This window comes from Mesorhizobium sp. M0870, assembly GCF_040319775.1.
Classification (GTDB): domain Bacteria; phylum Pseudomonadota; class Alphaproteobacteria; order Rhizobiales; family Rhizobiaceae; genus Mesorhizobium.
Window position 1 is genome coordinate 57,672 of sequence record NZ_JAMYOI010000019.1, and the last position, 57,671, is coordinate 115,342.

At 60.7% G+C, this 57,671-nt stretch carries 48 protein-coding genes and 9 pseudogenes (2 of these 57 cut by a window edge); 41 read left to right on the forward strand and 16 right to left on the reverse strand.

Annotation, left to right across the window (positions count from 1 at the left end; all coding sequences use genetic code 11):
* From NKH97_RS22000 to NKH97_RS22035, 8 genes are all read left to right on the forward strand, one after another.
* Window positions 1-981 carry the 3' portion of an enolase C-terminal domain-like protein gene (locus NKH97_RS22000; RefSeq protein WP_352798768.1) on the forward strand. It extends 180 nt beyond the left edge of the window, so only the last 981 of its 1,161 coding nucleotides appear in the window; the start codon falls outside the window, past its left edge; it ends in the stop codon at window positions 979-981.
* A 36-nt stretch (window positions 982-1,017) separates the two neighbouring features.
* Window positions 1,018-2,133: an NAD(P)/FAD-dependent oxidoreductase gene (locus NKH97_RS22005; RefSeq protein WP_352798769.1), complete on the forward strand. Its 1,116-nt coding sequence runs from the start codon at window positions 1,018-1,020 to the stop codon at window positions 2,131-2,133.
* A complete protein-coding gene (locus NKH97_RS22010) occupies window positions 2,114-2,437 on the forward strand; it encodes a (2Fe-2S)-binding protein (RefSeq protein WP_023694320.1) in 324 nt (107 codons plus the stop codon). Before NKH97_RS22005 ends, NKH97_RS22010 begins: the two co-directional genes overlap by 20 nt.
* The gene (locus NKH97_RS22015) at window positions 2,434-3,939 is read left to right on the forward strand and encodes an FAD/NAD(P)-dependent oxidoreductase (RefSeq protein ID WP_352798770.1); all 1,506 of its coding nucleotides are present in this window, start codon (window positions 2,434-2,436) and stop codon (window positions 3,937-3,939) included. The genes NKH97_RS22010 and NKH97_RS22015 overlap by 4 nt, the downstream gene beginning before the upstream one ends.
* On the forward strand, window positions 3,936-4,280 hold the full coding sequence (locus NKH97_RS22020; RefSeq protein ID WP_023694322.1) for a RidA family protein: 345 nt from the start codon (window positions 3,936-3,938) through the stop codon (window positions 4,278-4,280). The genes NKH97_RS22015 and NKH97_RS22020 overlap by 4 nt, the downstream gene beginning before the upstream one ends.
* Before the next feature lie 160 nt (window positions 4,281-4,440).
* Window positions 4,441-5,514, forward strand: coding sequence for an ornithine cyclodeaminase (ocd, locus tag NKH97_RS22025; RefSeq protein WP_023694324.1), 1,074 nt, complete (start codon window positions 4,441-4,443; stop codon window positions 5,512-5,514).
* On the forward strand, window positions 5,514-6,476 hold the full coding sequence (gene ctlX / locus NKH97_RS22030; RefSeq protein ID WP_352798771.1) for a citrulline utilization hydrolase CtlX: 963 nt from the start codon (window positions 5,514-5,516) through the stop codon (window positions 6,474-6,476). The genes ocd and ctlX overlap by 1 nt, the downstream gene beginning before the upstream one ends.
* A 41-nt stretch (window positions 6,477-6,517) precedes the next feature.
* Window positions 6,518-7,321 (forward strand): arginine deiminase family protein, encoded by an 804-nt coding sequence (locus NKH97_RS22035; protein WP_023694326.1) that lies wholly within the window; start codon window positions 6,518-6,520, stop codon window positions 7,319-7,321.
* A 116-nt stretch (window positions 7,322-7,437) separates the two neighbouring features.
* Here the strand turns inward: NKH97_RS22035 and NKH97_RS22040 are convergent, their stop codons facing one another.
* Both NKH97_RS22040 and NKH97_RS22045 read right to left on the reverse strand, forming a co-directional pair.
* Window positions 7,438-8,319, reverse strand: a complete 882-nt coding sequence (locus tag NKH97_RS22040; protein ID WP_352798772.1) for an SAM-dependent methyltransferase — start codon at window positions 8,317-8,319, stop codon at window positions 7,438-7,440.
* 78 nt (window positions 8,320-8,397) lie between these two features.
* Window positions 8,398-8,601 carry a hypothetical protein gene (locus NKH97_RS22045; RefSeq protein WP_352798773.1) on the reverse strand — a complete coding sequence of 68 codons (204 nt, stop codon included), beginning with the start codon at window positions 8,599-8,601 and terminating at the stop codon, window positions 8,398-8,400.
* Window positions 8,602-9,043: 442 nt separating this feature from the next.
* On the opposite strand from NKH97_RS22045, the gene NKH97_RS22050 reads away from it, so the two are divergent.
* Window positions 9,044-10,150: an NAD/NADP octopine/nopaline dehydrogenase family protein gene (locus tag NKH97_RS22050; protein ID WP_084567746.1), complete on the forward strand. Its 1,107-nt coding sequence runs from the start codon at window positions 9,044-9,046 to the stop codon at window positions 10,148-10,150.
* A 66-nt stretch (window positions 10,151-10,216) separates the two neighbouring features.
* Window positions 10,217-10,936, forward strand: coding sequence for a GntR family transcriptional regulator (locus NKH97_RS22055; RefSeq protein WP_352798774.1), 720 nt, complete (start codon window positions 10,217-10,219; stop codon window positions 10,934-10,936).
* A gap of 1,317 nt (window positions 10,937-12,253) precedes the next feature.
* Here the strand turns inward: NKH97_RS22055 and tnpC are convergent.
* The 5 genes and pseudogenes from tnpC to NKH97_RS22080 all read right to left on the reverse strand — a co-directional run bounded on the left by tnpC (window position 12,254) and on the right by NKH97_RS22080 (window position 16,243).
* Window positions 12,254-13,820: pseudogene (gene tnpC, locus NKH97_RS22060) on the reverse strand (IS66 family transposase).
* A gap of 54 nt (window positions 13,821-13,874) precedes the next feature.
* Complete coding sequence (gene tnpB / locus NKH97_RS22065; RefSeq protein ID WP_352798775.1) at window positions 13,875-14,228, reverse strand: IS66 family insertion sequence element accessory protein TnpB; 354 nt, start codon at window positions 14,226-14,228, stop codon at window positions 13,875-13,877.
* A complete protein-coding gene (gene tnpA / locus NKH97_RS22070; protein ID WP_352798807.1) occupies window positions 14,209-14,682 on the reverse strand; it encodes an IS66-like element accessory protein TnpA in 474 nt (157 codons plus the stop codon). Before tnpA ends, tnpB begins: the two co-directional genes overlap by 20 nt.
* A gap of 47 nt (window positions 14,683-14,729) precedes the next feature.
* Window positions 14,730-15,228, reverse strand: a pseudogene (locus NKH97_RS22075) (transposase); the annotation flags it as partial.
* 262 nt (window positions 15,229-15,490) lie between these two features.
* A complete protein-coding gene (locus NKH97_RS22080; protein WP_352798776.1) occupies window positions 15,491-16,243 on the reverse strand; it encodes an integrase core domain-containing protein in 753 nt (250 codons plus the stop codon).
* A 637-nt stretch (window positions 16,244-16,880) separates the two neighbouring features.
* Between NKH97_RS22080 and NKH97_RS22085 the strand changes: the two genes are divergently transcribed.
* Genes NKH97_RS22085 through NKH97_RS22095 form a run of 3 tightly spaced genes read left to right on the forward strand, consistent with a single transcriptional unit; the run spans window position 16,881 to window position 19,974 of the window.
* On the forward strand, window positions 16,881-17,843 hold the full coding sequence (locus tag NKH97_RS22085; protein WP_352798777.1) for a PP2C family protein-serine/threonine phosphatase: 963 nt from the start codon (window positions 16,881-16,883) through the stop codon (window positions 17,841-17,843).
* Complete coding sequence (locus tag NKH97_RS22090; protein ID WP_352798778.1) at window positions 17,840-18,907, forward strand: serine/threonine protein kinase; 1,068 nt, start codon at window positions 17,840-17,842, stop codon at window positions 18,905-18,907. The genes NKH97_RS22085 and NKH97_RS22090 overlap by 4 nt, the downstream gene beginning before the upstream one ends.
* On the forward strand, window positions 18,904-19,974 hold the full coding sequence (locus NKH97_RS22095; RefSeq protein ID WP_352798779.1) for a serine/threonine-protein kinase: 1,071 nt from the start codon (window positions 18,904-18,906) through the stop codon (window positions 19,972-19,974). Before NKH97_RS22090 ends, NKH97_RS22095 begins: the two co-directional genes overlap by 4 nt.
* 223 nt (window positions 19,975-20,197) lie before the next feature.
* On the opposite strand, the pseudogene NKH97_RS22100 reads toward NKH97_RS22095, so the two are convergent.
* A pseudogene (locus NKH97_RS22100) lies at window positions 20,198-20,481 on the reverse strand (IS3 family transposase); the annotation flags it as partial.
* Here NKH97_RS22100 and NKH97_RS33335 point away from each other — a divergent pair.
* Window positions 20,477-20,592 (forward strand): annotated as a pseudogene (locus NKH97_RS33335) (transposase); the annotation flags it as partial. The pseudogenes NKH97_RS22100 and NKH97_RS33335 overlap by 5 nt on opposite strands.
* A gap of 165 nt (window positions 20,593-20,757) precedes the next feature.
* Here NKH97_RS33335 and NKH97_RS22110 read toward each other — a convergent pair.
* From NKH97_RS22110 to NKH97_RS22145, 8 genes and pseudogenes are all read right to left on the reverse strand, one after another.
* Window positions 20,758-20,862: pseudogene (locus tag NKH97_RS22110) on the reverse strand (transposase); the annotation flags it as partial.
* Window positions 20,863-20,971: 109 nt separating this feature from the next.
* Window positions 20,972-21,741 (reverse strand): annotated as a pseudogene (gene istB / locus NKH97_RS22115) (IS21-like element helper ATPase IstB).
* Window positions 21,742-21,757: 16 nt separating this feature from the next.
* Window positions 21,758-23,296, reverse strand: a pseudogene (istA, locus tag NKH97_RS22120) (IS21 family transposase).
* Between the two features lie 137 nt (window positions 23,297-23,433).
* Window positions 23,434-23,658 (reverse strand): hypothetical protein, encoded by a 225-nt coding sequence (locus NKH97_RS22125; RefSeq protein WP_352798812.1) that lies wholly within the window; start codon window positions 23,656-23,658, stop codon window positions 23,434-23,436.
* A gap of 129 nt (window positions 23,659-23,787) precedes the next feature.
* Complete coding sequence (locus tag NKH97_RS22130; RefSeq protein WP_352798780.1) at window positions 23,788-24,177, reverse strand: transposase; 390 nt, start codon at window positions 24,175-24,177, stop codon at window positions 23,788-23,790.
* Between the two features lie 726 nt (window positions 24,178-24,903).
* A complete protein-coding gene (locus NKH97_RS22135; protein ID WP_352798808.1) occupies window positions 24,904-26,121 on the reverse strand; it encodes an MFS transporter in 1,218 nt (405 codons plus the stop codon).
* A gap of 56 nt (window positions 26,122-26,177) precedes the next feature.
* On the reverse strand, window positions 26,178-27,614 hold the full coding sequence (rpoN, locus tag NKH97_RS22140; RefSeq protein WP_352798781.1) for an RNA polymerase factor sigma-54: 1,437 nt from the start codon (window positions 27,612-27,614) through the stop codon (window positions 26,178-26,180).
* Between the two features lie 69 nt (window positions 27,615-27,683).
* Window positions 27,684-28,217 (reverse strand): peroxiredoxin, encoded by a 534-nt coding sequence (locus NKH97_RS22145; protein ID WP_352798782.1) that lies wholly within the window; start codon window positions 28,215-28,217, stop codon window positions 27,684-27,686.
* Window positions 28,218-29,857: 1,640 nt separating this feature from the next.
* On the opposite strand from NKH97_RS22145, the gene NKH97_RS22150 reads away from it, so the two are divergent.
* The 27 genes and pseudogenes from NKH97_RS22150 to NKH97_RS22280 all read left to right on the forward strand — a co-directional run.
* Window positions 29,858-31,060, forward strand: a complete 1,203-nt coding sequence (locus NKH97_RS22150) for a cytochrome P450 (protein ID WP_352798783.1) — start codon at window positions 29,858-29,860, stop codon at window positions 31,058-31,060.
* 91 nt (window positions 31,061-31,151) lie between these two features.
* Complete coding sequence (locus tag NKH97_RS22155; RefSeq protein WP_352798784.1) at window positions 31,152-32,441, forward strand: cytochrome P450; 1,290 nt, start codon at window positions 31,152-31,154, stop codon at window positions 32,439-32,441.
* Between the two features lies 1 nt (window position 32,442).
* A pseudogene (locus NKH97_RS22160) lies at window positions 32,443-32,568 on the forward strand (ferredoxin); the annotation flags it as partial.
* 168 nt (window positions 32,569-32,736) lie between these two features.
* On the forward strand, window positions 32,737-33,579 hold the full coding sequence (locus tag NKH97_RS22165; RefSeq protein ID WP_352798809.1) for an SDR family oxidoreductase: 843 nt from the start codon (window positions 32,737-32,739) through the stop codon (window positions 33,577-33,579).
* Window positions 33,579-34,922 (forward strand): cytochrome P450, encoded by a 1,344-nt coding sequence (locus NKH97_RS22170; protein ID WP_352798785.1) that lies wholly within the window; start codon window positions 33,579-33,581, stop codon window positions 34,920-34,922. Before NKH97_RS22165 ends, NKH97_RS22170 begins: the two co-directional genes overlap by 1 nt.
* Before the next feature lie 142 nt (window positions 34,923-35,064).
* The gene (locus NKH97_RS22175; RefSeq protein WP_352798786.1) at window positions 35,065-36,051 is read left to right on the forward strand and encodes a polyprenyl synthetase family protein; all 987 of its coding nucleotides are present in this window, start codon (window positions 35,065-35,067) and stop codon (window positions 36,049-36,051) included.
* Between the two features lie 174 nt (window positions 36,052-36,225).
* On the forward strand, window positions 36,226-37,743 hold the full coding sequence (locus NKH97_RS22180; protein ID WP_502897087.1) for a hypothetical protein: 1,518 nt from the start codon (window positions 36,226-36,228) through the stop codon (window positions 37,741-37,743).
* Window positions 37,740-38,642, forward strand: a complete 903-nt coding sequence (locus NKH97_RS22185; protein ID WP_352798788.1) for a terpene synthase family protein — start codon at window positions 37,740-37,742, stop codon at window positions 38,640-38,642. Before NKH97_RS22180 ends, NKH97_RS22185 begins: the two co-directional genes overlap by 4 nt.
* Window positions 38,643-38,670: 28 nt before the next feature.
* Entirely contained in the window at window positions 38,671-39,774 is a 1,104-nt protein-coding gene (gene fni, locus NKH97_RS22190; protein WP_502897088.1) for a type 2 isopentenyl-diphosphate Delta-isomerase, read from the forward strand.
* A 572-nt stretch (window positions 39,775-40,346) separates the two neighbouring features.
* Window positions 40,347-40,673 carry a helix-turn-helix domain-containing protein gene (locus tag NKH97_RS22195; protein ID WP_352798789.1) on the forward strand — a complete coding sequence of 109 codons (327 nt, stop codon included), beginning with the start codon at window positions 40,347-40,349 and terminating at the stop codon, window positions 40,671-40,673.
* Window positions 40,648-41,904 carry a type II toxin-antitoxin system HipA family toxin gene (locus NKH97_RS22200; RefSeq protein WP_352798790.1) on the forward strand — a complete coding sequence of 419 codons (1,257 nt, stop codon included), beginning with the start codon at window positions 40,648-40,650 and terminating at the stop codon, window positions 41,902-41,904. Before NKH97_RS22195 ends, NKH97_RS22200 begins: the two co-directional genes overlap by 26 nt.
* Window positions 41,905-42,382: 478 nt before the next feature.
* Window positions 42,383-43,276 carry a nitrogenase iron protein gene (gene nifH, locus NKH97_RS22205; protein ID WP_023706403.1) on the forward strand — a complete coding sequence of 298 codons (894 nt, stop codon included), beginning with the start codon at window positions 42,383-42,385 and terminating at the stop codon, window positions 43,274-43,276.
* A 98-nt stretch (window positions 43,277-43,374) separates the two neighbouring features.
* Window positions 43,375-44,877 (forward strand): nitrogenase molybdenum-iron protein alpha chain, encoded by a 1,503-nt coding sequence (gene nifD / locus NKH97_RS22210; protein WP_352798791.1) that lies wholly within the window; start codon window positions 43,375-43,377, stop codon window positions 44,875-44,877.
* Between the two features lie 126 nt (window positions 44,878-45,003).
* A complete protein-coding gene (gene nifK / locus NKH97_RS22215; RefSeq protein ID WP_352798792.1) occupies window positions 45,004-46,545 on the forward strand; it encodes a nitrogenase molybdenum-iron protein subunit beta in 1,542 nt (513 codons plus the stop codon).
* Between the two features lie 56 nt (window positions 46,546-46,601).
* On the forward strand, window positions 46,602-48,092 hold the full coding sequence (nifE, locus tag NKH97_RS22220) for a nitrogenase iron-molybdenum cofactor biosynthesis protein NifE (RefSeq protein ID WP_352798793.1): 1,491 nt from the start codon (window positions 46,602-46,604) through the stop codon (window positions 48,090-48,092).
* A gap of 9 nt (window positions 48,093-48,101) precedes the next feature.
* Window positions 48,102-49,484, forward strand: a complete 1,383-nt coding sequence (gene nifN, locus NKH97_RS22225) for a nitrogenase iron-molybdenum cofactor biosynthesis protein NifN (protein WP_352798794.1) — start codon at window positions 48,102-48,104, stop codon at window positions 49,482-49,484.
* Entirely contained in the window at window positions 49,450-49,947 is a 498-nt protein-coding gene (nifX, locus tag NKH97_RS22230) for a nitrogen fixation protein NifX (protein WP_352798795.1), read from the forward strand. Before nifN ends, nifX begins: the two co-directional genes overlap by 35 nt.
* Before the next feature lie 17 nt (window positions 49,948-49,964).
* Window positions 49,965-50,444 carry a NifX-associated nitrogen fixation protein gene (locus NKH97_RS22235; protein ID WP_352653334.1) on the forward strand — a complete coding sequence of 160 codons (480 nt, stop codon included), beginning with the start codon at window positions 49,965-49,967 and terminating at the stop codon, window positions 50,442-50,444.
* 27 nt (window positions 50,445-50,471) lie between these two features.
* Window positions 50,472-51,257 (forward strand): response regulator transcription factor, encoded by a 786-nt coding sequence (locus NKH97_RS22240; protein WP_352798796.1) that lies wholly within the window; start codon window positions 50,472-50,474, stop codon window positions 51,255-51,257.
* Between the two features lie 379 nt (window positions 51,258-51,636).
* Window positions 51,637-52,239 carry a universal stress protein gene (locus NKH97_RS22245; RefSeq protein WP_352798797.1) on the forward strand — a complete coding sequence of 201 codons (603 nt, stop codon included), beginning with the start codon at window positions 51,637-51,639 and terminating at the stop codon, window positions 52,237-52,239.
* Between the two features lie 739 nt (window positions 52,240-52,978).
* Window positions 52,979-53,254 (forward strand): hypothetical protein, encoded by a 276-nt coding sequence (locus tag NKH97_RS22250; RefSeq protein ID WP_352798798.1) that lies wholly within the window; start codon window positions 52,979-52,981, stop codon window positions 53,252-53,254.
* 294 nt (window positions 53,255-53,548) lie between these two features.
* Window positions 53,549-54,709 (forward strand): TlpA disulfide reductase family protein, encoded by a 1,161-nt coding sequence (locus NKH97_RS22255; RefSeq protein ID WP_352798811.1) that lies wholly within the window; start codon window positions 53,549-53,551, stop codon window positions 54,707-54,709.
* A 330-nt stretch (window positions 54,710-55,039) separates the two neighbouring features.
* A complete protein-coding gene (locus tag NKH97_RS22260; RefSeq protein ID WP_352798799.1) occupies window positions 55,040-55,507 on the forward strand; it encodes a NifX-associated nitrogen fixation protein in 468 nt (155 codons plus the stop codon).
* 25 nt (window positions 55,508-55,532) lie between these two features.
* On the forward strand, window positions 55,533-55,736 hold the full coding sequence (locus tag NKH97_RS22265; RefSeq protein ID WP_352798800.1) for a CCE_0567 family metalloprotein: 204 nt from the start codon (window positions 55,533-55,535) through the stop codon (window positions 55,734-55,736).
* Entirely contained in the window at window positions 55,733-56,050 is a 318-nt protein-coding gene (gene fdxB / locus NKH97_RS22270) for a ferredoxin III, nif-specific (RefSeq protein ID WP_352798801.1), read from the forward strand. Before NKH97_RS22265 ends, fdxB begins: the two co-directional genes overlap by 4 nt.
* Before the next feature lie 23 nt (window positions 56,051-56,073).
* Complete coding sequence (locus NKH97_RS22275; protein ID WP_352798802.1) at window positions 56,074-56,403, forward strand: exopolysaccharide production repressor protein; 330 nt, start codon at window positions 56,074-56,076, stop codon at window positions 56,401-56,403.
* A 339-nt stretch (window positions 56,404-56,742) separates the two neighbouring features.
* Window positions 56,743-57,671: pseudogene (locus NKH97_RS22280) on the forward strand (1-aminocyclopropane-1-carboxylate deaminase) (it continues 86 nt past the right edge of the window).

Consider the following 57,671-nt stretch of genomic DNA (forward strand, 5'->3'; position numbering starts at 1 on the left):
GCTGAAACCGTGGACGGCGAGACGCCAGCCGGGGTTCTGACGATTCTGAAGGACAAGCTGCTGCCCCTGGTTCTCGCCGCGCCGGAGCCGGCGCCGGGTACCATCGATGCTCTGGTCGACGCGGTCGTCCCGCGCCACCTTTGCGCCAAAGGCGCAATTACTATGGCGCTGCTCGACATTCTCGGCAAACGGCTGAATGTCGCCGTGGCGACGCTGCTGGGCGGGCCGCTTCGCCGCTCGTTGCCGGTCTTGTGGCCGTTGAGCAATGGTACCGCCGAATGGGACATCCCCATCATTGAAGAGCGCGCCGCCCAGGGCTTCTCCAGTTTCATGTTGAAGATGGGCACATCGCCGATTGCAAGCGAGATAAATCGCGTCGCTGCGCTGGAGGCCCGCTATGGAGAGCGGGTCAAGTTCATCGCGGATGCCAACCAGGGATGGAGTCTGGATCAGGCCCGTGAATTCCTGGCGGGAATTGCGGGCTCGAAAGTCGCCTTCGTCGAAGAACCTCTGGCAACAGACGTTATTGCGGGCATGGCGCAACTGTGCAACGCAAGTCAGCTTCCACTGTCGGCCGATGAATCGATCATAGATCTTACCGATGCTGCCCAACTGGCTCGTGCCGGCGCTGCGACGGTCTTCAGTATCAAGAGCAGCAAGAACGGCGGCCCCCTGCGGGCGCAGCGCATTGGCGCCACTGCGGAAGCCTTCGGCATCAGCTGCTACATGAACTCGATGATCGAATTCGGCATCACCCAGGCCGCGTCGCTCCAACATGCCGTCACCGTCAGAAACCTTGTCGATGCCGGGCACGCTTTCATGTCGACCATGCGGTTGGTTGAGGACCCGACGGATTTCTCGTCCTTTGTGCGCAACGGCATCGTGCATCTGCCGGACCGCGCGGGCCTAGGCGTGGAAATTGACCAGGATCATGTGCGCCGACTGACGACCGCTCGTTTCGTGCTCGGGGCTGAGAAATGACCCGCTCTCCATCCCACAACATGGTGGTACCGAGCGATGCTAGACGCTGACCTGACCATAATTGGCGGCGGCCTTGTTGGCGCGGCCATTGCGTGGGGACTTGCCCGCATAGGTGTGAAGCCACTCGTCCTTGATGGCTCGGATCTGGACCTCAGGGCGTCGAGAGCGAACTTCGCATTAGTCTGGGTACAAGGCAAAGGCCTGCATTCGCCCCATTATGCGCTTTGGTCGGACAAGTCTGCGAAGATGTGGCCGACGATGGCCGCAGCGCTCTATGAGGACAGCGGCATCGACGTAGGTCTCATCCAACACGGCGGCTTCACTTTTGCACTTTCGGATGAGGAGCTCGAGGCCATTCGAGCGGACATGGAGTGCATCGCCTCCGAAACGGCAGGCGATGCACCGGCCTACGAAGTGCTGAACGAATGTCAGACACGCGAGTGCCTGACGCAAATTGGGCCTGATGTCGTGGGGTCTATCTATTCCCCAGCGGACGGCCACGTAAACGCGCTTCGGTTGTTTCATGCGCTGCACGCGGCCATGATCAGAAGAGGGGTGAGCTATCGGCCCAATCACAGGGTAGACGCCATACAGCCGGTGACGGGCGGTTTCATCCTGAGGGGCGATGGCTTTTCCATTTTGTCCAAGAAGATTGTGCTCGCGGCCGGTCTCGACAATGAAAGGCTCGCCCCGATGGTCCGCCTTTCCTGTCCGCTGAAACGAAGCAAGGGGCAAATTCTCGTCACCGAGAAGTGCAACCCCTTTCTTCCTTGTCTGTCGCCAACGATCCGCCAAACCGATGAAGGCGGCATCATGATCGGCGACAGCGAAGAGACCGACACGACCAGCATCGCGAGCTCCTCCGACATCAGCGCCGTCCTTGCAAGCCGGGCCGTCCGGGTTTTCCCGATTCTGGCGGATTTAAGCGTGGTGCGTAGTTGGACCGGCTTCAGGGTCAAGACGGCCGATGGCGTGCCGATTTACGATCATTCAGCGCGCCATCCTGGCGCGTTCCTCGTCGCCTGCCATTCAGGCGTGACGTTGGCGGCGAACCATGCGCTCGTCGTGGCGCCGCAGATCGCTGCCTCTGATCTCAGCAAAGATCTGTCCTCATTTTCGGCAAGGAGGTTTCATGCTGAGCAGATTGCGTGAGATCGAGCAGCCCGTTCATTTCACATTCGACGGCGTGCCACTGCGGGCAGAGCGCGGGGACATGCTGGCCACCGCCCTGCTCGCAGTCGGCGTGCAACAGGTCCGTCGATCGGTCGTCAGCGGAGCGCCCCGTGGCCCATTTTGCCTTATGGGTGTCTGCTTCGAATGCCTCATCACGATCGATGGCGTTCAAAATCGCCAAGCTTGCCTCATTGAAGTCGAGGATGGGATGACGGTGCTCAGCCAACATGGCGCATCGAGCTTGCCTACTCGTTCCAGCGTCGACGAAGGGCAGGCGTCATGACATTGCGGATTGTGTCCAGGGCAGAAGACCTGCTCCCCGTCTACGACGTCCTGATCGTTGGGGCGGGGCCGGCGGGAATGGCGGCTGCGACAGAAGTATCCAATGCGGGTGCACGAGTTGTCGTGGTGGACGAAAACCCTCGCCCCGGTGGTCAGATATACCGTGAGATCACGCGCAACGGGCCAGACGCGCGCAGCTACCTCGGACCCGACTACTGGAAGGGAAAACCGCTCGCCGATTCCTTCGCCGAGAGCAACGGGGACTATGCCGCGAAAGCGACCGTGTGGAGCGTCGAGCGCACCGAAGATGTGGAGGCGGAGGCGAAGGATCATCATCGCGTGGGGCTAACGGTAGCTGGCGTTGCGCGTATCATCGAGGCCGCTGCCGTTGTCCTTGCGACCGGTGCTCAGGAAAGACCTATGTCTGTGCCCGGTTGGACTATGCTGGGTGTAATGACGGCTGGTGCAGCTCAGATTGCGCTCAAATCCTCCGGCGCTGTGCCGACTGCTCCAGTCGTACTCGCAGGCTGCGGGCCGCTTCTATATCTGTTGGCGAGCCAGCTCGTCGACACAGGCGCGCGAGATATGACACTTCTCGACACGTCGCACTCACTCTTCCGATGGGATGCGCTGCGCCACCTCTCAGGCTTTCTGGGGTCACCTTACCTTATGAAGGGGCTTGGCCTGCTCCTCAAAACGAAACGCAATATTCGTGTGGTGACCAGAGTTCAATCGCTTACGATTTTGGGGCAAGATAGTGTCGAGGGCGTTCGTTTCGCGACTCGCCGGGAAACTGAAACACTTCAGGCCGAGACCGTTCTGCTGCATCAGGGCGTTGTCCCAGCCATCAATCTTGCAGCTGCCGCCGGTTGCCCATTGACGTGGAACGAGCGCCAACGCGCTTTTCAGCCCGTAACGGACGCCGAGGGGCGAACACCAAGGCGTGGCATTCTCATCGCGGGAGACGGTGCCGGCATCGGGGGCGCTCAAGCAGCTGAAATTGGCGGACGGATTGCCGCCTTGGCTGCTCTTTCGGACCTCGGCCTCACAAAGTCGGCTTCATCGATCAGGGATCTTCTGCGACGGCGCCAGCGCTTCTTTCAGGGGAGAGACTTCTTGGATGCGCTGTACTCGCCTCGGCCTGCCTTTCTCGCCCCCCCCGATCCAGAAACGATCGTGTGTCGCTGTGAAGAGATTTCGGCGGCCAAGCTTCGCGAGGTCATTGCGCTCGGCCCCCCCGGTCCGAACCAATTGAAGACTTTTGTTCGCTGCGGAATGGGACCATGCCAGGGGCGCCTCTGCGCCGCGACTGTCACCGAAATCATGGCGGCCGAAAAAGGGATGAATCCGAGAGAGATAGGCACCTATCGTCTGCGCTCCCCCGTAAAGCCGGTTCGCCTGGCTGAGCTGGCGGCCCTTCCACATGTGCCGCGCGCCTTGAAGGCCGTGACCGGCAGAGATCCGGCTGATCACCAATTGAATGAAGGAGGACACCCGTCATGACCGAACGGCTGCTTCGTGCGCCCAGCCTTCATCGCGTCGTCAAGCACAACGGCATAGCCTATATCGGCGGTATCGTCGCCGATGACGACAGCCAGGACATGGGCGGCCAGACACGGGAAGTGTTGGCCAAGCTCGACACGTACCTGAAAGAGGCGAAATCCGATCGATCGAAGCTGCTCTCAGCAACGATCTTCATCACAGATATGAATGTCAAACCTGACATGGACGCGGTGTGGAAAGAGTGGTTCGCGCCCGACGAGCTGCCCGCGCGGGCAACGATCGGTGTTGCTGACCTCGGCGAGCGGACTCTGATAGAGCTCATTGCCACTGCGCACTATTGAGGACCAGCTTTCGAGCGATCGAGGTGCCAGCCGTCCTTGCGTCTTCGTCGCAAAGCCAGATCCAGAAGATTCGTGATCGAGAAGTCGTCCGCGCGGTCGAGCTCGTTGCGAGCCTCATAGGCCGACGTATCTCTCGGCTTCACAAGGAGCTATTGAACCTATGCAAGAAAAACTGAATGTCGTCCCCTTCGTCAGCGTCGATCACATGATGAAGCTCGTGCTAGCGATCCGCGTTGAACGCTTCCTCATCGAACTTGCCGCTTATATCGAAGAAGACTTCCGGCGCTGGGAGTGTTTCGACAAGACGCCGCGCGTCGCGTCCCATAGCGCCGACGGTGTCATCGAACTGATGCCCACCAGCGACGGGGAGACCTACGGGTTCAAATACGTCAACGGCCATCCGAAGAACACCCACTCTGGACGACAGACAGTCACCGCTTTTGGTATGCTCGCCGATGTCGGCAATGGCTACCCAATGCTACTGACCGAGATGACCATCCTGACCGCACTCAGGACTGCAGCGATGTCTGCGGTCGCAGCCAAATTCCTGGCACCCAAGGGCGCTCGCACGATGGCCATGATTGGCAACGGCGCCCAATCGGAGTTCCAGGCGATCGCCTTCAAGGCAATCCTCGGCGTCGATAAGCTCCGTCTTTACGACGTCGATGCTTCCGCCACGGCCCGCTGCCAGAAGAACCTCGCCGGCATGGGCTTTGAGATCAAGGCCTGCACCTCCTCGCAGGATGCCGTCGAAGGGGCCGAGATCGTCACCACCGTCACTGCCGACAAGCAGTACGCGACGATTCTCAGCGACAACATGGTCGGCTCCGGCATTCACATCAACGCGGTGGGTGGCGACTGCCCCGGCAAAACGGAACTTCACCGCGACATTCTTCTGCGCTCGGACATCTTTGTCGAATACCCGCCACAGACGCGGATCGAAGGCGAAATCCAGCAACTCGATCCCGATCATCCGGTGATAGAGCTCTGGCAGGTGATCGCGGGAAAGGTGCCAGGCCGCTCGGGCGACCGCCAGATCACGCTGTTCGATTCGGTGGGCTTTGCCATTGAGGACTTCTCCGCGCTTCGCTACGTCCGCGACCGGCTCAAGGACACGGGCTTTTACGAGGAGCTTGATCTCCTTGCCGATCCCGACGAGCCGCGCGATCTCTTCGGCATGATTCTGCGCGCCGGAAAGGCCGCTCCTGCAGCGCTCAAAGCTGGAGCCCTCTGATGAGCAGACAGTCCGTACAAGCCCCCAGGGGCGTTGTAATGATCCGGCCGCATCATTTCACGCCAAACCCGATGACCGCCGCTGACAACTCGTTTCAGTCCAATGACGAGAAGCGTGGCGCCGCGGCGGTCGCGAGCGCGGCATACGACGAGGTGACGCGTATGGCAGAGGGTCTCGCCGCTGCGGGCGTCATCGTCTATGTCTTCGAGGATACAGCGGCCACAACGCCCGATTCCGTATTTCCCAACAACTGGTTTTCGACCCACTCGGGCGGACATGTCGCCGTCTATCCGATGTACTCAGCCAATCGGCAAAAAGAGCGCCGCGGTGACGTGATCGAGATGCTGAAGAACGAATATCGGGTCCAGAACGTCATCGACTACTCAGGACTAGAGAAAGATAATGTCTATCTCGAGGGCACTGGCGCCATGGTTCTCGACCACATCGGTCGGATTGCTTATGCCATACGTTCAAACCGCACCAACGAAGTGGCGCTCGAACGGTTCTGCACGCACTTCAACTTCGAGCCGATGGTCTTCAACGCCGTCGATCGCAGCGGCAAGCCGATCTATCACACCAACGTGCTGATGTGCATCGGAACCGATTTCGCGCTGCTCGGGACGCTGATGATTCCCGATCTCCGACGGCGGCAGGAGATTGTCGAGAGGCTCAAGGAAACCGGCCGCGAAGTCATTGAACTCTCCAGCGGCCAGATCGAGAACTTCGCCGGCAATGCCATAGAGCTGGAGGGTAGTTACGGTCGCGTCCTAGCGCTTTCGGCTCGTGCCCACGCAGCCCTGGATCGGGAGCAGATCGCGGCGGTTGTGCGCTCGGCAAAGCTGCTGCCGTTCGATGTCTCGACGATCGAGCTTGCCGGAGGCTCGGTGCGGTGCATGCTCGCCGGAATTCACCTGTCGCGGCGCACTGCACGAACGGAACGCCTGTTGTTCGCAGCAGAATGAGCGCCGCGCAGTCAAACATCTTTACACTAGGATAGCCAACAATGTCGCAGACCAGATCAGTCTATGAGTTCAACTCGGCAATCGTCCGGGAGCCATCCACCTCCGTTGTCAACGGACTGCGCGCCGACGGTCGTGACGGCCCGACTTACGAAGGTGTCAAGGCCGAGCACGAAATCTATATCTCGGCCCTACGCAATGCCGGCGTCGCGGTCACAGTCCTTCCGCCGCTTGAGGCCTTCCCTGACTCTATCTTCGTCGAGGACCCGGCTCTCGTGTTTACCGACGGCGCGATCCTACTTCGTCCCGGCACGCCAAGCCGCGTCAACGAGACAGCGGAGATCGCGCCGATCCTACGCGAAAGGTTTGAGACCGTGCTGGAGCTGCCGGCTCCCGGCCAGGCGGACGGCGGCGACATCATGTATACGCCGAAGGGGGTGCTTATTGGCCTCTCTGCACGCACCGATAGGATAGGCGCGGAGGCGCTCATTGGCTGCATCGAAAGACTCGGCGGAAAAGCCCAGGTTGCCGAGACACCAAAGGGCGTTTTGCATTTCAAAACGGCATCGTCGCTGCTCGACGATGAAACCGTGATTTCGACGGCGGCACTTGCAGGGGCTGCCGCGTTCGAGGGATTCCGCAGGATCGTCGTTCCGAACGGCGAAGAGCCAGCCGCGAACGTGCTTCGGGTCAACGACGTCGTTTTCGCCAGTGCCCATTACCCTCGCACTCTCGAGATTCTTGACACGGAGGGCTACAAGGTCGTGCCGCTCAAGACTGTCGAAATTGAGAAGATCGACGCCGGGCTTTCGTGTATGTCGCTCCGCTGGTATCGAAACAGCAAATAGGCTGTTCTACGACATCCGAACCCGAAGGCAGTTCTTCAAATTCGAAGCGCCGAGGAGCAACATCTCGATTATACTGCTCGGCAGAAGATGCGGACACGTTCCTTCCTGCAGATAAATCATATCGGAAGCAAATCGATCAACCCTGTTTTATCCCCCCTCAAAGTGTAATGCCGCCCAGATTCGACCGGAATAGGTTCTCGCAAAGGGTGAAAGGCCGCTAGCCAATGCCCCCTCCGATCCTTGGAGCTGACTATGAATTTCCCAAAATGGGCATCAAAATATGACGTCATTCCATGGCACAGTCCCGAATTGTGGGCCACGATATGGTGTTCTACTGGATCCAGACTGTTCGAATCTAGATAGTCGTAGCTCCTGAAAAGCACGGCTGGCGAGAGATATACCGGATCATGCAGCATCTGGATCACAGGGAAATACGAACGTTCGGCGAACAGGTTAAAACCCGAAAGATCAAATCCACATTGATTAAATACGGAGTTCTTTTCAAAGGCTTTGACGTCATTGCAGAGGAAACCGAACTGCTGGACCCGATACGGCATCACTAGTGTAGTAGGACTGGCGATCTCGCGAATGTCTTCAGCGATCGCTTCATATCCCTCGCCAACGACTCCGGCGTCCAACGTCTCCGTGAAAATGATGTCGGGTGCCGAAGGAAGGTCGCCGTCCAGAACTGCCTGCCTTGAGGATTTTGCAATCACCGCGATGCGATCTTGCAATTCGTTGGCCCAGATAATCTCCCGTGCAGCATCAGCAATTCGCTCGTCCATCTCGCATGAGAATACCTTGCGAGCCCCGTATCTGGCGAAGAGCATCGCCGGTAGGCCAGCCCCAGTTCCGATTTCAACAATGGTTTTCCCTTCGACATCACAAGATGCAATCGCCGCTTCTATTGCCGCATTTCGTGCGGAGTCGCGCATCATTGTGAAATGCCACCTAGGAACTTTAGAATCGGCGTGGGCGAGCGAATTGATTTCGTTCATTTTGATCTTTCCAGAGTGTGGTTGTGGGTGAACGATCTCAGGGGGGGCGAGAACGCTAGTTGGGCGTTTCGCAAGCATTCAAAACGCCTCTTCCAAACACCACAGCAAAAATCGTGCCGGCCACCGAAACGAAATAATCACCGAAAGAAACTTGTTCGGGTTGCACACCGCCCCCTTTGCCGCGCTGTAAACGCTAAAACCGACAGGGAAGGCTTTGGTCGAGCCTTCAATGTCTGGAGCGAAGTCGACGGGACGACCAGACAACGAACTGCGGGCAGTCATGGACGCGCTCCTTTGCATCGCCTCCTCAAGCTGGCGGCGGCATTGCCGGACCGCTTCCCGCAAATTTGAAGGGTTCAACGCTGGACCTGGCGGACAATGAGACAATGGGCTGTGCAGGATGGTCAACGTCCGCAGGTGGCAGCAGCTCGCCTCGCCCTCGGTCGCGAGGCGAGCCCGAGCGCTCCACCATTGACAGCCAAAAAGCCGGGCAACCGACACCCACCGTCGGTTTTGTCGAGTTCGCGACACGATGAGTTCACCGCTCTGCGGAATCCCATCTCCTTGATTCGTAATAGGGACACTTATCATGTGCCTTTCTCCTCGCTAGTTGGCACAGTTTTTGCCCATCTCGTGCAGGGGCTTTTTATCACCGCACAGGAATCTCGCCGCTGCCTGGCGGACAATCGTCACCAGGGAAGAGAGAGCAACAGTGGGTTCCAAAATGCGAGTTTCAATCATTGGTGCCGGAAATTGTGGATGCGCGTTCGCAGCTGATTTGATCAACCGTGGCTTCAGCGTCCTTCTTTACGGTCATCCTAACCACCGCCGTAACATCGATGCGATCCGGCGAGATGGTCACCTGACGGCTCGGATGAAGATTGAGGGACGGTTCGAGCCGACTGTCACCACCGAGATGGCTACTGCCGTAGAATTTTCTCGTATTCTTGTGGTCACCGTTCCATCGTATGGGCATGACGACATCATTAGCGAACTGAAGGGCTTCGACCTATGTCGCCACATCATTGTGGCTATCAACGCCAATTTCTTCGCCTTGGCCGGTTCAAAGGAACTGAAGGCTCTGACTATCTTGGAAACCAATGCGTCCCCATATGCATCTTGGATCCAGAAGGGTGAAGTTTTGGTCGCGGGTATCAAGGCCAGTCTGCCGATCGCCGCCTTCCCTAATGCTCTCGATGAGAACCAGTGGTCGCAGATCGCGGATATATTTCCCCAGCCGCTCCAATGGTGCAATAATGTTTTCGAGATTGGGATGCAGTCCAACAATGGGGTGATACATCCGGTTGCAGCGATCCTCAACACTGGGAGGATCGAAAGCACAAAAGGAGACTTCTTGTTCTATCGCGACGGAATTTCATCCTCCGTCGGGAAAGTCATCGAGGCTGTCGACGTAGAGCGCCTGAAGATCGCCGATGCTTTGGGTTTCCGACTCCAGACATTCCTGGAAGAAATGGTCGGCTTCTACGGCGGGGCTTTCGACAAATTCTCAGATTTTGCGTTTCATACGCGCGTTCACAACGCAACCAAGGCAACACCCGCCCACATGCAAGACAGATATGTGGTTGAGGACATACCGTATATTTTAGTCCCTTGGTACGAGCTTGGCACCAAAGTAGGCATAAATGCCCCAACCATCAAGGCTTTCGTCGACATCGCGTCAGCCATCAATGGCATCAAATATTTTGAGAGCGGCCGTAACCTCAAACGCCTGGGCATGGCCCACATGTCGAGAAGGGAACTCTTGCAGTTCGTCGAGAACGCAACATGCCGTTCACCGTCGTCTTCGACCTCCGCCATTCACCATAATTGAAGAGAACCACATTTGCTTCGGCAGCTTCGGAAGCGTTGGGATTTGGGACTTAGGAGAGAAGGGCCTATGGAGAACAGCGTGGCGAGGCAGGAAAATGTTAGCAGTAGCCTCAGACTGCTCCGAAGAGTGTCGATCTCGGAACTCGTCTACGAGCAAGTTCATGAAAAGATCCTGTCGGGCCGATTGCAGCCCGGCGAACATATGAACGAGAACCGGCTGGCTGCCTCGCTAGGCGTGAGTAGGGCCTCCGTTCGCGAAGCTCTTCGACAGCTCGAAAAAGACGGTTTGGTAGAAATCACCAAGAACAAAGGGCCCTTTGTACGTGACATGCCGCCTGAAGAGGTGTGGGATCTCTATGACGTACTCGCCTCTTTGGAGGCGCTCGCTGCGGAACTGGCCGCGAAAAACCGGACCGACGATGATCTAAGACTCTTGGCGCAATGCCTTCAGAGTTCAGAGCACTCGATCAGTCTCGCGGACGCGGCGTCGGTATTTGATTCCGCGGTTAATTTTCACCGGCTTGTTGCGGTTATGTCCGGTAGCCGGAAGGTTCTTGAGATGCTGAAGGGGATCTGGGGGCAGATTACCTTGTTTCGCAGAAAATTCCCGCGACTTAGTCCGGGGAAGTCGAACGACAGCGTAGAAAAACGGATATTCTCAGCAATTCAGAATCGAAACGTGGAAGAAGCGTCTGCTCTGATGAGGGCCTACGTCTTGGACAGCAAAGATGAGATGATCAAGCTCACTGAGAATCCTCCAGAAGGACACCGCACCAAAAATCATTAATCGGTGTTGCGATGACCGCTTAGTCGTACGCGCCAGGCCGCTTCTTGCGGCGCATGAGGTGAATGTGCGAATAATCCCCTCGATCGCGAGAGACGGACGGCCTACGTGGGAGCAGGGCGCCAAAATGGACGTCCCATTGGACGTCCCAACAGCTGGCTACGCAGGCCTGCTTGAGGTTCTGGACGGTCCAACAACGGGACGGGGGGGTCGGTCGGAGGCCAGATAGAGCCCGGATTGCGGCCGGCACACGCTGAGTCGTTGGGAACAGAGCCTGGATCGAGAGTTGAGTATGTGGCGCGATTTCGCACGCGGATATTTCTGGAATGCAACGATAATCGCGGCGTCTGGCGCTCTCCACATAGCAGTGGGCAACATTGAGCGCTGTCCGTCGAAAGTTGCCCCGGCCGAGCGAGGCATAGTCGCGGAAGCGTTCTATGTCTCCTTCGCCGAAAGGATTAGCGAAAAAATCGAACAGCAGCCAAGAGACCGGCGGCTTGGTACATCATCAGCTTGATCACCCCGTCGTCTTAACCTTAGATGATAGGGCCCCCCTTCCGGTCACCCGGCTGGCGTACGGCGAACTCGACCGCGACGCCGCCGATCTGAAAGTCGACGCGTCCCCCCGGATGCCGAGCTCTGCGAGCGGACTGAAACCTCAGGGTAGCAGTGGCCGAAATAGCCAAGCAGAAAAGTGCGGACCAGCGGGAGCACCTCCTTCTCGCGCTGCCGGTCCAATCCATTGCGGGCTACCGGGCCGGTCGGTTGGGACTGATGTCAATGAACGGCTCAAGGTTGCCTAAGATGTCCCGCAGGCCCCGGTCCATGACGGATGGCTTCTTGCGACGTTGTGATGTTGTAGAGGTTGCACACTGCTCAGGCCCCAATGTGCGGCGCATGGGACTAGGATGTAGCAGGCTTCTCTGATTGGGGTTGTTGAGGTCAAGCGTTTTTTTCGGACCGTGTCGCCCCGCGGGTCACTCGCTTCTCTTCGCGGTCGGCGCAGGCCGCCGCATGATGGGGTCAGGAGAGCGAGGCGTCTCAATCTGTTCAACGACCTTGGGAAAGTTCGCCCCAGGATCGTGCCTGCTAACGAGATCGCCTTGCCCATCGTCCCCACGGGAACATCCAGGATCACCCTTGTGGGCGAAACTCTTTCTTAATTTGTCCGTTGTCCATTTCAAACGAGACCGGGTTCCTTGCCGAAGCGGAACTCGGTCACGTCGCTCCACATGCGATGCAGGATGACGGTAAGCGCTCATTTCCCCGCACGTCGACGGCCCTTGCAACAGCTGATCGCTTTCAGACGGACGCGTCGGGTCAGGCTGCGGCGGCTTTGAGGAAGTTGAAGGGCAGGAGATCGTCGATAGCCACGTTCTCGGGGCGCTGAGGCAGTTCAGTGAGGACGTGGCGCAACCACGCTAACGGCTCGACGCCACAGGCGCGGCAGGTCAACATCAGGCTGTAGATGACGGCGCTGGCCTTGGCTCCGTCGATAGTATCGCTGAACAACCAACTCTTCCTGCCAGTTGCAAAAATCCTGCTGTCGCGCTCGAGAAGATTGTTGTCGATCGGCATGCTGCCGTCCTCGGTGTAACGCATCAGATATCCCCATTGGTTCAGGGTGTAGGACACGGCGTCGCCGAGCTTGCTGTCCGGCAAGACTTTTGGGGCGATGTCGTCGAGCCATGCCTTAAGAGCATTGAGGATGGGGACACTATGTTGCTGGCGGAAGCGGCGAATGCAGTGATCTCGCGTTTCGCCCTTGTCCGGTTTTTCGTTCCGCGCCTGCCTTTCAACCCGATAGAGCTGTTCGAAGAAGCGGAGCGCCTGTTCCGGCGGGCCGCCGCCTTTCTTCCTCGCCTTTAGGGCATCGACGAAGCGCGCCTCGAATGGGCCATGCATCCAATATGCGTTGCCCCCTCCAGCGTGCGCCAGGCGGAATAGCCATCGCTCATTACTATGCCGTGGTAATGGCCGAGGAAGGCCTGCGGGTGTATCTGGCCGCGGCCCGGCTGATAATCGAGCAGCACGATCGGCTCGTCACTGTCCTGGCCGCTCCGGTAAGCCCACATGTACGAGGTGCTGGCGGCCGCTCTGTCCATTTCCTTCAGCACCTGGACCGTGGTCTCGTCACCATGGATGAGGGGCTGCGATCTGAGCCGCAGCTTCAGCGCGTCATAGATGCGGGAGAGATGCTTTTCGCTCGAGCCGATCACCCAGTGGCCCAGAGCGCCTCGGCTGACAGGAACGCCGGCGCGCTCGAATGCCTGCGCCAGGCGGTAGAGCGGTGTGCCGTCGACATTTATGACGAGCGCGAAGGCCAGCGTCGAGGCCGTGGCGATGCTGCCCGGCAAAGGTTGCGCGGGCATCGGCGCGATCACGACCGGCGTGCTGATCCCGGTGCGGTCGCATGACGGCAGGCATACTTGAACCGCACATTCTGCAGGACCTTCGCCTTCACCTCGATATGAAGCTGCTCGGTAATGGTCTCGCCCATGCGATGCATCTGGTGACGGCAGCAAGGACAGACCTTCTGATCGTCGGGAAGGTCATACTCGACACGCTCGCGCGGCAGGTTTTCCGGCAAGGCCTTGCGGCCGCGCTTCTTTCCCGTCGCCCCTTCGGTCGCCGGCAAGCCCGTGTCCGGCAGGACAACGACATCGCCATCTTCGCCGTCGGCGGCGTCCTCATCCGCAGCCTGTTCGGCTTCATTGAAGAGGCGGTCAATGTGCTTTTCGCTCTTCGGCGCAAAACGATGCAGTCGTGCAAGCGCCAGCTCTTCCTCGAGTTTGACGACGCGTTCGGTGAGGTGATGGGTCTGCGCCTGCAGCGCAGCAATACGCGCCATCAACTCTTCAACAGTCGGTTCGCCCGGTCGATTCATCAGATTCTTGAATCGAAAGCATGCTGCCGCGTCAACCGCTCAATTCGAGAGCCCTCAACCGACAACCTGATATTGCCGCACCGGATGGCGGACCACCGCATCAATATCGATGCCGTCGAGAATCCAGTGCAATTGCTCGGTCGTAAGCGTGACCACCGCTGCCTCCCGGCGCGGCCACCGGAACTTGTCCTCCGTCAGCCGCTTCAGGACCAGCACAAAGCCTGACCGGTCAAAGAACAAGAGTTTCATCCGGTCGCGACGGCGATTGCAGAACGCAAAAACCGCCGGAGCAAACGGATCGAGCGCCATCGTCTCTTGGACCAGGACCGCAAGGCTGTTGATGCCGGCCCGGAAGTCGATCGGCTCGCCGTGCAGGTAGACTTTCAGGTCAGCGCCCAGTCTGAACATGCCCCAGTGCTCCGATGGTCGCCGTCAATGCATCCACATCACCGCATTCCAGCGTCAACTTCACGCCGTTCGGCAGTGACGCGCTCACCTTGGCTGGAGAGGAAAAAGGCGCAGTCCTTTTCGATGCCGACCCACGCACCCCATCGCAAGTCCCCGGCAAATCCACCGCAGCCATGCTGCTCTGTCGCAGCAAGGCCCGATCGGAAGTGCTTTCAATCTGAACCGGGATAAACGCCGGTGATGAGGACGGCGGGAGGGACTGGGTCTCCGTGCGCTTCTTTATCCACTTCCGAAGAAGGTTCGCATTGACCCCATGTCCGCGTGCAAGCCTCGATACCGACACGCCAGGCTCAAGGCAGGCCGAGACAAGACGGTCCTTCGATGCGGGGTCGTATCGGCGTCGCCCGTTCCGACCGACAAGCCTCACCAGCAGTTTCTGATCATCTTCTTCCATCACAAGGTGTCCACCTATTTTGGTGGACACCTCATGCATCAGAGCACTCAACAGCAAAAGGTGCGGGGAAATTCGCGCTTACGGATGACGGCGAGCTTGCGGGCAACCGCGACACAGGCTCGCGCCATACCGCGCCGCTAGGCGACGTTCATGCCCCCGCGCGCAGGCTCGACCATTTCTTGCTGCGCACGAGCAGTGTATGAGCTGCTCCGTAAAGCGCTGTGCGGGCCAGTTCGTCCCCGCAGCGGCTGACTTTGTCCTGGATATCGGTCTCACCGGACTGGTAGCGCGCCGGGGTTAGTCCCAGATGCGCGGCGACATCCCGCGATGCACCTGCCGATACCAGCCGGTGCGCATGATCTGCGCCAGCGCCCGGGCGTCATTCCGATCCGTCTTGTTCGGCATTGTCTTCATCGCCGCATTGGCCCGCCGCGTCTCGAGGCAGATAGCCGGCAGGCCGCCGGCGCACAGCCCGTCGTGAAGCCAGGCCGTCAGCGAACACGCTTCCAGCCCGATCCGCTCCAGCGGCAGATCGACTTTCCGCAGGGGTGCGTCAGGCCCGAGACTCAGCGAGGCCGGCACCGGCCTTGAGCAGCCGCCAAACGTGTTGGAGTTCGGCCTTGCATGCAACGTGGCGCGGGCCGATATCGCGGCAACTTCGTCCAAGGTAAAGGGGCGGCGTCTGTCTTTGTCCGGCTCTGCTTTGTCCTTAGTAGCATGGCGTGGTTGAGCACCGCGCGGACTACATTGAGGTACCGCGAGTGGAGGATACGGCTGTTCGCTCCAGTTGCCAAGGTCGTGTCCGCGCTCAGTACATATGAGACGGCTGGGTCATCCGGTCTCGGCAGATTTTGAGATACTCGCTTGGAGTGAGGCCGTCGAGAGCTCCGTGTGGCCTGTGATGGTTGTAGAGATGCTGGAAAGCATCGACATGCTGGGCGATCTTGTCGATCTGGGTTGGCAGATCGACGGTAGCGTAGAATTCGTAGCGCCAGGCGCCGTTGCACCGTTCGACGGCTCCGTTGAGTTTTGGCGACCGTGGCGGCAGGACATAGAGGGGGATTTCGTTGTCCTGGCACGCGGTTTCGAATTCGGCCATGAACTCGGAGCCACCGTCGATCTGGATGGCCTTGATCGGCCACGGCATTTCGGCGGCGACCTTGGCGAGGAAGTCGGCGGCGTTTGCGGCGGTGGCTTGCGCATAGGGCTCTGCCACGGTCCACTTGGCGAAGACGTCATAGGCATCGAAGTGCTTGACGGTTCGACCCGGCGCGATGGTCAAGGTCAGCGTGTCGATCTGGATGACATCGCCGGGCTTTTCGAAGCAAACGTCCTTCGGCTTGCGGATGGCGTGTGGCCTGATCTTTGCGGGCGAGTTGCGGCCGGCCTTGCGGATGAGTTCGGGCACCGGCGTCACCCGGCCACGCTCGACCAGCTTCTTCAGGATGCGGCCGACAGTGGCGTTGGAGACGGCAAAGCCGGCCTTGCGCAACACAGGACCGAGCTTGTCCTTGCCCCAGAAAGGAAAGTCCAGCCTGAGCCGCTCGACCTCGGCGCGCAAGGTCGGGCTCCAGCCGTTGGCGCGAACCCGGTGCGGACGCCGGCTCTTCGCTCGGGTGCGCTTTCACAGCGATAGAGGGTCGAACGCGGCACGCCGACCGCCCGCGCTGCCTGCCCGGCATCCAGCCCGTCCCGCATCGCGCGCCGCCATCGCACCACCGCGTCGCGTCTTCTCTCTGCTTCGATTGTTGGGGTCTTCGCGCCGAGCAGCCGCGACGCCCGGCCGGCGTTGCGTATAATATGACCGGGCAGGCCAAAAACCTGCATGGGGTTCTCCTATGATTCGAGCTTCGCAACCCGAGTTACGGAGAACCCCTCCTCAACTGCAACAATCTCATATCTGTCTGAGCGCGGTCAGGTCGGTGTAACGAAAGGCAAAAATTGGAGCAAGGAAACGAGGGACTTGATGATGCTCTCCGGTAGGATGCCCTTACCTCGGGGACCGCTGAGTCGCGCCGGGCGTGCCAACAGTTGTAGAAACCCGTAATTGTGGGCTACTAGGAATGTATCCCGCGCCAATTGGAGCACTTGTGAGAACAGGACTTATCAAGCGCATAGAGTTCTTCCTTTCTAGAGAACTCCCCGGACGAAGCACTCAAGCGAGTGCCGGATTGGCGCTAGGGACCCTGAAAGGGCCCGTGCGCGAAGACAATCAAGATCGCGCAGCGGTAGCTGCCCTCGCTCTGCCATCTGGTAAGACATTTCTAATCGCACTTGTTTGCGACGGAATGGGCGGGATGGCTGCGGGTGGCGAGGCGGCCTCATGCGCCGCTAGTACCTTCATCGGTCAATTCGCAACTGGCTCAAGGCTCTCTATCCGCGAAATGCTCTATGGGGCAGTCTCTGCTGCAAACGAGGAGGTTTATCGTCGCTTCCGAGGCAGTGGTGGAACTACTCTTACGGCCATTGTTGCGACTGGTATGAAAGAAGCATGGGCAGTTCATGTCGGGGATAGCCGCCTCTATGAATGCGCCGCTGTTGAAGGACTCAGTCTGGTTACCCGAGATGATACAATTGGAGGCCAACTACCCCCCCCCGATGGCGCTGACGAAGACGTACTTGATAGTCGATTGCTCCAATTTGTCGGCATTGGGTCAACCATCGAACCCCACATTTTTCGTCTGCCAAAGGGCATGGAGCCGACTTATCTCCTGACTTCCGATGGCGCACATAGCATCGGAAGGAAGGCGCTAGACGGAATAGCCAAGCGGTCTCGCAGCCCGGCGGAACTGGTCCGCAAAGTGGTCTATGTAGCAGAAGCGATTGGCGTAGAAGACAACTCGACAGCAGTTTCGATTATGGGTTCTGAAGTGAGCTGGACCCCCACATTCAACGAAGGGGTTGAACTGACATTGTGGGGGCTCAGTGACAAGCTTGAAATGTGGCTTGACGACCCTCAAGCGCCCCAGCCGGCAGCGCTAGAAGCGGCAAAAGAGGCTAAGCCAGCCATTACAACTGCTAAGCTGAAGAAATCGGCCCGTGTCCGTCAGAGGACAAACAAAAAAAATGATGGCAAGGCTGTTAAAGGGGCACCGGAGGAAGTAGTAGGTAAGCCACAACTGCATATCGAATTCGGAAGCCAGGATAACGAAGAATCATGATCAAGCTTCCAAGCCGGTACTCCGTTGTTTTGCAGACACTGTCAGGCGGGGGTATGTCAGACACGCTGATCTGTCTTGATAAAAATCTCCAGCGCAAGGTGGTAGTTAAGTCACTCAAGGCGGGAATCGAAAAGCACCGCTTAATGGACGAGCTATCGGCACTGGCGGACATAAGGTCAAAGTACGTTGTGCAGGTATTGGACGTATTAAGAGATGGGTCAGAGATTGTAGGCTTTGTAGAGGAATTCATCGAAGGCACTGAATTAAAACCCTTGGCCGCATCGTCAGATGAGGGAAAATCTCTTGGGTGTCTGTACTCAGTTATTTCAGGCATTCAAGATATCCATGCTGCAGGACGAGTGCATCGTGACATAAAGCCAGATAACATGAAGGTTGATAAAACTGGGGTTCTGAAGATATTTGACTTTGGGTTGGCCAAGCTACAGAAAGATGCCAAGACAAAGCAGTTGTATTTTACGCAATTTTATACTGCCCCAGAGATATTTACTCCTGATAAGGAAGGAGATCACAATTTCACTACCGCAGTAGACGTTTTCGCCTTTGGCGCAACGGCGCTATGGCTGCTAAATGCGGGCAATCTTCCGCTGGAGCTTGGTCAGGTACCGCCGCCCGTTCCAGCTCTGCCAACAATTTTTGACGTGATCCCCCTAAAATTATCTGCCGGAATAACCGCGTTGCTAAACCGCTGTCTATGTTGCGATCCGTCCGCTAGGCCCTCAGCCGCAGCGTTGAAATTAGCAATAGGAAAGCAGCTACTTTTCGGCAAGCACCGTATGCTTCTGACATATGCTGGCGCCGATCACGTAGTCGACGCAAACAAGAAGCAGGTAAAACTAAGTTCTGGTTCCGATTCTGTTGCAATTAGCTACAACGGATTGGACTTTGTTGTTACAAATGTTGTAGGCCATGTTAGACGTAATAATAGGCAGGTAATCGCTGGGTACGTATTTCAAGGCTCGTCGGTAATCGTTCTTGGCGATCCTTCTTCACGCGGACGGACATCAATTACTGCGGACATATTCCACCCGGAGGTTATGAATTGAAAGGCCCAATTTCGACAGGCATGCCTCCCTTTGCGGGGCGCTATATTCCAAAGGCCTGGATTGGCGCAGGAGGTATGCAGCACGTATATATTGCTTTCGACGTTTTGTTCGAACGCAATGTGGCGTTGAAGACCCCGAAGGATGATGCTGGAGCGAAGAGGTTCAAGCAGTCGGCGGTCGTAAGTGCGCGGGTTAATCATCAGAACGTTGCCAAGACACTCGATTATTTTGAAGAGGGCGAAAGGCCATTCCTCGTTGAGGAACTAGTGCCGGATACAGACCTGTTCGCTGTGATGGCTGGCAACCTGCCGTATTTGCCCCCCTCCACCTGTGCCCGAATATTTCATCAACTTGCCAAAGGTTTGGCGGCTTCGCATGCGGCTGACGTTGTCCACCGAGATTTGAAACCGAGTAATATTATGGTCGTCGGTGGGGCGCTGTTTCACGACGTGAAGATTACCGATTTTGGCATTGCCAAAATGGCGGAAGACGAAATCGGGCAGTGGGCGGAAGTCGGCGGTGCAACCTCATCTAAGACTGTCCTCGGGGCGATACCTTATATGTCGCCGGAAGCGATCAATGATTTTAGGGTTGCGAAGAAGTCCTCAGATGTGTGGGCGATCGCTGCTATAATCTATGAGCTCATGTCCGGTGAGCTCCCCTTCGGTACAGGCCTGAAGTCGATTCCGAAAATTGTGGACGCGAGCCCTCCGAAAAAGCCTAGCCTCCTTAATGCACCTCAGTTTAAGGCCCTCGGTGGTCAGCTATACGATATTGTGTTGCAGTGCTTGGATAAGGACGTAACCGGACGCCCGACGGCTGAGAAACTTGTTCGGTTGTGCGAGGCACTTTGCTATGGGACCTCATCTTATAGCTATGGAACAGTGACAGCGTTACCCGGTATAACAGGGCGCATCCAAGATGAAGAAGGCTTGACCTTGATGTGGCATCCTAGATGTTTTTATGGGTCAGCGTCAGTGGCCGTCGGCTCTCGGGTCTGGTTTGGGCGCGATTCCGGCGAACCGTGGGATCGAGCTTTTCCAATTGTTAAGGCACTAATTGCGTAGTTTTTTGAGTGCAGCCGGTGCATTGGCCGTTGGTTTGCCGGTGGGGTGTCGGACCATATGGATAAGCGCACCAGATGCGAGCGATGTATTGCTGATTGGCTTACAGATCGCCGCAAACGTGCGGGTCACTTCGCCGCCGAGATGGTGAAAGCGGCTGCAGCGGGCCACAAAATGGCTGCGATAAAGAGCGCTCTTTCCACACGTCAGAACGAGCGAGCCCAACCCGGCGCTTGCGCATCGTCAGACCTTGCTCGCGATAGAGATGGTAGATACGGTTGATCCCAGATGCCTCGCCCTCGTGCCTGAGGATAAACAGCCGCCGGTAGCCGAAGCGTCGGCGCTCGTTCGCGAGGTCACACAGCCGACCCACGTAGCTCCGTGTCTGGGGGGCGGCGAGTCTCGTAGCGGATCATCTTGCGATCGGCGCCGACGAAGGAACAGGCCCCACGCTCCGATAGGCCCATAACGGCCTGCAGATGCGGGACGGCTTCGCGCTTGGCGGGGGCCGTATCTCGGCCTCACACCGCGAAGATACGGTCTGGAGAAGTCGACAGGGTCGGTCGCATCACCAAAGTGGGTGACAGTGAGACGCGAACGGCCTTGTTCGACGGGGCCAACTGCCGACCAACGGGAAATCCTGTTCGTCAACCCACATGCGGTGAAGGGTGACTGCCATTCGTCTGGCCAGGGCGACCTTCGCACGTCGGGCACCCTGTCGATTGGCAATCTTCATTGCCCAAGCCTTCATGCTCGACCATCGGCTCGTCGGGCGCAGGATGACGCTTCGAGCGTCTGGTCGGCGAGCAGCTTCTTCAGCTTCGCGTTCTCGTCTTCCATGACTTTCAGCCGCTTGGCATCGGAGATGTCCATCCCGCCATACTTCGCCTTCCGTGCGCATTTCGCAAAAGCCGGACAGGGGTTCCGCTAATTCCCGGACAGCGATTTCGCTAATGTCGGGACAGTTTGGCGGCGACGGTCCTCGGGTGCCTTGTTGCGTTCATGGATGATTGATTTCGCCGTTTTCGGCGCCGGTCAAGAGGGGCGCTGCCTTTTGCTTTCGCATGCTGTCGCCATGGAGCACGATGCGGTGGGCGTTGTGCACGATTCCGATCGAGAATGGCATCGGCGACGGTGGGGTCTGCGATCAAGTCATGCCATCTGGCCACCGGGACCTGGGCGGTGATCAGGGTGGATTTGCGGCGATAGCGTTCCTCGACGATTTCGAACAGATGGAAGCGCTGTTGGTCGGTGAGGGAGTGGGTTCCGAAGTCATCCAGGATGAGCAGTTGCGCGCGGGTGAGCTTGTCTATGAGGCGTGGGAAGCGGCCATCGAGACGAGCGAGCGCCAAATCCTCGAACAGGCGCGGCACGCGCACATAGAGCACGGAATGATCGTGCCGCTTGCCGGCCGAAGGCGGCCACCCACGACTTGCCGGTTCCGGTCTGGCCGGCGACGATTAGATTCTCATGCGCCTTCAGCCATTCGCCCTGGGCGAGCGCCATGGTGCTGCGCCGGTCGAGCCCGCGCGGCGCGGCAAAGTCGATGTCCTCGATGCAGGCTTCGGGAAAGCGCAACCTGGCTGAGGCGAGCCGGTTCCGGACGCGCTTGTCGGCCCGTATGGCAACCTCGCGGTCGAGCATCAGGCCGAGCCACTCATCACGGCTGAGCTCGTTGGCGTTGTTCCGTTCGGCCAGTTCGCGCCAGGCGGCAGCCATGCCGGCCAGACCGAGGGATTGCATCTGGTCGAGGGTGGGGTCCGTCAGCATTCTTTCTTCCTTTCCTTCACTGGTAATAGTTCGAGCCGCGGATGTTGGCGTGCTGGGGAGTCGGCTTTGCCGGTTCTGGGGAGCTGGCCCGGTCGAGGCCGGCTTTGAGGATGGCGGTGACGGAGGAGTAGGCGATCGCGTTGATCAGCAGCGCCCGCTCGCAGGCGGCATTGAGACGCTCCGGCCCATAGCGCGGCGCCAGGATGCCTATGGCCGAGCGATATCCCTGTTCCGGATGCGGTCGGTCGCGCATCATGCGCTCGACCAGAATGGCGGCGTTGGGGCCGATCCCGGCCGCCCGGCTGATCAGGCTGGCCGGCGTGGTGTTGGCGTAGCGCTGGTGCGCCTTGGGCATGTGTTCGTTGACGGTGACATGGCCGGAACGCTGTGAGCGACGCACATGGCTGGCGACACGCTGGTGATCGTGGAAGATCTCGACCACTCGATGAGTAAGCCGCACCTCGACGGTGCGCCCGATCAGCCGGTGCGGCACCGAGTAGAAGGTCTTGTCGACTTCGACATGGTAGTCAGGATGCACCTTCGCCGACTTCCACTCGGCGTATTCGAACGGTGCTGCCGGCAGCGGCTTCAAGGCGGCCCGCTCGATCTCCTCGAACAGTTCGCGGCGGCTTTGGCCGACATGGCGCATCGGCCGGTTTTAGATCCTCGAGCAATTCGGCGATCGCCGCGTTGAGCTCGGCGATCGAGAAGAAGGATCTATTCCTGAGCCGTGCCAGAATCCAACGCTCGACGATCAGCACCGCGCCCTCGACCTTGCCCTTGTCGCGCGGCTTCCGGCTTCGGGTCGGCAGGATGGTGGTATCGTAATGCTCGGCCATGGCGGCAAAGGTGGCGTTCAGCGTCGGCTCGAACCACAGCGCCTTGACGACACCGGCCTTCAGGTTGTCGCACACGATCGCTCTGGTGACACCGCCGAAGAAGGCGAGCGCTCGCACCTGGCCCTCGATCCAGTCCGGCAGCTTTTGGCTGGAGCTGGCAAAGGCGAAGGTCAGATTGAAGGCGCCCAGCACCGCGACAAAAATCTGCGCCGGGTAAATGGCGCCGGTCGCCGGATCGATCACCGGCACCGTCTGCCCGGCATAGTCCGTCTGCATCACCGCGCCCGCCGCATGCCGGTTGCGGAATGTCGCGCTCGTCCGGCGCTCGAAAGCGGCGAAGTGCTCGCAGAACCAGGTGTAGCCGTAGCCGTCGGGATGGGCGGCGCGATACTCCTGCCACAACAGCGTCAGCGTCACCCCCTTGCGCTTCAACTCCCTGGCGATCAGCGCAAAGTCCGGTTCGCTCAGGTCTTGCGGCGGACGACCGGCACGGCCAAACAGCAGCCGCTCAAGCGTCGCCTCGTCGTGGCCGGGCGGCAGCGGCCAGCATGCCAGCCCGGCCTCCCGCGCCCGCAGCAAATAGGTCGATACCGTCGTCTTGCTGATCTTCAGCCGTTCTGACACCTCACGCACCGAAAGACCCTGCTCATGGGTCAGGCGCAAGATCGCTTGGATATCCCTCACACTGTTCGTCTCGCTTGCTTCCGTCTCGGCATGGCCCCTCTCAACGTCATCGTGAGAGGCCAAACTGCCAGAACGGCTCAGCCGAGAACCGACCGTTAAATCCGCTCCAAAACTGTCCGGGATTTAGCGGAAACGCTGTCCGCGAATTACCGAAATCACTGTCCGGGATTTAGCGAAAAGGATGTCCGGGAATTACCGAAACACGCACCTTCCGATTATACAGCGTCGCCTCGGAAATCCCATGCTTGCGCGTCAAGTCGCCCGCCTTCGCACCTGCCTCATGCTCGCGCAGAACCACGATGATCGGCTTCTGTATTCGGTGTCCTCCAGTCAAGATGTGACGTTCGATGCAGGTTCTTTGCTTCTTTTCGCGGTCGGCACGCAGCGCCGGCATGATGGTGTCCGTGGGTCCGATCGGTTCAAAGCTCTTCAGCGTGCTCGGGAACCGGCAACGACAGATCATGCGAACTCGTCCGGACCGCGGCCTGCATCGAGCGCTCGCTATTCCGTGGACCAGCTCAGTCTAAGTTGCATCGACCGACCTGGATCGGCGGAAGCGCTTGGGATCATCCATCGTTGCCCTGTAGGTGAGCGCGGTGACGGGTCCTATGCCAAGCATGGTCATGACGCGACGGCAGATGGGATCCACTCGAACCGCTCTCAGGATGAGCCGGTGCAGATCCGCCAGGTTCTCGCGCAGACACCTGTGCGTCCGCAAGAGCGGTTCAAAGATACCCAGCAACAGCCGATCCGCTCCGACCAGCTGTCGAACCCTTGCCTCGCGCCCAGAGCCGCTTTGACATGTCGACTCTCGAGACACACGACAGGGAAGCCCTCGTCGACCAGGTGTCCGCCGATCCACTCCGATGTCGCACCGGCTTCTAAGCCAACGCGAACTAGATCGTCCCGCCATCGCTGAAATGCAGCCGTGACAGCGTGCCACAGCATCTCGCCGGTCTCGTCGATAACGCAAATAGCTACCGCGTCGAGTGAAGTATCCAGTCCTGCATAACCGCTCATGCCTTCTCCTCTTGCCAGGTCGGCTCTGAGCATCAGACAAACGTCATGATCCGAAAAGGGGCCAGACGTCCAGGGAGCTGAACCGAATACCCCATCTCTTCCGTAAACCGCTTTCTCTTCATCAGTCCGTCCTTCATTTAACGCCCCGACTCTAATTCTCAGATGAAGGAAATTCTCAGTGGCAGCGCATTTGATCGTCGATGCAGGCATGGGCAACGAGGATTGCGAAGAGCCGCGGTCCCCGAAGGCGGGTGTCGCCCTTGCACGCGGGTTGCAGCTACCCTGCACGAGATGTGGCGGACCCGCGAGCCGTTCCGGTAGCAGAAAGCGGCGCTTGCCTACGTTTAGTCGAGGATGTTGAAACCGTATCCTGCGGCGGAATCGGCAGGGGACGGCGTGAGGGTGGAGGGTGAGAGCGACTGTCCGTTTTGTGTGCCGTCGGCCGACCAACGAACGCCGTGAATAAGATGGCGGTTCGCGTGTCTGGCGGCGAAGGTCGCCATGGCCGGAGGTGAAGCCGGCTAGGCGCTCCGCTGGTCTATGCAAGCGGAGGATCGCGCCGCGCCGTGCATCGCATCTCTCGTCCCGCTGCGCTGCTGAGGCCTTTCTGTCAGGCGGTCTAGGTTTCGCGCTTCGGGCCGAGCAAGAACACTGTCAGGGCGGCGGCGAACGTGGCAACAGCACTGTAGGCAATGGCACTGGTAATCCCGGCATTGTCCACCAATACTCCGCCGAAAATCGCGCCGGCTGCGATTGCCACTTGGAATACTGTGACCAGCAGCACACCGGCGCTTTCGGCCTGCTCGGGAACGGCCCTCCGTAACATCCACGTCTGCAATCCCACTGGCACCGCGCCGAAGGCAAACCCCCACGCGGCAACAGCAATCGCCGAGGCCAAGGCCGATGCTCCCGCCGTCAGCAGCGAAACAGCGGCTATCGCTATGAGCAGCGGTGCAAGGGCCGCGACTGCCTTGAGACTGTACTCGGCCAGAAGCCCGCCGGCCAAATTGCCGAAGAATCCGCCGATGCCAAAAGCCAGCAACACAAGCGAGATCGTCTCGACATCCAGCGCGGGAATCTTCTCAAGGAAGGCGCGGATATAGGTGATTCCGGCGAAGTGGCCGGAAGCGACCAGCAGGACGACCAAAAGCGCAACCTTGACCATCGGAATCTTAGCCACATCCAGCAGGCTGCGGAAGCTAGCCACTCCAATCGGAGGCAGTCTCGGAATGGTTATGAGTTGCACCAGCAGTGTAGCCGCGCCGCCGACTGCGGCGAGTATGAAGGCGCTTCGCCATCCCCAGATAGCGCCGACATAAGCGCCGATTGGAGCTGCGCAAACGGTAGCCACCGAAACGCCGGTGAGGATGATCGACATAGCGCGCGCCAGGAGGTGGCTTGGAACGAGCCGCATCGCCAGTGCTGCCGACATCGACCAGAAGCCTCCGAGCGCTATGCCGAGCACGACGCGTGCAGTCAGGAGAACCGCCACCGACCACGCGCCGGCCGCCAGAAGGTCGGACAGGATCAGCAGCAGCGTCATCGTCCACATGACGGTCCTGCGGTCCAGGCGCTTTGTGATGATGGCCACCGTCGGCGCCGAGATCGCCCCGACGATAGCGGTCGCCGTCATCGCCTGTCCAGCCGCTCCCTCGGTTATACCGAGATCATGCGCGAGGGGCGTGAGCAGGCTGACAGGCAGAAACTCTGCCGTGACCAGCCCGAAGGTGCCCAAGGAAAGCGAAATCACCGCACCCCATGCGGGACCAGACGGTGGGACAGGTTTTTCTGGGTCGTGCAGAACAGCGTCCATGACGCATGCCGCGGATTGGGTCATGAACGAAGTCTCCACTTTGATGCAATGCAACGTGATCTTGGCTGCCCTGACCCAAATCAAAAACACAAGCGCATTTCCCGACGGCGTTGCACGGAGGAGGGGATGTTCATTGCTTCGCGATATTTTGTGACGGTGCGGCGCGCAACATCGATGCCGGTTTCCTTCAGCCGGACAGCGATGTCCTCATCGGAAAGCACGTCGCCGGGACATTCTGCGGCAATGATCGCTTTGATCCGATGCCGGACAGCTTCGGCGGAGTGCGAATCGCCGCCTTGGCAGGACGGGATCGCGACGGTGAAAAAATACTTCAGTTCAAAGACTCCGCGCGGGGTAAGCATGTACTTGTTCGAGGTCACCCGGCTTACCGTCGACTCGTGCACGCCGATCGCGTCAGCGACGGTTCTGAGATTGAGAGGCCGCAGGTGGGCGACGCCATGTTCCAAAAAGGCATCCTGCTGGCGCACGATTTCAGCCGCAACCTTAACAATGGTCTTGGCGCGCTGATCGAGGCTGCGGATTAGCCAGTTCGCGTTTTGCAAGCATTCGTCGAGAAATGCTTGATCTTTCGAATTGTGGACAGTTTGACGCGAGACTTCGGCATAGTAGGTTTGGTTGATCAGCAGCTTGGGCAGTGTGGCCGGATCAAGTTCGATCTGCCACCCGCCTTGCGGCGAGGGCGTGACCCAGACGTCGGGTATGATTGATTCAGACGCACCGGATTGGAATTGGTTTCCAGGCTTGGGATCGAGCGCCCGAATCTCATGCATCATGTCGAGAAGGTCTTCTTCATCGACGCCGCAATGCTGCTTCAGTGCCTGAAAATCGCGTCGCGCAAGCATTTCAAGATGGGCAACCAAAGCTGCCATTGCCGGGTCGAGCCGGTTTCGCTGGCGCAACTGGATCTCGAGGCATTCTCTGAGAGTTCGCGCAAAAATTCCCGGTGGATCAAATTGCTGCAAGGTCCCGAGAACGCGTTCTACAACAGCCTCATGGACATTCAGGCTCTCGGCCAGCTCCAAAAGGTTTGCCCGAAGATACCCGGTGTCTTCCAGATCGGCGGCAAGCTGGCCAGCGATCAGCCGCTCCTGTGGTGTGAACGCAGTGAGGGCGATCTGACGAGCGACATGGTCGTGCAATGTTTCGGCGAGGGTGGCAAACTCGTCGAGGGAAGGGCCATTGCCGGGCGGGTTGTTGGTCGTGTTGCGAAGTGATTTCCATTGCCCGAGCCGTTCAGGCGAACCTGCCCCGGTCGGTCCTTCAACGGCGTCTGCCCCACGGCCGACAGGCTGATCCGCTCCCGAAATCGAAACGTCGTCAAAAGGCCCGCCATCGCTTGATGCAGATTCCAAGAGCGGGTTCTTCTCAATTTCCCGCTCCACGAACTGATGCAGTTCAGTATGCGCCAGTTGCAGCAAGCGAATCGACTCAATGAGTTGAGGCGATGCCACCATGGATTGCTTCTGGCGTTGAAGCAGGCTTGCTGAGGATTGCATGGTGAGCGCGATAATCCTGTCGAGGAGCCTCTTGGGGCCGGCAATGGCACCAGTGAGACGTTTTCTAGGTCAAGCGGCGGCTTTCAGCGTTTCGAGAACGTTTTGCGGGGATGAGACGCCATACGGGTCGGCCTCGCAGTTGTCGGAGAAACCTTCCTCCTCAAACCAGTGCTCCACCACGCCATTGTTGATCAGGGCGGCGTAGCGCCAGGAGCGCATCCCGAAGCCGAGATTGTCCTTGGCGACCAGCATGCCCATTTTGCGTGTGAACTCGCCTGAGCCATCGGGAATGAGCTCGACCTGCTTCAGGCCCAAGGACTTCCCCCACGCATTCATGACGAAGGCGTCGTTGACTGAGAGGCAGTAAATCGCGTCAATTCCCTCCTTCTCAAACTCATCATAGAGCTCTTCGAACTTGGGCAATTGGTAGGTCGAGCAGGTCGGCGTGAAGGCGCCAGGCAGCGAGAACAGGATGACCCGCTTGCCGGCAAAGTAATCGTCAGATGTCTTTTCTTGCCAGCGATATGGATTTGGGCCCTGGACTGACTTATCGTGAACACGCGTGAGAAAGGTGACGAAGGGAACTTTCCTTTGAACTGTCATCAAGTTGCTCCTAAAGAAGACTGCGCTGAATTCTGGCAGAGGCTGGCGCAATACCGGGCAAAGGCTCGTATGCACGGCACGGAATGAGGGCCTCGCGGCTCGCAACCTCCTTTTCCCTCCCGACGTATGGGAACGCCTTAGCGGTGTCTTGGCCACCCGAACGCAATCGATCTGAGCGAGCTGGACACCGTCGAGCCGGTTGCTTTCCGCGGCTATGGCGCCGGAAGCGGGATCCGGTCACTAGCGATCGTGCGTTTGGAAAAAGGATAGCGGCCGGAAGGAGCCAATATCGCAAGCATGTGGGGGCCTGAAATGTCACTTCACGCAACAGACCCGCGTCACTGGACTCCGCGTCACTGGACTGGTTCAGCGTGTTGTCGACATGTGGCAGTGACTCGCCGGCCTTGACTTGGGTGACCCTTTGACAAGGCTTTTCGGCACTCACATGCTGAACAGAACCGGCAAACCGCATTTGCGCGCACGGCCCGTGTTGGCGTGCCGGCATCGGACCAGCCATGCGCAAAGCGGCCATCCAGAACGGACTTCCGGAGGAGACGATGTCCCGATGTTCAGCGGGAACGGGCACCGTCTCCTTAGGCCACGGTCTAGAGCTTCGCGTGTCGGGCATGGTGCAAGTCGCTTTCATCGTGATTTGATGGTGCTCTAACCAGGAGCAGCAAGCGGCGTGCCATTTGGAATAGAGGGGCTGTTGGACCGCCCCCTCCTTCTCGGAGGCCGTGTCTTAGAAGATCGGGCGCGCGCTATAACCGCCTCGTCAGATAGGCAACAACGATGCTGTATGGTGCGGAATTCGGCGCTTCAGCCCCGGCTGTGCAAAGACGAACCGGAAGCTGAGCCGATGCATCACCTGAGGCTGGAGGGCACCCCAGTCATCGCGTAGCGTGTGGCGCTAGCGTTCTTCGGTGCGCAGGCACGGCTATCGCGAACATGCGCGTGTCGCAGCAACCATGAGCGCGCGCTCTTGGGCAAGCGCCTTGGCCCCGTGAGGATCGAATTCCCCAATCGTGTCTGTTTGCCGCCCTCTTATGTTCGAAACTGGACCAGAATGTCGCTAGCCCGACCGAAAGGTTGCCCAGCGCATACTATCCGACACGTCGCCTTTGTTGTCCGCGACACCGGCCTATTTCGCCGAGCTCTTCTCCGGCCTCAGGCTAAGCCGCTAAAAGCCATCACAAATTTTTTTCTTCGGTCGGCCAAATTGGCACGAGTTTTGAAGCGCCTTCTTTGCGGGCCGGGAGCCGTCGACCGACTTTCATTTCGTGGATGACACCGCGATTGATGGAGCGAAGAAAGAAAAGCAAAATGTCAAATCCGCGTTGGATAGCGTCTAACAGCAGGGGGCCTTCGGCGAAACCGCCCTACCAAACAGCGCGTTGCCCTTGTCGACCCTTGCGCAGGAAATCTTGGCCGGCGGCGAGTCAAAGGCCCACCACACCGACTTTATCCTGACCTCGAAGGTACAGGATAAAGTTCTGCATCTAGCCGCGCGATGTGCCTAGACAGTTAAGCGTTAGCCGATCCTGACGACGACGTCGTCTACATGCCGTCTTAGGTCTTCTCTACCGCAGCGCCCGCCGGTCACCTTCCGCCCTTCCATCGCTATAGAGTGAAGTGCCAGCATGTCCGAACAACCTTTGCCGACGCTGCCGATGTGGCGCGTCGATCACATTGAGCCCTCGCCCGAGATGTTGGCGCTACGGGCCAACGGTCCGATCCACCGCGTGCGCTTCCCGTCCGGGCACGAAGGCTGGTGGGTGACAGGCTATGACGAGGCCAAGGCGGTGTTGTCCGACGCGGCGTTCCGGCCCGCGGGAATGCCGCCGGCGGCATTCACCCCAGACTCGGTGATTCTCGGTTCGCCAGGATGGCTGGTCTCGCACGAGGGGGGCGAGCATACGCGGTTACGCACGATAGTGGCGCCGGCCTTCAGCAACGGCAGGGTGAAGCTGCTCGCGCAGCAGGTCGAGGCGATCGCCGCGCAGTTGTTCGACACGCTGGCGGCCCAGCCCCAGCCCGCCGATCTGCGGCGCCACCTCTCCTTTCCGCTTCCGGCCATGGTCATCAGCGCGCTGATGGGCGTGCTCTACGAGGATCACGCCTTTTTCGCCGGGCTGTCCGACGAGGTGATGACGCACCAGCATGAAAGCGGCCCGCGAAGCGCGTCGCGCTTGGCCTGGGAAGAACTCCGCGCCTACATTCGCGGCAAGATGCGGGACAAGCGCCAGGATCCGGGCGACAACCTGCTGACGGATCTGCTCGCGGCGGTCGACCAGGGCAAGGCGACCGAGGAAGAGGCGATCGGCCTGGCCGCGGGCATGCTCGTGGCGGGTCACGAGAGCACCGTCGCGCAGATCGAATTCGGCCTGCTGGCCATGTTCCGCCATCCGCAACAGCGCGAACGCCTGGTCGGCGATCCATCCCTGGTGGACAAGGCGGTGGAGGAAATCCTGCGCATGTACCCGCCGGGCGCGGGCTGGGACGGCATCATGCGCTATCCGAGGACCGACGTGACCATTGCGGGCGTGCATGTTCCCGCGGAGAGCAAGGTGCTGGTCGGCCTGCCGGCGACGTCCTTCGATCCGCGCCATTTCGACGACCCGGAAATCTTCGATATCGGACGTGACGAAAACCCGCACCTGGCGTTCTCCTACGGGCCGCACAACTGCGTCGGCTTGGCGCTGGTCAGGCTGGAACTCAAGGCGGTGTTCGGTTCAATCTTCCAGCGCTTTCCCGCGCTACGCCTGGCCGTGGCGCCCGAAGAACTGAAGTTGCGCAAGGAGATCATCACTGGCGGGTTCGAGGAGTTCCCGGTGCTCTGGTGATGCGGGGACGCCACCAGGAATCGCGACGTTCTCGAGTTGCCGGCGCGCCTGCCGCGCGCCGATCAGATCAGCCAGCCAACAGGTGACCAAGATGGACGTGCAAGAAACCACGGTAGCATGCCGGGACGCCTTCGCCGAACTGGCGTCGCCAGCGTGCATTCAGGACCCGTACCCATTCATGCGGTGGTTGCGCGAGCACGATCCGGTACATCGCGCGGCGTCGGGCCTCTTTCTGTTGAGCCGCCACGCCGACATCTACTGGGCGCTCAAGGCCACGGGCGATGCTTTTCGGGGGCCGGCGCCAGGCGAACTGGCGCGCTATTTCCCGCGGGCGGCGACCAGCCTGTCGCTAAGTTTGCTGGCGTCCACTTTAGCGATGAAGGAACCACCAACGCATACGCGTCTGCGCCGGCTGATCTCGCGCGATTTCACCATCGGCCAGATCGACAAGCTGAGGCCGACCATCGCTCGCATTGTCGCAGCGCGCCTGGACGGCATGGCGCCCGCGCTGGAGCGCGGGGAGGCGGTGAACCTGCATCGGGAATTCGCGCTGGCGTTGCCCATGCTGGTTTTCGGCGAACTGTTCGGCATGCCCCCGGACGACATTCTCGCGCTCGTCACCGGCATCAGCGCCATTCTGGAAGGCCTGAGCCCGCACGCCAGCGATCCGCAGCTCGCCGCGGGGGACGCGGCCAGCGCCAGGGTGCAGGCCTACTTCGGCGACCTCATACAGCGCAAGCGCACCGATTCCCGCCACGACATCGTCTCAATGCTGGTCGGCGCACACGACAACGATGCCGAGACGCTGTCGGATGCGGAGTTGATCAGCATGCTTTGGGGCATGCTGCTGGGCGGCTTCGCCACCACTGCCGCGGCCATCGGCAATGCGATCCTGGCGATGCTGGCGTATCCCGAACAGCGGCACTGGCTGAAGGGAGATGCCGTGGGGGTGAAGGCTTTCGTCGAAGAAGCCCTGCGCTATGACGCGCCCGCCATGTTCAGCTCCATTCCGCGTATCGCCCAGCGCGACATCGAACTGGGCGGCGTGGTGATCCCGAAGAACGCGGACGTGCGCGTGCTGATCGCGGCCGGCAATCGCGACCCGGACGCCTTCGCCGATCCCGATCGCTTCGATCCCGTGCGGTTCTACGGCACCAGTCCTGGCATGTCGATCGACGGGAAGATCATGCTGACCTTCGGCCACGGCATCCACTTCTGCCTTGGTGCGCAACTGGCCCGGGTGCAGTTGGCCGAGAGCCTGCCGCGGATCCATGCGCGCTTCCCCACGCTGGCATTGGCCGAGCAGCCGACCCGGGAGCCCTCCGCGTTCCTTAGGACATTCCGCGCGCTGCCGGTACGGCTGCATGGGCAGGAGGGCTGAGATGCGCGTCGTAGTCGATCAGGATCTGTGCGGAACGACCGGGCAGTGCGTGCTGACGCTGCCGGGCGTCTTTCGCCAGCGCGAACCGGACGGGGTGGCCGAAGTGTGCGTGGCGACGGTCCCGCAGGCGCTGCACGCCGCCGTGCGGCTTGCGGCCAACCAGTGCCCGGTCGCCGCCATTCGTGTCATCGAAAGCGACGCTGGCCATGACGAGCGCGCCAGCGCCGACCCTGCGCCTTCTCCGGTGGAGGCCGAGCGGCATGCTGCGAAAGACCAATGCAATTCAGGAGACACGATGGGACGGTTTGAAGGCAAGGTGGCCGTGGTGACCGGCGCCGGCGCCGGCATCGGCAAGGCATGCGCTCTCGCCATCGCGCGCGGGGGCGGCAGAGTGGTGGTGGCCGACATTGATGGCTCGGCGGCCATCGCCTGCACCGCGCAGATCGCGGCCGAAGCAGGCCACGCGCTGCCCATAGCCATGGATATCGCTGATGAGCAGGCGGTGGCAGCGCTGTTCGAGACGGCGGAGCGGCACTTCGGGGGGGTCGACCTGCTGGTGAACAATGCGAGCGCCGTGCATCTGACCCCGCGCGACCGCGCCATCCTCGACCTGGACCTGGCGGTATGGGATCAGACCATGGCGACCAATCTGCGCGGCACGCTGCTCTGCTGCCGGCAGGCCATCCCACGGATGATCGCCCGCGGCGGTGGCGCGATCGTCAACATGTCGTCGTGCCAAGGGCTCAGCGGTGACACGGCGCAGACGTCCTACGCCGCGTCGAAGGCGGCGATGAACATGCTGTCGGCCTCGCTCGCCACCCAGTACGGTCACTCTCAGATCCGCTGCAACGCGGTTGCGCCGGGTCTTATCATGACCGAGCGTCTCCTCGCCAAGCTGGACGAGTGCATGCAACGGCATCTGCGCCGGCACCAGCTCCTGCCGCGCGTCGGCCGTCCCGAGGACGTTGCCGCACTCGTGGCGTTCCTGCTCTCCGACGATGCTGCGTTCATCACCGGCCAGGTCGTGTGCATCGATGGCGGCATGCTGGCGCATGTGCCGACCTATGCCGACGGTGGCAACAGCTGCGCCGCGCGCCCTGCAGGCGATAGCGAATCGGGGGCGGCGGCGCGCTGCTGATGGACATGCTGCTCAACCCACTCAACCGTCGGCACCGGCTGCGATGCGACATCCCGGTCATGCCTGGCGCTTTCCCCCTGGTCGGGCATCTTCCCGCCATTGTCTGCGACCTGCCGCGCCTGCTGGAGCGCGCAGATCGGACGCTGGGCAGCCACTTCTGGCTGGATTTCGGCCCTGCCGGACATCTGATGACCTGTGTGGATCCGGACGCTTTCTCACTGCTCAAGCACAAGGACGTGTCCTCGGCGCTGATCGAAGAGATCGCGCCCGAATTGCTTGGCGGAACGTTGGTTGCCCTGGACGGCGGCGCGCACCGGCAGGCGCGCGATGCCATCAAGGCAGCGTTCTTGCCCAAGGGACTGACCCAGGCCGGGATCGGCGACCTGTTCGCGCCCGTCATCCAGGCGCGGGTGCAGGCGTGGCGCGCCCGCGGCGAGGTAACCATCCTGCGTGAAACCGGGGACCTGATGCTGAAGCTCATCTTCAGCCTCATGGGAATCCCCCCGCAGGATCTGCCGGGATGGCATCGCAAGTACCGGCAATTGCTGCAGTTGATCGTCGCGCCACCGGTCGACCTGCCCGGATTGCCTTTGCGGCGCGGCCGCGCCGCCCGCGACTGGATCGACGCGCAGTTGCGCCGGTTCGTCCGCGATGCGCGCGCGCATGCCGCGCGCACCGGGCTGATCCACGACATGGTGAGCGCCTTCGACCGCAGCGACGGTCCGCTCTCCGATGATGTCCTGATCGCGAATATTCGCTTGCTGCTGCTTGCCGGTCACGACACCACTGCCTCGACGATGGCCTGGATTGTGATCGAGCTGGCGCGGCAGCCTGTGCTGTGGGACGCCCTGGTCGAGGAGGCGCAACGCGTGGGCGCGGTGCCGACCCGGCACGCGGACCTGGCGCAGTGTCCGGTCGCCGAGGCGCTGTTCCGCGAGACACTGCGCCTGCATCCGGCGACCACGCTCCTGCCGCGTCGCGCGCTGCAGGAATTGCAACTCGGCCAACGGCGCATTCCCGCGGGCACCCATCTATGCATCCCGCTGCTGCATTTCTCGACCTCGGCGCTGCTGCACGAGGCGCCTGATCAGTTCCGCCTGGCGCGGTGGCTGCAACGCACGGAGCCGATCCGGCCGGTTGACATGCTGCAGTTCGGTACCGGCCCACACGTCTGCATCGGTTACCATCTGGTATGGCTGGAAATGGTGCAGTTCTGCATCGCCTTGGCGCTGACCATGCACAAGGCCGGGGTGCGGCCGCAGTTGCTGAGCGACGTCGCAAAAGGCCAGCGCTATTACCCGACCGCACACCCGTCCATGGCAATCCGCATAGGCTTCTCATGAGCTGGGCACGCCCTGTGTGGCAAGGCAGCGGCGCCCGCGGGGCGCGGCATTGCTGCACTCAGCGCACGCACTCGTGTGACGCCGGCAACACCGTGACGACTTGCGCTCGTCGTGGCCGTCTCAGCTACAAGGACATCAAAACATGCAGACCGGTTCCACTCCACGCGACCGAATCGGCGTTTCCGCATCCGGATTGGGCGCGCAGGCGCGCGGCGGATCTGGCGGCCTGCTCCCGGAGATCTGGATGCAGGACGGCGCAAAGCGGGTCGAACAGGCTCTGGGGCGTCTGCTCTGCGCCGAAGACGACGGTAAGACAGAGCTGATGGCGGCCATGCGCTACGCCACCTTGCATGGCGGGAAGCGCACCCGCGCCTTGCTCTGTCTGGCTGCCGGCGCACTGGCGGGCACGCCGGCGCACATGCTCGACGACGTCTGCGCCGCCATCGAGATGATGCACGCCTGTACCCTGGTCCACGACGACCTGCCCGCGATGGACGACGACGTGCTTCGCCGCGGCCTTCCGACCGTGCACGTAAAGTTCGGCGAAGCCACTGCGATCCTGGTCGGCGATGCGCTGCAGGCCCACGCCTTCCTCACCCTGGCGAGCCTGGATGCGCCGGGCGACAACCGTATCGCGCTCGTGCGCGAACTGGCGCAGGCGGTGTCCGCCGAGGGTGCCGCAGGCGGGCAGGCCATCGATCTGTCGTTGGTCGGAAAGCATGCCGGGCTGGACAGGATCCTGGCGATGCATGGGATGAAAACCGGAGCGCTAGTGCGCGCGTCGGTTCGCATGGGCGCGCTATACTCCATCGCGGACGATGCCGCGCACGCTGCGCTGTATGCTGCGCTCGATCGCTACACCGCCTGTTTCGGCCTGGCGTTGCAGGTGGCCGACGACATTCTCGACGCGACGGCGGATACCGCGACTCTTGGCAAGACCCCCGGCAAGGACGCGGCGGCGCAGAAGCCGACCTGCGCGTCGATCATGGGGCTGCAGGCTGCGCGCCAGTTCGCCCTGTACTTGTTGCACGACGCCGGGGAGGCCATCGCCCCTCTGGGGCCGCGTGCGGAAGGGTTGGCGCAGATGCTGCAGCGGGCCAACCTCTATCTGTCCGCGCCATACGCATGAGCGTGCGCATCCGTAAGGACTCGCCCCTGTGCTGCTGCGATCGGCCGGCGGGCGCTGCATGCTGCACTGTGTCCGTGTCGGCGGCGACGTGCGCGGCGTCTGCCCGTTTCTGTTCGTTAGCCTTCTGCAGAAGGAACATCCCGCGTGAACTTGTCCGAACAAATCCTTTCCGAAATGCGCCACCTGCTGAGCGATATGAGCGACGGCGGCAGTGTCGGTCCGTCCGTCTACGACACGGCGCGAGCTCTGCAGTTCCACGGCAACGTCACCGGTCGGCAGGACGCATACGCGTGGCTCATCGCGCAGCAACAGGCCGATGGCGGATGGGGAAGTGCGGACTTCCCGCTGTTTCGCCATGCGCCTACCTGGGCGGCGTTGCTGGCATTGCAGCGTGCCGATCCTCTTCCTGGCGCTGCCGACGCAGTCCACGCTGCAACCCGGTTCCTCGAGCGCCAGCCCGATCCCTACGCGCATGCGGTGCCGGAAGACGCGCCCATCGGCGCGGAGCTGATCCTGCCGCAGTTGTGCGACGAGGCCGCATCCTTGCTGGGTGGCGTGGCGTTTCCGCGCCACCCGGCGCTGTTGCCGTTGCGGCAAGCACGCCTGGCCAAGCTGGGGGCAGTTGCGACGTTGCCGAGCGGCCATCCATTGCTGCACTCCTGGGAAGCCTGGGGGACGTCGCCGGCCACCGCATGCCCGGACGACGACGGCAGCATTGGCATCAGTCCAGCGGCCACCGCCGCGTGGCGTGCGCACGCCGTGACACAGGGAAGAACGCCGCACGTCGGGCGCACCGACGGGTATCTGCAGGCTGCATCGCGGGCAACGCGCACCGGCATTGAAGGTGTCGTTCCCAACGTCTGGCCGATCAATGTGTTCGAGCCATGCTGGTCGCTGTACACCCTGCATCTGGCCGGTCTGTTCGCGCATCCCGCGCTCGCCGAGGCGGTGCAAGTGATCATCGCGCAACTCGACGCCCGCCTCGGAGTCCGCGGTCTGGGCCCTGCCTTGCACTTCGCGGCCGATGCGGACGACACCGCCGTTGCGTTGTGCGTCCTTCGCCTTGCAGGCCGCGACCCGGCGGCCGACGGGTTGCGCCAGTTCGAAACCGGCGAGCTGTTCGTCACCTTCCCGGGCGAGCGCAATGCCTCGGTGTCGACCAACATCCATGCCCTGCATGCGTTGCGAATCTTGGGAAAACCCGCGGCCGGCACCGGCGCCTACGTCCAGGCCAATCGCAACGCCCACGGTGTATGGGACAACGAAAAATGGCACGTTTCGTGGCTTTATCCCACCGCGCATGCGGTCGCTGCGTTCGCGCAAGGCAAGCCTCAGTGGCGCGACGAGCGCGCGCTGGCCGGGCTGCTGCGGACGCAGCGCGACGACGGCGGCTGGGGCGCCGGTTGCGCGTCCACATTCGAGGAAACCGCCTATGCGCTGTTCGCGTTGCACGTGATGGACGGGAGCGAAGAGCCGGAAGGGCGCCGGCGCATCGCGCAGGCGGTAGGGCGTGCGCTGAAGTGGATGCTCGCCCGCCACGCGGCGCATGAATTGCCCCAGACGCCGCTGTGGATCGGAAAGGAACTGTATTGCCCCACTCGGGTGGTGCGCGTGGCCGAACTCGCCGGGTTGTGGCTGGCGCTTCGTTGGGGGCGGCGCGTCTCGGCCGAGGGAGCAGGAGCGGGGCCATGATCCCGACCGATCGCGCCCTGCAGCACGTGCTGGAGTGGGGGCGTTCCCTGACTGGGTTCGCCGACGAGCATGCTGTGGAAGCAGTCCGGGGCGGCCAGTACATCCTGCAGCGCATCCATCCGAGCCTGCGCGACGCCAGCGCCCGCACCGGCCGCGATCCGCTCGACGAAACGCTGATCGTGGCGTTCTATCGCGAACTGGCGCTGCTCTTCTGGCTCGACGATTGCAACGACCTTGGCCTGATCGCGCCGGAGCAGCTCGCCGCGGTGGAGCAGGCGCTGGGGCAAGGTGTGCCGTGCGCGCTTCCCGGATTCGAGGGCTGTGCTGTGCTGCGCGCTTCGCTCGCCGCGCTCGCCTACGATCGTCGCGACTATGCTCAGCTTCTCCACGATACCCGGTGCTACTGCGCGGCGCTGCGCGCCGGACACGCGCAGGCGGCAGGGGCGCAGCGCTGGTCCTACGCCGAGTACTTGCAGAACGGCGTGGATTCGATCGCGTACACGAACGTGTTCTGTTGCCTGTCCTTGCTGTGGGGGCTGGACATGGCGACCTTGCGCGCGCATCCGGCGTTTCGCCAAGCCCTGCGGCTCATATCCGCAATAGGGCGCTTGCAGAACGATCTGCATGGACGCGAAAAGGATAGATCGGCCGGCGAGGCCGACAACGCGGCGATCCTGCTGCTGCAGCGGTATCCAAGCATGCCTGTGGTGGAGTTCCTCAAGGACGAGTTGGCTGGCCACACACGCATGCTGCACCGGGTGATGGCGGAAGAACGTTTTCCCGCGCCGTGGGGACCGTTGATCGAGGCCATGGCGGCAGTCCGCGCGCAGTACTACGAGACCTCGACCAGCCGCTACCGCAGCGACGCTGCGGGCGCAGGCCAGCGTGCGCCGGCCTGAACGCGGGGGAAACGGCGGCGTGAGCGCGCTGCCGTCGGTCCGGCCCGACGCAACGCCGTCGCCCGATGCGGCGGAAGGAGCGAGCATCAGCGACACCAAGCTGAGCCGGCGCAAGGACGACCACCTGGACATCGTGCTGGATCGGCGAACGGCACGGGCCAAGGCCGCTGGCTGGGAGTACATTCGTTTCGAACACTGCGCATTGCCCGAGTTGGACCTGACGCGGATCGACCTCAGCGCCTCGCTGCTGGGCAAGACCATGCGCGCGCCTCTGCTGATCAGCTCCATGACCGGCGGCATGCCACGCGCTGAGGCCATTAACCGGCATCTGAGCGAGGCAGCGCAAGTCTTGGGGATCGCCATGTGCGTCGGTTCGCAGCGCGTGAGCCTGCAATCCCGCAACTCCCAGGGGCTGACGCGCGCGCTGCGCCGCCTGGCCCCAGACGTTCCCTTGCTGGCCAATATCGGCGCTGCGCAACTGCGCGAGGCCGACGGCCTGGACCTCGCGCGCGGGGCGGTGGATGCACTGGAGGCCGATGGACTCATCGTCCATCTCAATCCGCTGCAGGAAGCAGTACAGCCGGAGGGCGACCGCGACTGGCGCGGCGTCCTGGCGCAGATCGCTCGCGCCGCGCGCAGCGTCGGCGTGCCGATCGTGGCCAAGGAAGTGGGGTCGGGCCTGTCCGCCTCGGTGGCCTGTGCGCTCGTCGAGGCGGGCGTGGCGGTGATCGATGTCGCCGGCGCCGGCGGCACCAACTGGGCCGCGGTGGAGGGCGAGCGCGCCCCCGATGCCGCCGACCGCGCAGTGGCAATGGCATTCGCGGATTGGGGGATTGCAACCCCGGCCAGCGTGCAGGCGGTACGTCGGGCGCTGCCAGCGGTGAAGCTGATCGCGTCGGGCGGGATCAGCGACGGCGTCGACGCGGCCAAGGCTATCCGCCTGGGCGCGGACATCGCCGGGCAGGCAGCCGGCGTGCTGCGCGCGGCTACGGTATCCACCGAGGCGGTTGTCGCGCATTTCGAGATCGTCATCCGCCAGTTGGCCGTCGCCTGCTTCTGCACCGGCTCGGCTGATCTGGCGTCGTTGCGTCAGGCCCGCTTGTTGCCCTCGGCGCATCTGCCCGCCGGTTGATTGCCGCCGTCGCGCGCCCGTGGCGGCGGGAGCCTAGTCTTCAGATAGTCTCGGAAGCGGGGGAATCGCGCTGTGTTCGGGTGCTGCTTCGTGATCGGGGAGGCACCCCGCCATGCCCCGAACGGACAGCCGAGAGTAAAGCGGTATTCGACGGCTAAGTCGATGCTTGATCAGGGTGACCGGTCACGCAGAGCGAGAAGCCCCTAAAAGGGTCGGAACACCAGGTGCGGCGGGAGACCGGCAGGAGCAGATGGTACAAAGCCATTGCGATCAAGGAGTGGCGATCACATTGACCCCCAGTCAGCGCGGCCGGCCGTATGAACGAGAAGAGACGAGCGATTTCAGCCGCCGGACCCCTTGATTTAACATTCCGATGATTTCGGAGCGCTGATCGGGCGTCAGCTTCGGACGGCGTCCACCGTCGGGGGCGCCAAAAGGCAGGATGATTGATCTTTTTACGTATCATTTGTCTGATGCATGATACGCGAACAGATCCTAACACGTTGACTCGATCGCTAGATAAGATACTCTGCCATATCATCTAGCATTGGAATGGATCGTTTACATATCATATGGACCCTCAATCGGAAATTCTACGGGAAATCGGTGGGCTTTTCAGGCAGGCGAGGCTTGCCGCTGCGATGACGCAAGAGCAGGTCGCTGATTTGGCGGGTATATCCCGTCCCCGATATCGCGACATCGAAAAGGGAGCCGCAGCCGCGCGTGCGACGACGCTCATGAATACCGCTCGCGCGCTCGGTCTGGAAATGATGCTGGTTCCGCAAGTCATGGTGCCGGCTGTCCAGGCTCTATTGCGTCCGCATGATGATGACGATCGACCCGCCTTTGTTTCTCAACCTGACGATGACGATCATGCCTCCAGTCTTTCGCGCACCTAAGACGATCCCGTCGCTGGACGTGCTCTTGAACGCAGTGAAGATCGGCACAATCGTCAGGACGCCGGGCGATTTCAATGCATTCAACTTCGATGAGGCCTACCGCGCGACGGGCGGCTTTCCGGTTCTCAGCCTGTCGTTCCGGGCAGCGACGGGAGGATTGCGGAAAGATCCCAAGCCTCTGGCAAGCGCCTTGCCCGCTTTCTTCGCGAACCTCCTGCCGGAGGAGAAACTGCGGGAGGCGATGGAAAGGCACCACGAAGGCAATGTGCGGCCAGGCAATGACTTCGATCTTTTAGCGGCGCTGGGCGCCGATCTGCCGGGAGCCGTACGGGCGTTGCCCAGTGACGGCGCGATAGCGGTGTCACAGGATGCTTCAAAGGATAAGCCCAAGGCACGGTTCTCGCTTGCCGGCGTGCAGATGAAACTGTCGGTCATGAAGAACACTGGAAAAGGCGGCGGCCTTACCTTGCCGATGGACGACGAGCAGGGCCGGTACATCGCCAAGTTCCCGTCGACGGCCTTTCCGGACGTTTCCGAGAACGAATTCGCCAACCTGGCGCTGGCAGCAGCAATCGGCATGCAGGTTCCTGAATGCGAACTGGTCGAGAAGTCCGATTTTGAGGGCGTTCCCGAAGAATTCAATACGCTGTCGGAAGGCAAGTTCCTTCTCGTCAAACGCTTCGATCGCGGCGCCGGTGGCGAGAGGATACACATCGAGGATTTCGCTCAGGTCTTCGGTGTCTACCCCTCGCGCAAATATGAGGGGGCTGCTTATCACGACATAGCCTTGGCTCTTGGCGTGGCCGTCTCGCCTACGGCGGCTCTCGAGTTCGTCCGCCGCCTGGCACTGACCGTCATCACCGGCAATGGCGACATGCACCTGAAAAACTGGTCTTTGATCTATCCCGCTAACGGCGACAAGCCGGCGCTTGCACCAATCTACGACCTCCTATCCACCGTGCCATATATTCCCGCCGACGCCATGGCGCTGTCGCTTGGAGGAGAGCGCTCGTTCAAGGCGCTGGCAGCACCGCGATGGAAAGCATTTGCGAACCGTGCACGGCTTCCGGAGCCAGCAGTCCTGAAGGCAGTGGTCGAGACGGTCAAACTCGTCAACGAGTACTGGTGGCGTCTGCCTGAGCGCGACGTTGTCGCAGCGAAAGTGCTCGAGCGGATCGACGAACATGTGAAGGCGATGACGCCGATACTGAACTCCTGTGCCGACAAGTGAGCCGAGACCCCCGAATTGCTGATATAGCGGGACCATCCGCCTGTGGCACCGGATGAGTGGCCGCGGACCGATGGTATGCCAGCGTCGCGCGCAGGATTCTACGCAGTCTCGACGAGGACACGCGAGACGAAGCACGTCAGCTCGCTGGCACAGAAAGTTTCGCAGCTTCCCGCAAGTAGGTTGAGATGCTGTTCGTCCACTTCAATATAACGACGCGGTGCAAACGAATTCGGTGACTGAGGATCGCGATCCGACGCTTTGTGTCGCCAATGTCGCGTCCGCTACACGGGCTGTTCCGACGATCCTTTCTTGGAACTCAAGCTAAACCCCTGAAAAGCAACCATGAAATTATTCTTCGGTTGGATCAGCCAAATTGGCATGAGTCTTGAGATCCTTAGGTGCGAGGCGGCTACAGCTGCCCGACCGGCATTCAAGTCGCGGCAGCCGCGATGAATGGGAACGAAGGAAGGAAAGCTACATGTCAGGTTTGCGTCAGATCGCCTTTTACGGCAAGGGCGGCATCGGCAAGTCCACCACCTCCCAAAATACGCTCGCCGCCCTGGTCGACCTCGGGCAGAGAATCCTCATTGTCGGCTGCGACCCCAAAGCCGACTCCACCCGCCTGATCCTGAACGCGAAGGCGCAGGATACGGTCCTGCATCTCGCGGCAGAGGAAGGTTCGGTGGAAGACCTGGAACTCGCGGACGTGCTCAAGGTCGGCTACAAAGGCATCAAATGCGTGGAGTCGGGCGGACCCGAGCCAGGTGTCGGCTGCGCCGGCCGCGGCGTGATCACCTCGATCAACTTCCTCGAGGAGAACGGCGCCTACGACGATGTCGACTATGTCTCCTACGACGTGCTCGGGGATGTGGTGTGTGGCGGTTTCGCGATGCCGATCCGCGAGAACAAGGCCCAGGAAATCTATATCGTCATGTCCGGCGAGATGATGGCGCTCTATGCCGCCAACAACATCGCCAAGGGCATCCTGAAATACGCCCATTCGGGCGGCGTGCGGCTCGGCGGCCTGATCTGCAACGAGCGCCAAACCGATCGCGAGCTCGACCTCGCCGAAGCGCTGGCTTCCAGGCTCAATTCCAAGCTTATCCACTTCGTGCCGCGCGACAACATCGTCCAGCACGCCGAGCTCAGGAAGATGTCTGTCATTCAGTATGCGCCGGACTCCAAGCAGGCCGGGGAATACAGGGCGCTGGCCGAGAAGATCCACGGGAATTCGGGCCAGGGCACCATCCCCACCCCAATCACCATGGAGGAGCTCGAGGACATGCTGCTCGACTTCGGCATCATGAAGACGGACGAGCAGATGCTTGCCGAGCTTCAGGTCAAGGAAGCGGCTAAGGCGGCCGCACAGTAGCGACCGCTGCCGACATGAGGCGCCGCCTGACCTGGTGCGTCTTTCAAAGAACGGCGCCTCGTCGGTGAGGCGTCACCCTGAACCTTGAAAGGGGTCCCATGAGCCTGGAATACGAGAATGACGGTGGCCTCCATGCGAGGCTTATCGAGGAAGTGCTGTCGCAATATCCTGACAAGTCGGCGAAGCGCCGCAAAAAGCACCTCAGCGTCGCAAGGAGCGGCGACGAGGCTGGCGAGGAAAGCGAGGTCCTTTCCGAATGCGAGGTCAAATCGAACATCAAGTCCATCCCCGGCGTGATGACGATTCGCGGCTGCGCGTATGCCGGCTCGAAAGGCGTGGTGTGGGGTCCAGTCAAGGATATGGTCCATATCTCCCACGGCCCGGTCGGCTGCGGACAATATTCCTGGTCGCAACGCCGAAACTACTACGTCGGCACGACCGGCATCGACACATTCGTCACGATGCAGTTCACCTCCGATTTCCAGGAGAAGGACATTGTTTTCGGCGGCGACAAGAAGCTGGAACGGATCATCGACGAGATCGAGGAACTGTTTCCGCTGAACAAGGGCATGACTGTGCAATCCGAATGCCCGATCGGGCTGATTGGCGACGACACCGAAGCTGTGTCCCGCAACAAGGCCAAGGAGCACGAGAAGACAATCGTGCCGGTGCGCTGCGAGGGCTTCCGCGGCGTCTCGCAATCCCTCGGCCACCACATCGCCAACGACGCGATCCGCGACTGGGTGTTCGAGAAGAAGGACATCGAGTTCGAGGCTGGCCCGTACGATGTCAATGTGGTCGGCGACTATAATATCGGCGGCGACGCCTGGGCTTCGCGCATCCTGCTCGAGGAGATGGGTCTGCGCGTGGTCGGCAACTGGTCGGGCGACGCTACGCTGGCCGAAATAGAGCGAGCGCCAAAGGCGAAGCTAAATCTCATCCATTGCTACAGGTCGATGAACTACATCTGCCGGCACATGGAGGAAAAGTATGGCATCGCCTGGATGGAGTACAATTTCTTCGGCCCCTCCCAGACCGAAGCCTCTCTGCGCAAGATAGCCAAGCACTTCGGGCCGGAAATCGAGGCCAAGGCCGAGGTGGTCATCGCCAAATACCGGCCGTTGGTCGATGCCGTAATCGCCAAGTACCGGCCGCGCCTCGAAGGCAGGACGGTGATGCTCTATGTCGGCGGGCTGCGCCCCCGTCACGTCGTCACGGCATATGAGGACCTGGGCATGGTGATCGTCGGCACTGGCTACGAATTTGGCCATAACGACGACTATCAGCGCACCGGCCATTACGTGAAGAAGGGCACCCTGATCTATGACGACGTGACTGGTTACGAGCTGGAGAAGTTCATCGAAGGGATCCGTCCTGATCTCGTGGGCTCCGGCATCAAAGAAAAGTACCCGGTCCAGAAGATGGGCATACCGTTCCGTCAAATGCATTCCTGGGATTATTCCGGCCCGTATCACGGCTACGACGGCTTCGCCATCTTCGCCCGCGATATGGATCTGGCCATCAACAACCCGGTCTGGAACCTCTACGACGCCCCCTGGAAGAAAAAAGCCGAGCCGTCGGCGGCGATCGCAGCCGAATGAAAACCTGGCCTCCCGGAAGCCGGGAGGCCGTGAACGCCTGTGGCCTTTGTCCGCGGGAGACCTGAAAACGTTTCGACGTCCCTGTGCCGCCGTATGGCGGGCCAGGTGGAAAAGAGGTAACCACCCATGCCGCAGTCGGCTGAAAAAGTTCTCGACCACGCGCCCCTGTTCCGCGAGCCGGAATACAGGCAGATGCTCGCCGAGAAGAGGCTGAATTTCGAATGTCCTCACCCGGACCAGATCGTTACCGACCAAGGCGAATTCACCAAGACGTGGGAATACCGCGAAAAGAACCTTGCTCGCGAAGCCCTTGTCGTGAACCCCGCCAAGGCCTGCCAGCCGCTCGGCGCGGTGTTCGCGGCCGCAGGCTTCGAGCGAACCATGTCCTTCGTCCACGGCAGCCAGGGCTGCGTGGCCTACTACCGCTCGCACCTGTCGCGCCATTTCAAGGAGCCTGCTTCGGCAGTTTCCTCCTCGATGACCGAGGACGCGGCAGTGTTCGGTGGCCTGAAGAACCTGGTCGATGGGCTCGCCAACACGTACCAACTTTACGACCCGAAGATGATCGCCGTCTCCACCACTTGTATGGCGGAAGTCATTGGCGACGACCTGCACAGCTTCATCGAGAACGCCAAGGACGAAGGCTCGGTCCCGCGCGACTTCGACGTCCCCTTCGCCCATACGCCGGCCTTCGTCGGCAGTCACGTCGATGGCTACGACGTCACGCTCAAGGGGATTTTGGAGCATTTCTGGAAGGGCGAGGAGCGAACGGAAGCCGAGGGAACCATCAACATCATTCCGGGCTTCGACGGGTTCTGTGTCGGCAACAACCGGGAACTCAAGCGCCTGCTCGATCTGATAGGCGTGTCCTATACCTTCATCCAAGACGCCTCTGACCAGTTCGACACGCCGTCGGACGGCGAATACCGCATGTACGACGGCGGCACCAAGATCGAAGACGTGAGGAAGGCGCTCAACGCCGAGGCGACACTTTCGCTACAGCATTACAACACCCGAAAAACACTGGAGTATTGCGAGGGGGTAGGGCAGGCGACTGCCTCGTTTCATTACCCGCTTGGAGTCCAGGCGACCGACGACTTGCTGATGGAGGTCTCCGCGATTTCCGGCAAGCAAATCCCCGAGGCAATCCGCCTGGAGCGCGGCCGACTTGTTGACGCCATGGCGGACAGCCAATCCTGGCTGCACGGTAAGAAATACGCCATCTACGGCGATCCGGACTTTGTCTATGCCATGGCCCGCTTCATCATGGAGACGGGCGGCGAGCCCACCCATTGCCTCGCCACCAACGGCACCTCGGCATGGGAAGCGGAGTTGAAGGCGCTGCTTGCATCATCGCCCTTCGGCAACGGTGCTCAAGTCTGGGCGGGCAAGGACCTCTGGGCGATGCGCTCGCTGCTCTTCACCGAGCCGGTGGACCTGCTGATCGGCAACTCCTATGGCAAGTATCTGGAGCGCGACACGGGCACGCCGCTGATCCGGCTGACGTTTCCGATCTTCGACCGCCACCATCACCATCGGTTTGCGCTTATGGGCTACCAAGGCGGGTTGCGCGTCCTGACGACGATCCTCGACAAGATCTTCGACAAGCTCGATCGCGAGACAAGCGAGACGGGCGTGACGGACTATTCGTATGACCTCACCCGCTAAGCGTGACGGTCGGCTTTAGCCGGTCGTCTTCCCGAGGGACTTTGGAGACCGACGCAATGTCCTTGCTCAGAGCCAAAATCCAGGATGTCTTCAACGAGCCTGCCTGCGAAAAGAACCGCGGCAAGGATGCCAGGGCGCGCAAGGAGGGCTGTTCGAAGCCACTGACCCCCGGGGCGGCGGCCGGCGGCTGTGCCTTCGATGGCGCCAAGATCGTGCTGCAGCCGATCACCGACGTTGCGCATTTGATCCATGCGCCGCTCGCCTGCGAGGGCAATTCCTGGGACAACCGCGGTGCGGCTTCGTCCGGGCCAACGCTGTGGCGCACAAGCTTCACGACCGACCTCACCGAACTCGATGTTGTGATGGGGCGGGGCGAGCGGAAGCTTTTCAAAGCGATCCGCGAGATCAAGGAAGCGTATGGGCCGCCGGCGATCTTCGTCTATTCGACCTGCGTGACGGCGCTGATCGGCGACGACATCGAGGCTGTCTGCAAGCGCGCGGCGGAAAAGTTCGGCTTGGCCGTTGTGTCGGTCAATGCGCCGGGCTTCGTCGGCTCCAAGAATCTCGGCAACAAGCTTGCCGGCGAGGCGTTGCTCGAGCATGTCATCGGCACGGTCGAGCCCGACGATGCCGGCCCTTACGACATCAACATTCTTGGCGAATTCAACCTCTCGGGCGAATTCTGGCTGGTGAAACCGCTCCTTGATCGGCTAGGGATCCGGGTGCGCGCCTGCATTCCGGGTGACGCACGTTACCTCGACATTGCCGGCGCGCACCGCGCCCGGGCGGCTATGATGGTGTGCTCGACCGCGCTCATCAATCTGGCCCGCAAGATGGAGCAGCGCTGGGGCATCCCGTTTTTCGAGGGCTCCTTCTACGGCATCACCGATACCTCGGATGCACTCCGGAACATAGCTGAGCTGCTCGTCAAGCAGGGTGCTGATCCGGAGATCCTCGGCCGCACCGAGGTATTGATTGCAGAGGAAGAGGCGATCGCCTGGAAGAAGCTAGCCGCCTACCGGCCGCGGCTCGAAGGCAAGCGCGTGATGCTCAACACCGGCGGCGTGAAGTCCTGGTCGGTCGTACATGCGCTGATGGAGATCGGCATCGAGATCGTCGGCACCTCTGTCAAGAAGTCGACCGTCGAAGACAAGGAGCGCATCAAGCAGATCCTCAAGGACGACAACCACATGTTCGAGCAGATGGCTCCGCGCGAGCTTCACGCCATGCTCTCGGAACACAAGGCCGATATCATGCTGTCGGGCGGGCGCACGCAGTTCATCGCCCTGAAGGCCAAGACACCCTGGCTCGATATCAACCAGGAGCGCCAACATCCTTACGCCGGCTATCACGGCATGGTGGAGCTCGTACGCCAGATCGACCTCGCTATTCATAACCCGATCTGGCGCCAGGTGCGGGAACCGGCACCATGGGATTGCCAGCCTGCGGTGAGGCAGGAACTGCCGCGCACGAAAAGCGAGACCGCGACCTTGCATGTTGTCCAGGAATTTGCCGGCACGACGGCCGGTGATTTCGGCGAGTGTTGAGGAGAGCCGATGGTCCGCATCCTTCCCCAGACCAAAGCGGCGGCGGTCAATCCGCTGAAGTCATCGCAGCCCTTGGGTGCCGCCTTGGCCTTTCTTGGCGTCGACGGCGCGATGCCGTTGTTCCACGGCAGCCAGGGGTGCACCAGCTTCGCGCTCGTGCTCTTCGTGCGGCATTTCAAGGAAGCCATCCCCCTGCAGACAACGGCGATGGACGAGGTGGCGACGATCCTCGGCGGGGCAGACCATCTGGAAGAGGCGATCCTCAACCTGAAGGCCCGCACAAAGCCCACACTGATCGGGGTCTGCACGACGGCGCTGGTGGAAACCCGGGGCGAAGACTGCGCAGGCGATATCGCCAATATCAGGCTGAAGCGCAGGGAAGAACTCGCGGGTACGGAGGTGGTGCTAGCCAACACACCGGATTTCGATGGCGCGATCGAAGAGGGCTGGGCCAAGGCTGTCACCGCGATGATCGAAAGGATTACGCGGCCCGGCGAGCAGGCGCGGCAGTCGAAGAAGATCGTGATCCTGCCTGGCTGGAACCTCACTGTGGCTGATATCGAGCATTTGCGTGAGATGGTTGAAAGCTTTGGACTGAAGCCGGTGATTCTGCCGGACGTCTCCGGCTCGCTCGACGGTACGGTGCCCGACCGCTGGGTCACGACCACCTATGGCGGCACCAGTGTCGAGGATATCCGTGAGCTTGGCACGGCCGAGCAATGCATCGTCATCGGTGAGCATATGCGCCGCCCGGCCGAGCTGCTGCAGAGGTTGACCGGCGTGCCTTACGTGCTGTTCCGGTCGCTGACTGGACTGAAGGACGCCGACCGGTTCGTCTCGCTGCTGTCCGCAGTTTCGGGCGCGGCAGCGCCGGCTGGGGTGCGCCGTCGCCGGGCGCAGTTGCAGGACGCGTTGCTCGACGGACATTTCCATTTTGGAGGCAAGAAAATTGCGATCGCTGCTGAACCAGACCAACTCTACCAACTCGCGAGCTTCTTCATCGGCATGGGCTCCGAAATCGCGGCGGCGGTCACCACGACCGACATGTCAAAAATTTTGGAGGAAGTACCGGCGCAGTCGGTTCAAATCGGCGATCTCGGCGATTTGGAAGCTCTTGGCGCCGGCGCTGATCTTCTCGTCACTCATTCCCACGGTCGCCAGGCGGCGCAGCGCCTCGGCATTCCGCTCATGCGGGTCGGCTTCCCGATCTTCGACCGGCTCGGCAGCCAGCACAAGCTCACAATCCTCTACCAGGGGACCCGCGACCTGATCTTCGAGGTTGCCAACATTTTTGAAGCCAACCGGCACGCGCCGACGCCTGAGGCGCTTGATCCACTCCGTAAGCGAGAAATGTCAGATGAGCTCCGTTCGTCGCCTTTCGCTCGTCACTGACGAGGTTCACGCACCGACGCAAGAACGCCAAGCCGGCGCATTGCGCGTGGCGATCGCCACGCAGGACATGAAGAGCCTCAACGCCCATTTCGGTTCGGCCAGATGCTTTGTTGTCTACGACGTGGGACGCGAGGAGTGGAATCTCGTCGAGGCCGTGGCCTTCGATGACGTTTCCGACGAGAGCGGGAAGCACCGAACTGGGGGCGATGACCGCATCACCCCGAAGGTGGAGGCGCTGAAGGGCTGTCATCTCCTGTTTTGTCTGGCGATCGGCGGACCTTCGGCAGCCAAACTTGTTTCCGCAAAGATCCATCCGGTCAAAGTGCCGCAGCCCGAGACCATCCAAGAGGTGCTGTTGCGCACGCAGATGATGCTCAGGACGTGTCCTCCCCCTTGGCTGCGCAAGGTGCTGGCGCAGGCAGGTGTCGCTGAACAGAAACCCTCCTTCGAGGACGAGGGCTGAAATGAGGAGTAGCCGAAATGTTTGAAGCCGCTGTTAGCCCTGCCGCCACCGAGGACGAGGCGGCCCTTGCCACCCCGTTCGTCAAATGCCTCGTGCGGTTGATCCGTGCCAATGATTCCCACGGGTCATGGGAAGGCAAATCGGACGCCGAGCTGCTGGGCGACTTCATCATCACCAGGGAACAGCGCCGTGCAATTCCAATCATCGGCGATCCCGATCCGGACGTGCTGTGGAGGCTCGATAAGTTCTACACCGCCGTCGGGCTTGCGATTGAGGAGCGCACGGGCCTGATGGCATCGCCGATGATGGAGATGAGCCATGAGGGCTTCGGGCGCGTGCTCTTCACAGCCGGGCGGTTGGTCGTTCTGTCAAAGACCCTGCGCGACGTCCACCGGTTCGGTTTCGAGACGTTCTGGAAGCTCGCCGCGGCCGGTACCAAACTGGCCGGCGATGCCACCGCAGCCATTGAGGCTCATCCCGAGGTGGCGCGGGCGTGATGCAACCGACTTTCGATCGAGGGGATCATGTCAGGTCTTGAGGACATGCGGTGGCCAGCCCTCTCAATTGAGGCGGTCCAGGCCGATGTGGTTCTTGGGGTAGCGCTGATGAAGCCAGGGGTACTGATCTGTTCGCAAGATGCGGAGTTGTATCTGTACTACAGCCACATTCTGGGGGTGGATGGCTTCAGGATTGAACTGGCCAGAAGCGTGGAGGAAGCGCTGGCATTAGCCAGTGAACGGGAGCCGCAGGCCGTGGTGCTGGACTGCCAGCCGGCAAGCTCGACAGGGTCTACCATCTGTGCCCAGCTCAAGGCGGAGTTCCGGAACAGAGGCCTGCTGGTTATTGCGCTGATCGCGCCCGGCGCCGAAAACCAGCAGCTCGATCTCTTGAAGGCAGGTATTGACGAGAGCTTTGTGCGGCCCTTCACGCCGGCGATGCTGCTCGACTATCTACGCACGAAGCTGGCGCTACCGAAGCCGGGTTCAAACGGGATCGAAAATGGCAGCTGGCTCTGCTGCGGCAGCCTTGAGATGAAGCTCGATGCCCACCGAGTTCGCGGCAATGGCCACGACATCCACCTCGGACCTCTCGAATTCAACCTGCTGCGGCAATTTCTTGAGGCTCCCGGCAAGGTCTTCAGCCGAGACGAGCTGATCGACGCGGCCTGGCCGGACAACATCCATGTCGGTGAACGCACTGTCGACGTCCATATCAGCCGGATCAGAAAGGCGCTGAAGGCGGCCTCGCCAGGTAGCGTCATTCGTACTGTCAGGTCTGCCGGCTACTCGCTCGAGAAGCTGGACGACTGAATCGCGAACGGATGGTGTGCCACTCTCCGTCTTCGTTCGAAGGCAAGTCTTGCGGTTCGAAACGCGCTACGGGCCCGACATCTCAGGGGGAAGCAGTCAGATGGCCTTCAAGAAAATACTCAGTGTGACGGGAGCTGACCATTCCGATCAGGACGTCGCAATAGCTGCTCGCTTGTGCGCCGAGGTCGGCGCGTATCTTTCCGTACTAATTATATCGCCTCCGCCACTCCTGATGTCGCCTCTGCTTATTGGGTCCCCTCCGCCTTTGGGCGGTGGCATCCCCGAGTGGTCTAGACATCGCACACACCACATTGCCGCACCGGAACAATTTTCACAGGAGATGGCCAACCTGGAAAAGACATGCAGGGAAATTCACAAAGTGCTGAGAGCCACGTGGCGCTGCTATGATGTCGACACCGAACACTGCGACAAGGCTGGCGTCGGTGACGCGGTGCGACAGCGGGCGCTCTGCACCGACCTGACAATCGTCGGCCCCGCACTTCTCAACGAGACCAGTCTCGGACCCCTTGTTATCAACGGCAGCTTGTTCGACACCGGAAAGCCGGTACTTGTCGTACCGGAGGGCGCTGAGGCTACTCTGTCTCCACGGCGCGTGCTGGTCGGCTGGGATTCGCGAGTCGAGGCGTCCCGTTCGATTCGAGAAGCGCTGCATCTGCTAGCCGGTGCTGAGGAAGTTCGTGTCGCAGTCGTCGATCCGGAGGCGACCTGCACCGGAAACGGCGCCGAGCCGGGAGCCGACATCGCTGCCTATCTCACTCGGCACGGTGCTCGGGTTTGGGTCGACCGGCTGGCGAGCCGCGGCAAACCGGTGCCCACGGTGCTAGCGCAGCACGCAGTCGACACGTCTGCCGACGTGATCGTCATGGGCGCTTATGGCAGCCGCTGGTTGCGCGAGCGGCTCTCCGGTAGCGTGATAAGATGGATAGTTGGCACGCCTTTGCCGCTGTTTTTGGCCCGCTGACGGGTTCTGAAGTAGCCACCGATGCTGTTCAAAGCGCCGCTGGTCACCTACCCTGATACCAAGTCGGAGGAAGGTCGCCGCAAACGAGCAGGTTTCGCGAAGCTCATGAGCAACTTGCAAGCGCCGTCGCGAAGACATTCCCCGGACGCCTCTAACGCGCGCTCGGGGTCTGCTCGTCGCGTAACGCGCAGACCGACGGCCGGGCCGAGGCCGTCCTCAATGCCTCAAAACGCCGATATTAGGGTCGGCGTCAGATCGAGAAAGAGAGTCGTTTCAGCGCGGCAGGCCGCGTTCGGACCGTAGCCTCATCGGATTGGCGTTATCACGATTTCCTTCGCCACTGGCCGGGAACTGAAACACGGAACGACGGTGCAGCGGCCAAGACACCGACCTTCGAGTCCGACGGTCGGGCTCTTGCCGGCCTCGGCGCGAACGGCGGCATCAATCACGTGTCATCGCCTGGGATGGTAGCCGTCAGCGGGGCGAGGGGGCCGCATCTTCGGCGTTTTCAGTCTGCCTTGGCCCGTCGCGTGTCGATCTAGCGGCCTTGAGGCCGGCCGATTCCGACAACGCTCACATTCGCACCAGGCGGTCCCTGTGGGACCTGTGCACAGGGATACAGAACAACAAAAGCAGGAATCCGGGAGAGTTCACCGGCCCGGCACATGCCGGCAGATCCCGGCTCTCTTCGGCACGATCACCTCCTCGGTCTGGCGTTATTCGCGACACGCAGCCGGACATGACCGGCTTCGTCGTGAAACTCTGGCGTCGCCACCAGGAATTCAAGCGCAAAGCGGAAGAGGTAGGGCAGAGGCGATGCTCGGAGGGAGCGGCGCCTGCAATCGCAATGGCGTTGCGCTACCACCTGAGCGACCGAAACGACAAGAAGCTCAAGCAAGGCTTGAGGCGGACGATGATGACGAGGCTGGCGGTAGCCAACGCGGTCATGCATCTGCTCGTCCCTATATGTCGAGACGTCGGTGGCCACGCTTCTGCGCCGACGGGAAGCGGGTGATGCGTGTCCAAGACCCGACAGTGGCGGAAAATATGTCGCGTCCAATACAACCGGCGATTTTGGGCGCCACAGAAATTTTTCAAAGCATAATCAAGCGTTTACAGGACGCTGAGCGCGTTGGCACGGCCTTTGCGAATTGAGATTCAGCAACACTGAGTGAAGGCTGACTGCACGCAGATGCGCAAGACGAACAATGCTCTCCCTTCCTTGAACCCTCGTGCCCCGTCTCAAAAGGGGAACAAGCTTGCGCATAAGGTCACGCAACCTTTGGCAACTGCTTTGGAGGGCAAGGTGATGTTGCGGATGGGGTCACCGGCTCCTTCGATCCAAGTGGAGGACTGGCTGCGTGGCGAGCCCCTTGCGGACTTCCAGCCCGGCAAAGTCTATATCGTCGAATTTTGGGCAACTTGGTGCGAACTATCTGCGGCGGAGATGCTCGAGCTGATGCAGCTACAGGAGAAATACAAGGACAGCGGACTTGAGGTCGTCGGGATCGCGGCTGATGAAGACGCTCCAACGGCCGTCGAGGCCCGGACCAAGTTGGACGCGTGGTTGGCCGAAAAGTGCCCGGATCTGAATCATCGGATTGGGTTCGACTTCACAGGCGAAATGAAGAAGCTTTGGAGGGAACCCAGCTTTTGCGTCGGGATTCCGACCTCGTTCGTAGTCGACCGAGACGGCTGCATCGCCTTTATCGGTCATCCGAGCCAACTCGGTGAGGTTTTGCCGAAAGTGTTCAACGGCAGCTGGCCCACCAGCAACAAAGCGAAAGCCGCCGATCAGCAGCGAATTGCCACAAGCGAACCCCTGGCGCGCGGACAAGCGCTGAAGAAGCCGATCGATGACAGGTTCTGGGCGGCGGTGAAGCTGGAAGATTGGAAGACGGCGCTCTGGGCGATCGAAGAGGGCATCGCCTTGATGCCGGACGACCTCAATTTCCGCCTGGCCCATGCACATCTGTTGCTTCACAAAATACAAGACATGTGGACCGGCTTGCCCGTGATGCGCCAGTTGGTTCGCGACGCGATCGACAAAAATTCCGAGGATTGGATAGTTTCGGCGCTAGACCAACTTTTCCATCCGGCCAATGACCATTCGCGCCTTCCCCCTGCTGAGCGCTTCGCGATGGGCAAGGAGCTGTCCGAACACATCCTGGCGCTGAATCCCCCGCAAGGCGACAGTCCCAAGTTCCGATCTTATCCCGCGGTCGCCCGGTACTATCACGAGAACGGCAACAATGATCGCGCGATCGAGTTGGTCGAACTGGCACTGACGTCGCTGGACGGTCCGGAGCCTATCCCGGCCGAATTGAAAGAGCAGCATCTGCCGGATTTGCTGCAGGCCCTCGCCAAGTACAGGGGTGCGAAGGCTTGTTGCTGCGCTCTCTTTGCCGCTGCGCAAAACAGTTTCCCGAAGGTGCCAAAGCGCGGTCGGCCGAAAGATAAAAAAGGGTAATTGGTCGAAAGGGCTTACTGGCCACTTCGTCCATTTCCCTGGCGTGACCGCAGCAAGGAGGTCCATGCAGCACTTGGTCGATCGTTTGCAGCAGGATCGAGGCTCGAATCTTCATGGCCTCCCGCATTGCGGCGGAAGCGATGTTCGACGCGAATTCGCGTGGAAGACTTCGCAGTCGAGGACGGGTTCAAGGTCGGCCCGAGGGACATCAATTGCGTGGAATCAGCGGGGCCGAGCCATGCGTCGGCTGCGCAAGTGTGCCCGAAGTAGGCGTCCCAGAAAACAGACATCGTGCTTCGAGGAAGAGGACTGAAATGAGGAGAAGGCGAAATGTCTGATGCCGCGGTCAGCCCGGCTGTCAACGAGGACGAGGCGGCTCTTGCCACCCCGTTCGTCAAATGCCTGGTGCGGCTGATCCGTGCTCTAGCCTTCTGCTCATGGGAAGGCAAATCGGACGCCGAACTGCTGGGCGACTTCATCATCACCAGAAAACAGCGCCGTGCGATCCCCATCATCGGCGATCCCGATCCGGACGTGCTGTGGAGGCTCGATATGTTCTACACGGCCGTCGGGCTTGCGATCGAGGAGCGCTCCGGCCTGATGACATCGCCAATGATGGAGATGAAAACCCATGGGGGCTTCGGACGATTGCTTTTCACGGTCGGGCAGCTCTCGTTCTGTCCAGACGTCCATCGGTTCGGCTTCGATAAGTTCCGGCAACTCGCGGAGGCCGGTACGAAACTGGTCGACGATGCGACTGCAGCCACTGAAGCCTATCGCGACGTGGCACGGGCGTGAAGACACCGATTTCGAGGAAGGATCTATGTCAAAGCTGGATGAGATAGGAACGAAAGTCCGAAAGCTTCAGCTGCGCGCGGCAATTGCCAAGATGAAATTGCGCGACCTTGCAGAGGATCTCCCGGGAAAATGGACGGAGATAGAGGAAGTTGCCGAGGGAGCGTCGGCCGTTTTTGCCGAGTTGGATGGTGCCAGGAGAGAGCTCGCTGCCATGAAGAAGTTACGATGAGGAGCACATTCACCACCCGCGACGGCTCCGGATGGATGCCGGAATATCTCACCGCTATAGACGGCACGACCTGCATCGGCTGCGGCCGCTGTTTCAAAGTCTGCTCGCGCGAGGTCATGCATCTTTACGGCGTCGATGACGCGGGTGAAATCCTCGGCGCCTGCGACGGCGAAGACGACGATTTCGATGGCGAGCTCAATCGCATGATCATGGTCGTCGACCATCCTGGCCGCTGCATTGGCTGCGGAGCCTGCGCCCGCGTCTGCCCGAAGAACTGCCAGACCCATATTGCAGCCGACCAGGTCGGAGCATGATCTGAGAAGACAAAACCAGGAGAATGGCGTTGTCCTTAAAAACCTTTTGTCGCGTCATGGGGCTGGTCCTGTGCGGCAACGCTCTCATTGTCTACTTCGCTTCTCATTCCATCGGCACAGCAGTCGTCACGACCCTGGCTTGTTCCCTGCTCCTTCAGTTGGCCTATTTCGCAAGCGTGCTCTTTCTGATCTGGCGGTCTGGCTGCGTTAGCCGAGCTGGCCAAATGGCTGAGCATTTCGGCAGTTGCAAGGAAGTTGGATCCGAGCCGCCGGACCTTGATGAGGCAACGTATGAATCCGCAGATTTGCTCCAGCGCGATCAAATGCTGGCCATATCGCTGCTGCTGCCTTGAGGCGCCATGACAAGGTCAGTGCTCACGTTGGCGCCATTTTGGACCAACCTAAACATCGACCAGAGACGATTAGGAGGAATACTGTGCTTGAGAAGTCCATGGTGACCGCAATCCGGTCATTCTTGTTAACCAGGAGATGCAGTTCTTGGATGCCATACCCATGGGCAGCCCCTCGCAGTACGCCGGCGTGCGGTTGCAACTCTCAATGACGAACGAGCGATGGAAATAGTAATGGGATTTTTCTGGCGCCGGATAATGCAGATGACGTCAAATCAAAGACACCTCTAGAAAGACTCGTGAATGGCTAATTCAGCTCCATCGCGTGTTGCCGGAGAGAACATGCTGGAAAAGTTTGAACGCTATCCGCTCACCTTTGGACCCACGCCCATAGAGAAACTCGACCGCCTCTCCCAGCATCTGGGGGGCAGGGTGGAAATCTACGCCAAACGCGAGGACTGCAACTCCGGTCTCGCGTTTGGCGGAAACAAGCTGCGCAAGCTCGAGTACATCATCCCCGACGCGATCGCGTCAAATGCCGATACGCTTGTCTCCATCGGCGGCGTGCAGTCCAACCACACGCGGATGGTCGCCGCGGTCGCCGCCAAGATCGGGATGAAATGTCTCCTGGTTCAGGAGAGCTGGGTACCCCATGAGGACGCCGTCTATGACCGAGTCGGCAACATTCTCTTGAGCCGGATCATGGGAGCAGAGGTGCGCCTTGTCGACAAGGGCTTCGATATCGGCATCCGCCGCAGTTGGGAACAGGCGCTCGATGAGGTCAAGTCAAGGGGCGGCAGGCCCTACGCGATACCGGCCGGGGCCTCAGTTCACAAATATGGCGGGCTTGGGTACGTCGGGTTCGCGGAGGAGGTGCGCGCCCAGGAGAAACAGCTTGAGTTTGGCTTCGACTACATCGTCGTTTGCACGGTCACGGGCTCGACGCATGCCGGCATGCTCGTCGGGTTCGCCAAGGACGGTCGACAGCGCAACGTGCTCGGTATCGATGCCTCCGCCACCCCCGCCCAAACCAAGGCGCAGGTGCTAAACATTGCCCGGGATACTGCGAAGCTCGTCAAGCTTGGCATGGAAATCGTGGACGATGACGTGGTGCTGCTCGAGGGGTACGCGGCTCCCGGTTACGGCCTTCCGTCCGAGGCAACGAAGCAGGCCATCCGCCTGTGTGCGCGGCTCGAGGGTATAATTACCGATCCCGTCTACGAGGGCAAATCCATGCAAAGGGATGATCGACCTCGTCCAGAAAGGCTTCT

Excerpts from the sequence above, each read along its gene's own strand:
- NKH97_RS22005 (WP_352798769.1), top strand. The coding sequence starts at position 1,018 with ATGCTAGACGCTGACCTGACCATAATTGGCGGCGGCCTTGTTGGCGCG.
- NKH97_RS22010 (WP_023694320.1), top strand. The coding sequence starts at position 2,114 with ATGCTGAGCAGATTGCGTGAGATCGAGCAGCCCGTTCATTTCACATTC.
- NKH97_RS22015 (WP_352798770.1), top strand. The coding sequence starts at position 2,434 with ATGACATTGCGGATTGTGTCCAGGGCAGAAGACCTGCTCCCCGTCTAC.
- NKH97_RS22020 (WP_023694322.1), top strand. The coding sequence starts at position 3,936 with ATGACCGAACGGCTGCTTCGTGCGCCCAGCCTTCATCGCGTCGTCAAG.
- ocd (WP_023694324.1), top strand. The coding sequence starts at position 4,441 with ATGCAAGAAAAACTGAATGTCGTCCCCTTCGTCAGCGTCGATCACATG.
- ctlX (WP_352798771.1), top strand. The coding sequence starts at position 5,514 with ATGAGCAGACAGTCCGTACAAGCCCCCAGGGGCGTTGTAATGATCCGG.
- NKH97_RS22035 (WP_023694326.1), top strand. The coding sequence starts at position 6,518 with ATGTCGCAGACCAGATCAGTCTATGAGTTCAACTCGGCAATCGTCCGG.
- NKH97_RS22040 (WP_352798772.1), bottom strand. The coding sequence starts at position 8,319 with ATGAACGAAATCAATTCGCTCGCCCACGCCGATTCTAAAGTTCCTAGG.
- NKH97_RS22045 (WP_352798773.1), bottom strand. The coding sequence starts at position 8,601 with ATGACTGCCCGCAGTTCGTTGTCTGGTCGTCCCGTCGACTTCGCTCCA.
- NKH97_RS22050 (WP_084567746.1), top strand. The coding sequence starts at position 9,044 with ATGCGAGTTTCAATCATTGGTGCCGGAAATTGTGGATGCGCGTTCGCA.
- NKH97_RS22055 (WP_352798774.1), top strand. The coding sequence starts at position 10,217 with ATGGAGAACAGCGTGGCGAGGCAGGAAAATGTTAGCAGTAGCCTCAGA.
- tnpB (WP_352798775.1), bottom strand. The coding sequence starts at position 14,228 with ATGTTCAGACTGGGCGCTGACCTGAAAGTCTACCTGCACGGCGAGCCG.
- tnpA (WP_352798807.1), bottom strand. The coding sequence starts at position 14,682 with ATGGAAGAAGATGATCAGAAACTGCTGGTGAGGCTTGTCGGTCGGAAC.
- NKH97_RS22090 (WP_352798778.1), top strand. The coding sequence starts at position 17,840 with ATGATCAAGCTTCCAAGCCGGTACTCCGTTGTTTTGCAGACACTGTCA.
- NKH97_RS22125 (WP_352798812.1), bottom strand. The coding sequence starts at position 23,658 with ATGCCGGCGCTGCGTGCCGACCGCGAAAAGAAGCAAAGAACCTGCATC.
- NKH97_RS22130 (WP_352798780.1), bottom strand. The coding sequence starts at position 24,177 with ATGGCGGGACGATCTAGTTCGCGTTGGCTTAGAAGCCGGTGCGACATC.
- NKH97_RS22135 (WP_352798808.1), bottom strand. The coding sequence starts at position 26,121 with ATGACCCAATCCGCGGCATGCGTCATGGACGCTGTTCTGCACGACCCA.
- rpoN (WP_352798781.1), bottom strand. The coding sequence starts at position 27,614 with ATGCAATCCTCAGCAAGCCTGCTTCAACGCCAGAAGCAATCCATGGTG.
- NKH97_RS22145 (WP_352798782.1), bottom strand. The coding sequence starts at position 28,217 with ATGACAGTTCAAAGGAAAGTTCCCTTCGTCACCTTTCTCACGCGTGTT.
- NKH97_RS22150 (WP_352798783.1), top strand. The coding sequence starts at position 29,858 with ATGTCCGAACAACCTTTGCCGACGCTGCCGATGTGGCGCGTCGATCAC.
- NKH97_RS22155 (WP_352798784.1), top strand. The coding sequence starts at position 31,152 with ATGGACGTGCAAGAAACCACGGTAGCATGCCGGGACGCCTTCGCCGAA.
- NKH97_RS22165 (WP_352798809.1), top strand. The coding sequence starts at position 32,737 with ATGGGACGGTTTGAAGGCAAGGTGGCCGTGGTGACCGGCGCCGGCGCC.
- NKH97_RS22170 (WP_352798785.1), top strand. The coding sequence starts at position 33,579 with ATGGACATGCTGCTCAACCCACTCAACCGTCGGCACCGGCTGCGATGC.
- NKH97_RS22175 (WP_352798786.1), top strand. The coding sequence starts at position 35,065 with ATGCAGACCGGTTCCACTCCACGCGACCGAATCGGCGTTTCCGCATCC.
- NKH97_RS22180 (WP_502897087.1), top strand. The coding sequence starts at position 36,226 with ATGCGCCACCTGCTGAGCGATATGAGCGACGGCGGCAGTGTCGGTCCG.
- NKH97_RS22185 (WP_352798788.1), top strand. The coding sequence starts at position 37,740 with ATGATCCCGACCGATCGCGCCCTGCAGCACGTGCTGGAGTGGGGGCGT.
- NKH97_RS22195 (WP_352798789.1), top strand. The coding sequence starts at position 40,347 with ATGGACCCTCAATCGGAAATTCTACGGGAAATCGGTGGGCTTTTCAGG.
- NKH97_RS22200 (WP_352798790.1), top strand. The coding sequence starts at position 40,648 with ATGCCTCCAGTCTTTCGCGCACCTAAGACGATCCCGTCGCTGGACGTG.
- nifH (WP_023706403.1), top strand. The coding sequence starts at position 42,383 with ATGTCAGGTTTGCGTCAGATCGCCTTTTACGGCAAGGGCGGCATCGGC.
- nifD (WP_352798791.1), top strand. The coding sequence starts at position 43,375 with ATGAGCCTGGAATACGAGAATGACGGTGGCCTCCATGCGAGGCTTATC.
- nifK (WP_352798792.1), top strand. The coding sequence starts at position 45,004 with ATGCCGCAGTCGGCTGAAAAAGTTCTCGACCACGCGCCCCTGTTCCGC.
- nifE (WP_352798793.1), top strand. The coding sequence starts at position 46,602 with ATGTCCTTGCTCAGAGCCAAAATCCAGGATGTCTTCAACGAGCCTGCC.
- nifN (WP_352798794.1), top strand. The coding sequence starts at position 48,102 with ATGGTCCGCATCCTTCCCCAGACCAAAGCGGCGGCGGTCAATCCGCTG.
- nifX (WP_352798795.1), top strand. The coding sequence starts at position 49,450 with ATGAGCTCCGTTCGTCGCCTTTCGCTCGTCACTGACGAGGTTCACGCA.
- NKH97_RS22235 (WP_352653334.1), top strand. The coding sequence starts at position 49,965 with ATGTTTGAAGCCGCTGTTAGCCCTGCCGCCACCGAGGACGAGGCGGCC.
- NKH97_RS22240 (WP_352798796.1), top strand. The coding sequence starts at position 50,472 with ATGTCAGGTCTTGAGGACATGCGGTGGCCAGCCCTCTCAATTGAGGCG.
- NKH97_RS22250 (WP_352798798.1), top strand. The coding sequence starts at position 52,979 with ATGACCGGCTTCGTCGTGAAACTCTGGCGTCGCCACCAGGAATTCAAG.
- NKH97_RS22255 (WP_352798811.1), top strand. The coding sequence starts at position 53,549 with ATGTTGCGGATGGGGTCACCGGCTCCTTCGATCCAAGTGGAGGACTGG.
- NKH97_RS22260 (WP_352798799.1), top strand. The coding sequence starts at position 55,040 with ATGTCTGATGCCGCGGTCAGCCCGGCTGTCAACGAGGACGAGGCGGCT.
- NKH97_RS22265 (WP_352798800.1), top strand. The coding sequence starts at position 55,533 with ATGTCAAAGCTGGATGAGATAGGAACGAAAGTCCGAAAGCTTCAGCTG.
- fdxB (WP_352798801.1), top strand. The coding sequence starts at position 55,733 with ATGAGGAGCACATTCACCACCCGCGACGGCTCCGGATGGATGCCGGAA.
- NKH97_RS22275 (WP_352798802.1), top strand. The coding sequence starts at position 56,074 with ATGGCGTTGTCCTTAAAAACCTTTTGTCGCGTCATGGGGCTGGTCCTG.